At 63.3% G+C, this 46,221-nt stretch carries 39 protein-coding genes and 2 pseudogenes; 17 read left to right on the top strand and 24 right to left on the bottom strand.

Annotation, left to right across the window (positions count from 1 at the left end):
- Positions 1–93: 93 nt before the first annotated feature.
- The 13 genes from JV551A3_RS05980 to hmpA form a co-directional block, all read right to left on the bottom strand.
- Positions 94–402, bottom strand: coding sequence for a transposase (locus JV551A3_RS05980; RefSeq protein ID WP_133970486.1), 309 nt, complete (start codon positions 400–402; stop codon positions 94–96).
- Between the two features lie 146 nt (positions 403–548).
- Positions 549–800, bottom strand: a complete 252-nt coding sequence (locus tag JV551A3_RS05975; RefSeq protein ID WP_110678793.1) for a DUF3077 domain-containing protein — start codon at positions 798–800, stop codon at positions 549–551.
- Complete coding sequence (locus JV551A3_RS05970; RefSeq protein WP_177421252.1) at positions 797–1,018, bottom strand: hypothetical protein; 222 nt, start codon at positions 1,016–1,018, stop codon at positions 797–799. Before JV551A3_RS05970 ends, JV551A3_RS05975 begins: the two co-directional genes overlap by 4 nt.
- A 484-nt stretch (positions 1,019–1,502) precedes the next feature.
- Positions 1,503–1,886 (bottom strand): YkgJ family cysteine cluster protein, encoded by a 384-nt coding sequence (locus JV551A3_RS05965; RefSeq protein ID WP_112252047.1) that lies wholly within the window; start codon positions 1,884–1,886, stop codon positions 1,503–1,505.
- Positions 1,887–2,011: 125 nt separating this feature from the next.
- Positions 2,012–3,139 carry a hypothetical protein gene (locus tag JV551A3_RS05960; protein WP_133970474.1) on the bottom strand — a complete coding sequence of 376 codons (1,128 nt, stop codon included), beginning with the start codon at positions 3,137–3,139 and terminating at the stop codon, positions 2,012–2,014.
- 215 nt (positions 3,140–3,354) lie between these two features.
- Positions 3,355–4,563, bottom strand: a complete 1,209-nt coding sequence (gene alaC / locus JV551A3_RS05950; protein WP_133970476.1) for an alanine transaminase — start codon at positions 4,561–4,563, stop codon at positions 3,355–3,357.
- A 337-nt stretch (positions 4,564–4,900) separates the two neighbouring features.
- The gene (gene cyoE / locus JV551A3_RS05945; protein ID WP_025337747.1) at positions 4,901–5,788 is read right to left on the bottom strand and encodes a heme o synthase; all 888 of its coding nucleotides are present in this window, start codon (positions 5,786–5,788) and stop codon (positions 4,901–4,903) included.
- Between the two features lie 11 nt (positions 5,789–5,799).
- Positions 5,800–6,132: a cytochrome o ubiquinol oxidase subunit IV gene (gene cyoD / locus JV551A3_RS05940; protein WP_003259128.1), complete on the bottom strand. Its 333-nt coding sequence runs from the start codon at positions 6,130–6,132 to the stop codon at positions 5,800–5,802.
- A complete protein-coding gene (gene cyoC / locus JV551A3_RS05935; RefSeq protein WP_025337745.1) occupies positions 6,132–6,755 on the bottom strand; it encodes a cytochrome o ubiquinol oxidase subunit III in 624 nt (207 codons plus the stop codon). Before cyoC ends, cyoD begins: the two co-directional genes overlap by 1 nt.
- A 3-nt stretch (positions 6,756–6,758) precedes the next feature.
- Complete coding sequence (gene cyoB, locus JV551A3_RS05930) at positions 6,759–8,777, bottom strand: cytochrome o ubiquinol oxidase subunit I (RefSeq protein ID WP_112252044.1); 2,019 nt, start codon at positions 8,775–8,777, stop codon at positions 6,759–6,761.
- Positions 8,778–8,780: 3 nt separating this feature from the next.
- Positions 8,781–9,725 carry a ubiquinol oxidase subunit II gene (gene cyoA / locus JV551A3_RS05925; RefSeq protein WP_015268993.1) on the bottom strand — a complete coding sequence of 315 codons (945 nt, stop codon included), beginning with the start codon at positions 9,723–9,725 and terminating at the stop codon, positions 8,781–8,783.
- A gap of 559 nt (positions 9,726–10,284) precedes the next feature.
- Complete coding sequence (locus tag JV551A3_RS05915) at positions 10,285–10,791, bottom strand: disulfide bond formation protein B (RefSeq protein ID WP_112252038.1); 507 nt, start codon at positions 10,789–10,791, stop codon at positions 10,285–10,287.
- A gap of 460 nt (positions 10,792–11,251) precedes the next feature.
- Positions 11,252–12,430, bottom strand: coding sequence for an NO-inducible flavohemoprotein (gene hmpA, locus JV551A3_RS05905; RefSeq protein WP_133970312.1), 1,179 nt, complete (start codon positions 12,428–12,430; stop codon positions 11,252–11,254).
- Positions 12,431–12,584: 154 nt separating this feature from the next.
- On the opposite strand from hmpA, the gene norR reads away from it, so the two are divergent.
- From norR to JV551A3_RS05845, 11 genes are all read left to right on the top strand, one after another.
- Positions 12,585–14,138, top strand: a complete 1,554-nt coding sequence (gene norR / locus JV551A3_RS05900; RefSeq protein ID WP_133970311.1) for a nitric oxide reductase transcriptional regulator NorR — start codon at positions 12,585–12,587, stop codon at positions 14,136–14,138.
- A 267-nt stretch (positions 14,139–14,405) separates the two neighbouring features.
- The gene (locus JV551A3_RS05890; protein WP_133970310.1) at positions 14,406–15,305 is read left to right on the top strand and encodes a chemotaxis protein; all 900 of its coding nucleotides are present in this window, start codon (positions 14,406–14,408) and stop codon (positions 15,303–15,305) included.
- A gap of 88 nt (positions 15,306–15,393) precedes the next feature.
- Positions 15,394–15,705, top strand: coding sequence for a hypothetical protein (locus tag JV551A3_RS05885; RefSeq protein WP_133970309.1), 312 nt, complete (start codon positions 15,394–15,396; stop codon positions 15,703–15,705).
- On the top strand, positions 15,702–16,436 hold the full coding sequence (locus JV551A3_RS05880) for a YkgJ family cysteine cluster protein (protein WP_133970308.1): 735 nt from the start codon (positions 15,702–15,704) through the stop codon (positions 16,434–16,436). Before JV551A3_RS05885 ends, JV551A3_RS05880 begins: the two co-directional genes overlap by 4 nt.
- Before the next feature lie 326 nt (positions 16,437–16,762).
- The gene (locus tag JV551A3_RS05875; protein WP_133970307.1) at positions 16,763–17,926 is read left to right on the top strand and encodes an efflux RND transporter periplasmic adaptor subunit; all 1,164 of its coding nucleotides are present in this window, start codon (positions 16,763–16,765) and stop codon (positions 17,924–17,926) included.
- Positions 17,923–21,015: a multidrug efflux RND transporter permease subunit gene (locus JV551A3_RS05870; protein WP_133970306.1), complete on the top strand. Its 3,093-nt coding sequence runs from the start codon at positions 17,923–17,925 to the stop codon at positions 21,013–21,015. Before JV551A3_RS05875 ends, JV551A3_RS05870 begins: the two co-directional genes overlap by 4 nt.
- 9 nt (positions 21,016–21,024) lie before the next feature.
- On the top strand, positions 21,025–21,699 hold the full coding sequence (locus tag JV551A3_RS05865; protein WP_025337735.1) for a heavy metal response regulator transcription factor: 675 nt from the start codon (positions 21,025–21,027) through the stop codon (positions 21,697–21,699).
- Positions 21,674–23,062 carry a heavy metal sensor histidine kinase gene (locus JV551A3_RS05860; protein ID WP_133970305.1) on the top strand — a complete coding sequence of 463 codons (1,389 nt, stop codon included), beginning with the start codon at positions 21,674–21,676 and terminating at the stop codon, positions 23,060–23,062. The genes JV551A3_RS05865 and JV551A3_RS05860 overlap by 26 nt, the downstream gene beginning before the upstream one ends.
- Before the next feature lie 315 nt (positions 23,063–23,377).
- Positions 23,378–23,602: a hypothetical protein gene (locus tag JV551A3_RS05855; RefSeq protein WP_085705421.1), complete on the top strand. Its 225-nt coding sequence runs from the start codon at positions 23,378–23,380 to the stop codon at positions 23,600–23,602.
- Between the two features lie 205 nt (positions 23,603–23,807).
- Entirely contained in the window at positions 23,808–25,142 is a 1,335-nt protein-coding gene (locus tag JV551A3_RS05850) for an OprD family porin (RefSeq protein WP_133978431.1), read from the top strand.
- 236 nt (positions 25,143–25,378) lie between these two features.
- Complete coding sequence (locus tag JV551A3_RS05845; RefSeq protein WP_133970303.1) at positions 25,379–26,869, top strand: sensor domain-containing diguanylate cyclase; 1,491 nt, start codon at positions 25,379–25,381, stop codon at positions 26,867–26,869.
- On the opposite strand, the gene JV551A3_RS05840 is transcribed toward JV551A3_RS05845, so the two are convergent.
- Positions 26,866–27,342, bottom strand: a complete 477-nt coding sequence (locus JV551A3_RS05840; RefSeq protein ID WP_013970965.1) for a ferritin-like domain-containing protein — start codon at positions 27,340–27,342, stop codon at positions 26,866–26,868. The two genes, JV551A3_RS05845 and JV551A3_RS05840, sit on opposite strands and share 4 nt — an antisense overlap.
- A gap of 203 nt (positions 27,343–27,545) precedes the next feature.
- Here JV551A3_RS05840 and JV551A3_RS05835 point away from each other — a divergent pair, with 203 nt between their 5' ends.
- Positions 27,546–27,767, top strand: coding sequence for a DUF3820 family protein (locus JV551A3_RS05835; protein ID WP_016393933.1), 222 nt, complete (start codon positions 27,546–27,548; stop codon positions 27,765–27,767).
- 121 nt (positions 27,768–27,888) lie between these two features.
- On the opposite strand, the gene JV551A3_RS05830 is transcribed toward JV551A3_RS05835, so the two are convergent.
- The 3 genes from JV551A3_RS05830 to ptsP are packed head-to-tail and all read right to left on the bottom strand — an operon-like array spanning position 27,889 to position 33,422.
- Positions 27,889–29,628, bottom strand: a complete 1,740-nt coding sequence (locus tag JV551A3_RS05830; protein WP_133970302.1) for a PTS fructose-like transporter subunit IIB — start codon at positions 29,626–29,628, stop codon at positions 27,889–27,891.
- A complete protein-coding gene (gene pfkB, locus JV551A3_RS05825) occupies positions 29,625–30,572 on the bottom strand; it encodes a 1-phosphofructokinase (protein WP_133970301.1) in 948 nt (315 codons plus the stop codon). Before pfkB ends, JV551A3_RS05830 begins: the two co-directional genes overlap by 4 nt.
- A complete protein-coding gene (ptsP, locus tag JV551A3_RS05820; protein ID WP_133970300.1) occupies positions 30,573–33,422 on the bottom strand; it encodes a phosphoenolpyruvate--protein phosphotransferase in 2,850 nt (949 codons plus the stop codon).
- A 284-nt stretch (positions 33,423–33,706) separates the two neighbouring features.
- Here ptsP and cra point away from each other — a divergent pair, with 284 nt between their 5' ends.
- Positions 33,707–34,702, top strand: a complete 996-nt coding sequence (cra, locus tag JV551A3_RS05815) for a catabolite repressor/activator (protein ID WP_133970299.1) — start codon at positions 33,707–33,709, stop codon at positions 34,700–34,702.
- Positions 34,703–34,704: 2 nt separating this feature from the next.
- Entirely contained in the window at positions 34,705–35,481 is a 777-nt protein-coding gene (locus JV551A3_RS05810) for a TatD family hydrolase (RefSeq protein WP_133970298.1), read from the top strand.
- 156 nt (positions 35,482–35,637) lie between these two features.
- Here JV551A3_RS05810 and ampE read toward each other — a convergent pair whose 3' ends face one another.
- The 3 genes from ampE to JV551A3_RS05795 form a co-directional block, all read right to left on the bottom strand.
- A complete protein-coding gene (ampE, locus tag JV551A3_RS05805) occupies positions 35,638–36,468 on the bottom strand; it encodes a regulatory signaling modulator protein AmpE (protein WP_133970297.1) in 831 nt (276 codons plus the stop codon).
- Positions 36,465–37,037 carry a 1,6-anhydro-N-acetylmuramyl-L-alanine amidase AmpD gene (gene ampD, locus JV551A3_RS05800; RefSeq protein ID WP_133970296.1) on the bottom strand — a complete coding sequence of 191 codons (573 nt, stop codon included), beginning with the start codon at positions 37,035–37,037 and terminating at the stop codon, positions 36,465–36,467. The genes ampE and ampD overlap by 4 nt, the downstream gene beginning before the upstream one ends.
- A gap of 206 nt (positions 37,038–37,243) precedes the next feature.
- On the bottom strand, positions 37,244–39,391 hold the full coding sequence (locus JV551A3_RS05795; RefSeq protein WP_133970295.1) for a DUF1631 domain-containing protein: 2,148 nt from the start codon (positions 39,389–39,391) through the stop codon (positions 37,244–37,246).
- Between the two features lie 242 nt (positions 39,392–39,633).
- Between JV551A3_RS05795 and nadC the strand changes: the two genes are divergently transcribed.
- Entirely contained in the window at positions 39,634–40,482 is an 849-nt protein-coding gene (gene nadC, locus JV551A3_RS05790) for a carboxylating nicotinate-nucleotide diphosphorylase (RefSeq protein ID WP_133970294.1), read from the top strand.
- Between the two features lie 164 nt (positions 40,483–40,646).
- Here nadC and trxB read toward each other — a convergent pair whose 3' ends face one another.
- Positions 40,647–41,609: a thioredoxin-disulfide reductase gene (trxB, locus tag JV551A3_RS05785; RefSeq protein ID WP_025337720.1), complete on the bottom strand. Its 963-nt coding sequence runs from the start codon at positions 41,607–41,609 to the stop codon at positions 40,647–40,649.
- Positions 41,610–41,937: 328 nt separating this feature from the next.
- Between trxB and cysZ the strand changes: the two genes are divergently transcribed.
- Entirely contained in the window at positions 41,938–42,666 is a 729-nt protein-coding gene (gene cysZ, locus JV551A3_RS05780; RefSeq protein ID WP_133970293.1) for a sulfate transporter CysZ, read from the top strand.
- A gap of 171 nt (positions 42,667–42,837) precedes the next feature.
- On the opposite strand, the pseudogene JV551A3_RS31340 reads toward cysZ, so the two are convergent.
- Both JV551A3_RS31340 and JV551A3_RS31335 read right to left on the bottom strand, forming a co-directional pair.
- A pseudogene (locus JV551A3_RS31340) lies at positions 42,838–43,197 on the bottom strand (methyl-accepting chemotaxis protein); the annotation flags it as partial.
- Positions 43,198–43,431: 234 nt separating this feature from the next.
- Positions 43,432–44,025: pseudogene (locus tag JV551A3_RS31335) on the bottom strand (PAS domain-containing protein); the annotation flags it as partial.
- A gap of 302 nt (positions 44,026–44,327) precedes the next feature.
- Between JV551A3_RS31335 and JV551A3_RS05770 the strand changes: the two are divergent.
- A complete protein-coding gene (locus JV551A3_RS05770) occupies positions 44,328–45,518 on the top strand; it encodes a glycosyltransferase family 4 protein (RefSeq protein ID WP_133970291.1) in 1,191 nt (396 codons plus the stop codon).
- Between the two features lie 250 nt (positions 45,519–45,768).
- Here the strand turns inward: JV551A3_RS05770 and JV551A3_RS05765 are convergent.
- Positions 45,769–46,221, bottom strand: a 453-nt coding sequence (locus JV551A3_RS05765) for an NAD(P)/FAD-dependent oxidoreductase (RefSeq protein WP_133978429.1), incomplete at its 5' end; no start/stop codon positions are given.

The raw sequence follows: 46,221 nt of genomic DNA, 5'->3' as shown, positions 1-46,221 counted from the left end.
GGCGAAGCCAGTCATAAAACGCGCTACGGGACACGCTCAGCGCACTGCAAAGGAGGCTGGTCGGATACGAGCCTGACTCTCTCAGTTCCTCGATCAGGAAAAACGATCGGGATCCGACATCAAGAGAGCCGTAGCCTTTTTTAAGATTTCAGCCTCGGTCTCCAGGCGCTTGATCTTAGCTCGCAGCTGCTGGAGCTCTCGCTGTTCGTCGCTGATCGCTTTGGTACCGGCTACTGGCTGGCCCTTCTGTCGCTCTTTACGTACCTGATCAACCCAGCGGCGCAGGGCTGTAGGGCCGACGTCCATTGATGCGCAGACGTCGGGAATCGAGCAGTGGTCATCTAGAACCATGCTGGCGGCACGTTGCTTGAACTCGCGGGTGTAGGTCTTTCGTTCTTGCATGAAACCTCCTGATTGGGCGAATCATATCGCCCTTAAGAGGTGTCCGGGATCATTAGGCCAGTTCAAGGCCGCTCCTACAGGGAATCGCGTACCCCTGTAGGAGCGGCCTTGTGTCGCGATGGGCCGCACAGCGGCCCCAGGATCTTTCAGGCGCCGCGATTCAACCCCACTTCCATATCATTGATCAGCGCCTTGGCCATGGCACTCAGAATCCGCGCCGCGCTGCCGGCGATCTTGTCGCCTTCCATCTCGGCCTCTTCGTTCAGGTGCTTGATGCAGCCGATCAGCACCGACAGTTCGTCGAATGCCAGATCCAGCGGAACGCCCGGCTCTACCCGGTACAGCTCGAGGAATTTTTCCACGCCGGCGGTGGTGCGGGATTTCAGGTGGTCGCTCATGCTTTGGCCTCCAGCGCTTTCATCTGGGCTAGCAGGGCTTGTAGCAGGTCGGTCTGGGCAGACATCGCTTCCAGCAGGCTGGAACGCAGGGCTGGGGCTTCGGCGTCGAGGTATTGGAGGATGGTGCCTGAGAGGTTGTCCATGACCTGAGTGGCCTGGGACTTGGCGGCTTGGTAGGTAAGGTCTGAAACGGGTGGGTCAGGTACGGGTTTGTTCATGATCAACTCCAATGTGTTCAAAGGAGCAACCACCTGAATCCTTCTCACAGATTTGGGCGGCAGCCGTGCGCGTGGTGAGAAGCCCGTGTTGGAGTCACCACGGTCAGGCCGAAGCCTGCACGCGCACAGCTGCCATGAACTGGCAGGAAGACAACCAACAACGAGTTCTCACACTCGCTCGCCATTTGGGCGAACGGCGAAATTACCGCTGTGATTCTTCCCTGCCTATCAGACGGCATCCGACTGAGGTCGTAGGATAATTCCCAATCCTAGAGAACCTGAAGCATTTGGTATCAAGTTCAGAATCTTCTTACAGCTTATGGCCCTTTCGCGGGTGAACCCGCTCCCACAGGTACTGCGCTGGCCTTGAAATGGCGGCGGTACCCATGGTCTCCATAGGTACTGCACCAACCTTGAAAGCGGCGCGATTCCTGTGGGAGCGGGTTCACCCGCGAAAGGGCCGGTACAGGCTAGCGAAGTACGATCAGGCCACCTCAGCCCCATCATCCGGCCAATGCGGCTCATTGGCCTCTGGCGGGGTCAGCGGTGGCAGCCCATACGCGGCCCGCGCATCGTCGCAACTGGGGTTATGCACTCCACCCTCCCACGACGCCTCGAACTCGCGGCACGGGCTGGACCGGTTGGCATAAATGCTACAAGCCACCTCTTTGCCGATCTCGCCCTCAAGGCTGACGCAGCGGCAGGGTTTGGCATCGGTGCCGATCATGGCAACGCGGGTGGGGTTGATCTGTACCACCAGGTCGTCCGGCACAAGGCCCCCGGCAGACTGGCATTCACCCCAGAAAAAGGACACACGGAAGTACCCGCAGCAGGCGCCGCAGTCAAGGCAAGGGTTATATTCGGACATGATGGCACGGAGGAAGGTTGTTGTTATCGGGGCTGGCCCGCGGCGCCATTTTCAATCCAAGCGGGGGCGGCTGGATAGAGGGGCAATGCAAAAAAATCTGCCGCTGATCCGGCCGCCCGTTAGTGCTAGCAGATGGCCTTGTAAGTCGCGGCATCCCAACGCTGCAAAGCCAAACCTGCGCTCGGGTCGTACTCCCCTCCCTGCACCTTGCTGAAGTAGGTACGCGCTTCGCCGCAGTGCACCAGCCGGTCGTGCATTTCGCCCTCGGTGAGTACAGTGTAGGACGCACTGCGCATGGCCTGATACTGCTTGTCAGCCGCCGCCATGAGCTGGTGATACTTCATCAACTGGCTGTCGCCCAAGGCCAGGCGCTTGTCCAGCTGCACACCCCAGCGGGTCAGGCAGACCTCGGCAAAATGGCGAACGATCAACCCCGGCTCCACCAACACCTTGCCGTCGCCCGCACCATCCGCCGAGGCGTTACCCACCAACGTGGCATGCCGGCCTGGCATCGGGTAGACACATATCCGCGTATCGCTTGCGACTATAGGAATCACGCAAGCAAAACCCTTGGAGCGCTCATCCCGCGAGTAGAAGCCTACATACTCTTTGACGTTATCAGTCAGCGTTACGCGCTCGACCTGTACATTGCCAACTCCCGGCACCGGGTCGATGGCAAAGATGTTCACCGGTATGCCGCGCAACACAGGGTCCTGCGCCATGGCGTTAGCCAGCATGTGGCAACTGATCCCTCCCCTGCTCCAGCCCACCAGGTTCACCTGGGTCGGCAAGCGTGGCTTGCGGAACATGCTGATGATGCGCTCCTGCAATTCCTGCGGAGTTGGATGCCGATCACCGTAGTCGTAGGTACGCCAGAACCAGGAGGCGGTAGAAGACACATCCGGGATGGGTACGCCAGCGTCCTTCAGGCGCTGGTATTCTTCCTCGCTCAGCTTGGTGCGCTGCCAGCTGCTTTCACCCTTGATCACCTGCAGCACATGGTTGACGTTCTCTTCCCAACCGCGGCCAAACAGCTGGCCGGTCCAGTTGAAATAGCCGCCGGGCTCGACGAACAGGTTGTCATCCTGGAGGTTGCCGCTGCCGGGGCCGTCCACGGCGATCCAGTGGGCGAATTCGCGGCCCTGGTCGTTGCTGGCCAGGGTCGAGACCAGTTCACCGTTCCAGAAGTTGGGGTTGGCGTCGTCGAAGCGGTGGGAGCCAGTGCCGCAGAAGTAGGCGGTGAAGACACTCATGGGGGATCTCTTTAGTGAGAAATGAGTGCTGAAGGTAGGTTGGCTGATGGGTCGGGTGCAGGCGGAAAGGTAGCCTTTGAGTCCGTCGGGGCTGCTTTGCAGCCCTTTCGCGACACAAGGCCGCTCCCACAAGTACAGCGCAGCATTTGAAAACTGCGCTGTACCTGTGGGAGCGGCCTTGTGTCGCGAAAGGGCCGCAAAGCGGCCCCCATGGCTTACTTGCGGATAAGGCCATCAGCCCGGAACATCTGCCGGATCCCGCGAATCGCCTGGCGAATACGGTCCTGGTTCTCGATCAGGGCAAAGCGCACATGGTCGTCACCATAGTCACCAAAGCCGATCCCCGGCGACACGCACACCTTGGCCTCGGCCAGCAGCTTCTTGGAAAACTCCAGCGAGCCCAGGTGCGCATACTCTGGCGGGATCTTCGCCCACACGTACATCGAGGCCTTGGGGTTCTCGACCATCCAGCCCAGCTCGTGCAGCCCTTTCACCAGCAGGTTGCGGCGCTGGCGGTATTGCTCGGCAATGTCGCGCACACACTGTTGGTCACCTTCCAGTGCAGCAATGGCGGCCACCTGCAGCGGGGTGAAGGTGCCGTAGTCGTGGTAGCTCTTGATCCGCGCCAGGGCGCTTACCAGTTCGGGGTTACCGACCATGAAACCGATCCGCCAGCCGGCCATATTGTAGCTCTTGGACAGGGTGAAGAACTCCACCGCAATGTCCTTGGCCCCCGGCACCTGCATGATCGACGGGGCTTTCCAGCCGTCGTAGACGATGTCGGCGTAGGCCAGGTCATGCACCACCAGCACGTTGTACTGCTTCGCCAGGGCCACCACGCGCTCGAAGAAGTCCAGCTCCACGCACTGAGCGGTGGGGTTGGAAGGGAAGCCGAGGATCATCATCTTCGGCTTGGGGATCGATTCGCGAATGGCCCGCTCGAGCTCGTTGAAGAAGTCCACTCCCGGCACCAGCGGCACCGAACGCACCTGGGCACCGGCAATCACCGCCCCGTAGATATGGATCGGGTAGCTGGGGTTGGGCACCAGCACCGTGTCGCCCTGGTCGAGGGTAGCCAGCATCAGGTGCGCCAGGCCTTCCTTCGAGCCGATGGTGACGATGGCTTCGCTTTCCGGGTCGATGTCGACCTCGTAGCGTTCTTTGTACCAGTTGGAGATCGCCCGACGCAGGCGCGGGATGCCGCGGGAGGTGGAGTAGCCGTGGGTGTCTTCACGCTGGGCGACCTGCACCAGCTTCTCGACGATGTGCGGCGGGGTGGCGCCATCGGGGTTGCCCATGCTTAGGTCGATGATGTCCTCGCCACGGCGGCGGGCGGCCATCTTGAGCTCGGCAGTGATGTTGAAGACGTAAGGGGGGAGACGATCGATGCGCGCAAAGCGGCGCGGCGAACCTGGGTTGGCCATGGCTTCCTCTGAGTACGTAAGCGCCCGGAACCGTCCGAGCGACGTTGGCCGATGCGGCGGCCTGGGTCAGAAGATAGTGCCGAAACGGTAATCCTGTAAAGGATAATTTCCCGTTTTTATATAACTTTTCAGCTGTATTTTTTGAAAATATTTGAATCTCATGTTTTCAGGGCCGGCCTCTTCGCGGGCTTGCCCGCTCCCACAGGGTTGCTCACCGTCCTGAGACTTGCGCCGCACCTGTGGGAGCGGGCAAGCCCGCGAAGAGGCCGGCACAGGAAAACGCCCATAAAAAAACCCCGGCACAAAGGCCGGGGTTTTCGTGAAACAGGCAGCAGTCTCAGCGTGCGTAAGTCATCAGCACGTCCGCAGCAGTCTGGCTGTCCACGCCCATCATCACGCTCAGGGCAGTGACGGTGAGGATGGAGAAGCCGAACACCTTGCGGGCCCACTTGCTGTCGTCCTCGGCCTTGTAGCCGCCCCAGGCCATGTACAGCCAGTACAGGCCCATGGCTGCTGCCACGGCCAGGTAGCCGAGGCCGGCGTAACCGCCAAGGGTAAGCATCAGGGTCGCGAGCACGAAGGCCAGCACGTACAGCACGATCTGCTTCTTCGCCGCGAGGATGCCACGTGCCACCGGCAGGACCGGAATGTTGGCAGCGCTGTAATCCTTGAAGCGGAAGATGGCGATGGCGAAGCTGTGCGGCATCTGCCACAGGCTGAACATCACCAGCAGGGTAACCGCAGCCAGGTCGAAGCTGTTGCTGACGGCGCAATAGCCGATCACCGGAGGCATGGCACCAGACAGGCTGCCGACCAAGGTGCCGTGCACCGATTTACGCTTCAGCCACAGGCTGTAGAAACCGACGTAGACGATGAAGCCGATCAGCGCACAGAACGCCGAAAGCGGGTTGGCCTGGACATACAGCAGGCTGAAACCCGCCACCCCGAGCAGGGTGGCGTAGATCAGCGCGAGGGGCAGCGACATGCCGCCCTGGACCATGACGCGGTTCTTGGTGCGCTCCATCTTGTGGTCGATGTCACGGTCGATGCAGTTGTTGAACACGCATCCGGACGCGACCACCAGCGAAGTACCGATCACCACCGCCAGGAACAGGGCGAAATCCACATGGCCCTTCGAGGCAAGGAAGAAACCGCCTGCCACGGAAAGCACGTTACCGAAAATGATCCCCGGTTTGGTGATTTGGATAAAGTGCTTAACGGACATGCAGTCTTACCTCACTTGGCCAACATTTCGAAGTGGATGCTGAACATGATCCACAGCGACAGGCCGACAAGCAGAGCGATCACCAGAGTGGTGAACAGGAACGTCGAAACGTTGTTGCGTTGCTCTTTCGAGCGGTCCATGTGCAGGAAGTACACGAGGTGCACTACTACCTGGATCACGGCCATGGCAACAATGATCAGAACGGTCAGGTTCTTCGGCAGGCTTGGCGACATGGCCAGGCCGAACGGGATCGCAGTCAGGATGATCGACAGGATGAAGCCGATCATGTACGACTTGACGCTGCCGTGGTTACCTTCGTGATGAGTGTCGTGTGCGTTAGCCATTACAGAACTCCCAGCAGGTAGACGACGGTGAATACGCAGATCCAGACCACGTCCAGGAAGTGCCAGAACAGGCTCAGGCAGCTCATGCGGGTCTTGGCGGTCGGCGTGATGCCGTGCTTGTTGATCTGGTACATCATGATTGCCATCCAGATCAGGCCGGCGGTCACGTGCAGACCGTGGGTACCTACCAGGGCAAAGAAGCCCGACAGGAAGCCACTGCGCTGCGGGCCGAAGCCCTCGGCGATCAGGTGATGGAACTCGTAGATTTCCATCGCGATGAAGCCTGCACCGAACAGGAAGGTCACAGCCAACCAGCCCAGTACGCCAGCTTTCTTGCCATCGAACATCTTCAGCATGGCGAAGCCGAAGGTGATCGAGGACAGCAGCAGGAACAGCGTTTCAACAGCTACGAAATCGAGCTGGAAGATGTCATGACCCGACGGGCCGCCGGCAAAACTGCCGGACAGCACCGCGTAGGTGGCGAAGAGCGACGCAAACAGGATGCAGTCGGTCATCAGGTACAGCCAGAAACCGAGTACGGTCATCTGGCCCGAGTCGTGGTGGTGGTCGTCATGCCCATGGTCGTGACCATGAGCAGCACCGTGCATTACTTGACTGGACATTGATTACACCCGCTCAAACGATTCGACACGTGCGCCGGCAGGCAGAGCACCTGCTTTGGCCAGCGCTTTCATGCGCTCGCCTTCGATGCGCGCCACTTCTTCGGCCGGAACCATGTAGCCCTGGTCGTCACGCGCAGCGTGGCGAACGAAGACAGCGATGGTTGCAACCAGGCTCGCGCCAACCAGCCACCAGATGTGCCAGATGAAGGCGAAGCCGAAGACGGTCAGGAACAGGCCCATGAACAAACCGGTAGAGGTGTTGCTCGGCATGTGGATCGCTTCGTACTTGGCCGCAGGCTTGTAGGCAACGCCGGCTTCCTTGGCTTCGTGCCAGGCATCCAGGCCAACCTTCTCAGGCATGTGGGCGAAGTTGTAGAACGGAGGTGGCGACGAAGTCGACCATTCCAGGGTACGGCCGCCCCATGGGTCGCCGGTCACGTCCAGGTTCTGGTTGCGGTCGCGAACCGATACGTACAGCTGGATCAGCTGGCAGGCGATACCGAACAGGATCAGCACGGCGCCGACAACGGCTACGTACAGGTAGGGTTCCCACAGTGGGTTGTCGGAGTGGTTCAGACGACGGGTCATGCCCATGAAGCCCAGGGCGTACAGCGGCATGAACGCTACGTAGAAGCCCGAGATCCAGAACCAGAAGGCAGCCTTGCCCCACTTCTCGTTCAGGGTGAAACCGAAGGCTTTCGGGAACCAGTAGGCGAAGCCGGCGATGTAGCCGAATACAGCACCACCGATGATCACGTTGTGGAAGTGAGCAATTACGAACAGGCTGTTGTGCAGCACGAAGTCAGCACCTGGAACAGCCAGCAGAACGCCAGTCATGCCACCGATGGAGAAGGTGATCATGAAGCCCAGGGTCCACATGATCGGCGCGGTGAAGCGCAGACGGCCCTGGTAGATGGTGAACAGCCAGTTGAACAGCTTCACACCGGTCGGAATGGAGATCAGCATCGTCGCCAGGCCGAAGAAGGTGTTGACGCTGGCGCCGGCACCCATGGTGAAGAAGTGGTGCAGCCATACGGCGAAGCCCAGCACGGCGATGGCGCCCGATGCGTAGATCATCGAGTGGTGGCCGAACAGACGCTTGCCGGAGAAGGTGGAGGTAACTTCCGAGAACACACCGAAGGCCGGCAGGATCAGGATGTACACCTCAGGGTGACCCCACGCCCAGAACAGGTTGACGTACATCATCGGGTTCCCACCAAGCTCGTTGGTGAAAATGTGGAAGTCCAGATAACGGTCAACAGTCAGCAGAGCGAGTGCAGCGGTCAGGATCGGGAAGGAAGCCACGATCAGCACGTTGGCCCAGGTGCAGGTCCAGGTGAAGATCGGCATGTCCATCAGCTTCATGCCAGGTGCGCGCATCTTCATCACGGTGACGAGGAAGTTCACGCCGGTAAGCGTCGTACCCAATCCGGATAGCTGTAGCGCCCAGATGTAGTAGTCGACACCCACCCCAGGGCTGTACTGGATGCCCGCGAGCGGCGGATAGGCAACCCAGCCGGTCTTGGCGAATTCACCAACGCCCAGCGAGATGTTGACCAGCAGCACGCCTGCCAGCAGCAGGTAGAAGCTCAGGGAGTTCAGGAACGGGAAGGCAACGTCACGTGCACCGATCTGCAGAGGAACCGCCAGGTTCATCAGGCCGGTGAAGAACGGCATCGCCATGAAGATGATCATGATCACACCGTGAGCGGTGAAGATCTGGTCATAGTGTTCAGGCGGCAGGTAGCCTTCGGAGCCACCGGTAGCGGCAGCCAGCTGGGTACGCATCATGATGGCGTCGGCAAAGCCGCGCAGCAGCATGACCATCGCGACGATGATGTACATCACCCCGATTTTCTTGTGGTCGACAGTCGTCAACCACTCGCTCCACAAGTAGGACCACTTGCGGAAGTAGGTGATAGCACCGACGACAGCGATACCACCGAGCGCGATCATGGCAAGCGTCACCATGACTATCGGCTCGTGATAGGGTATCGCCTCCAGGCTTAGTTTACCGAACATCTCTTACTCCTCTGCACCGGCAGCTGGTTGCATACTCGATTCCACACCCTTGGTAGTGGCCAGATCTTTGCTGCCTGCTTCTTCGTGGCTCGGACGACCGCGGTTCATGCCTTCGTACTTGTCGACGATCAGCTGGAACTGGTCAGGCGAAGCCTCGCTATACAGCGCGACTGGGTTGTTTTCGCTTGGTTTGGCCAAGGCGTCGTATTCGGCCTTGTCCAGCTTCTTCGGCGACTGCTTGACCTCGGCGACCCACTTATCGAAGTCTTCCTGAGAGGTGGCAGTAGCCTTGAATTTCATGCCGGTGAAGCCAGCACCGCTGTAGTTGGCGCTGATACCGTCGAACTCGCCGTTTTCGTTGGCGATCAGGTGCAGCTTGGTGGTCATGCCGGCCATGGCGTAGATCTGGCCGCCCAGGCCCGGGATGAAGAACGAGTTCATCACGGCGTCGGAAGTGACGCGGAAGTTGACCGGGGTGTTAGCCGGGAAGACGATCTTGTTGACCGTGGCAATGCCCTGCTCCGGGTAGATGAACAGCCACTTCCAGTCCAGCGCGACCACGTCGATCTGCACCGGCTTCACATCGGAATCCAGCGGACGGTACGGGTCCAGCTTGTGGGTGGAGTGGTAGGTGAAGTAGCCCAGGGCGATGATGATCAGGATCGGGATGATCCACACCGCGGCTTCGATCTTGGTCGAGTGCGACCAGTCAGGGGTGTAGGTGGCAGCCTTGTTGGAAGCACGGTACTTCCAGGCGAAAACCACGGTCATGATAATGACAGGAATCACCACCAGCAGCATCAGGCCGGTAGCGATCAGGATCAGGTTCTTTTGCTCAATGCCGACCTGACCTTTCGGGTCGAGCAGGGTCCAGTTGCACCCACTGAGTAAAAGCATGCCTAAAAAGGGCAATATGCCAAACAGTCTGGGGTAACGCTTTTTACTCATCTCACGACCTCTAGATCAGCTTGCTTCAATGCAATTTGTGTTTTGGTAGCCAACACTTCGTCCTGCCAAGTGCGGCAATTCGCGCCCGTACTCGCTCCTGCCCGGGTCCGGCTGCAGGACCTTGGCGTCAAAGCGTGTTAGCGGTGCTTATGGTTTCGTAGGCAACAGGCCTGTACTTCAGACCAAGTCCATTTGGTGCGGGAAAACGCGGAGGGGGATCCGCCCGGTATCGCCGTTGGGCGAAACTTGACGAAGTCAGCAAAAAGGAGCGCTGGGGCTTCCTTCAATCCTGCGACTCGCAAGCAGTGCCGAACGGAAATTGGGGGCGATTGTAGATAGGTCGCCAACCCTTGACTATGACTTATTGAGCAACAGTCCTTTACAGAATCCGCAACAATACTGCTCAAAAATTCAACTTCGCGACAGTTTGTCGCACCCCGCTTGATAGGCCCCAAAGCCGCATTCTGCAAGGCCTCTGGGTTGATCTGGATCAAGCGGGGAGCGAATTTCCCCTCTTCTCATGCGGCGTAAAAGACCGCATGCAATTCGGGACTTTTGTCTAAGCCCGGCGTCGGTTGCGATAGATCCCGAGCGGAACCAGGACAGCTGTCAGGACGAACGCCACCAGCGCCCATTGCGCCAGCGACAGACCGAGGATTGGCGGGTACGGCGTGCTGCAGAAGCCGTCGACCTGGAACACCAGCGGCCAGAGCTTGGCAAGCGGCAGGTCGTCCACGATCGGCTGCAGGGTGTCGATGCCGCAACTGACCATGGGGTTGGCGAGTATATACACATGGTTGCCGGCCGCAACGATTCCGCCAATGGCGCTGAGCACCACCAGTGCCTCGAAGAAGGTCAGGCTGCGGCGCCCGGGCATCGCCGCGGCGATGAAGGCGAACACGGCGATGAACAACAGCGCATAACGTTGCAGGATGCACAGCGGGCATGGTGCCTCGCCCAGGACCACCTGCATGTAGAGGGCGCCACCGATCAGCGAAATGCAGATCAGGCCCAACAGTACCAGAAAGCGCCGTTCCCGATTCAGGCGCGATGTTTGTTCGTTCATTGCCGATTCCTTCGATGGATAGTGGCAGCGTGATCCGCCTGCCTGGCGCAAGTCTACACGCTGGGCAGGGCCTTTGAGCGTGCCGAGGAAGCGGCGTGATAGCGCTGCGCAGGGCTATCCGGTGTGGCTGAGACCGGCCGCAACGACGTCGGTTCAACGCCGGGCGGCAAAAAAGCGGCTGCCCGGGTGCCGCGCAGGGGCAAGCCCCTCGACACCCGGGAGTGAAGGATACCGTGATTAAAGGAGGATTAAAGATGAAAGCTGCACAGTCGCTTTCATCTCTCCTTTATATAGGCAGGGACGTGAGGTGCGGGCCCAGCAGCTGGGATGAATGTTTCATGAACCTGTGCCGGCCCTTTCGCGGGTAAACCCGCTCCCACAGGGATCGCGCAGGTCTCCGGCGCAGTGGGGTACCTGTGGGAGCGGGTTCACCCGCGAAAGGGCCAGTGCAGGCGCTACATCACTCCAGCGCAGCCGCCGGCCCGAAGAACTCGTAACGGCTCTGCTGCTCCGGCACACCCAGGCCCTTCAGCTGGCGCTTGACCGCCGCCATGAAGCCCTTGGGCCCGAGGAAGTAGGCATCCACGTCACGCTCCTGCGGCAGCCACTCGGCCAGCAGGTCCTCGCTCAGCAGGCCCACGGCATCAGCCGCGGCACCGCCCTGCGGCTCTGCATAGCAGTAGAAGCGCTTGAGCTGAGGGTGACGCTCGGCCAGCTCGTCGATCCAGTCGCGGAAGGCATGCACGGCGCCGTTACGGGCGCAGTGAATGAAATGCACCTCACGCTGGGTTTGCAGTGCCGCCTGCAGCATTGCCAGGGTCGGGGTAATACCCACGCCACCGCTGATCAGTACCAGCGGCTTGTCGCTCGCAGCCAGGGTGAAGTCGCCAGCCGGCGGGAACAGCTGCAGGGTATCGCCCACCGCCAATACGTCGTGCAGGTAGTTGGAGACCTTGCCACCCGCCTCGCGCTTGACGCTGATGCGGTATTCCTTGCCGTCGCACAGCGCCGACAGGGAATAGTTTCGGCGCTGCTCGGCGCCGTCGATGTCCAGCTTCAGGCCGATATACTGGCCAGGCTCGGCCTTGAGCACCGGCTTGCCATCCACCGGGGCAAAATAGAACGAAACGATTTCGCTGCTTTCCTGCTCACGGCGTACCAGGCGGAATTCACGGGTACCGCGCCAGCCGCCTTCGGCTTCTTCCTTCTGTTTATAAAGGTTCTCTTCCGCGCCGATCAGGATGTCGGCCAGCTGGCCATAGGCCGCGCCCCAGGCGTCGATCACGGCGGGGGTGGCGATTTCCTTGCCCAGCACTTCTTCGATGGCACGCAGCAGGCAGCTGCCGACGATCGGGTAGTGCTCCGGCAGAATCTGCAGGGCAACGTGCTTGTTGATGATCTGGCCGACCAGGCCGCCAAGCTGCTCCAGCTGGTCGATGTGGCGGGCATACATCAGCACGCCGTTGGCCAGGGCGCGCGGTTGGTCACCGCTGGCCTGGTGGGCCTGGTTGAACAGCGGTCGCACTTGCGGGTACTCGCTGAGCATCATCTTGTAGAAGTGCGTGGTCAGCGCTTCGCCGCCGCTTTCCAGCAGGGGGACAGTGGCCTTGATGATTGCACGTTGTTCGGCATTGAGCATTGCAACAACTCCTGAGCCTGTGGCTTCAAATGACTGCCCGAGCTGTTACATCAATCATGCCAACTTTTATCTCCAGCAAAATCAGGGGGTTGACGCAGGTCATGTCAAAACGACCCACCCCAACGTATAGTCATATCGACCCACAGGAGTCCATATGACCACGAAGCCCCTGCTCACCACCCTGCTACCCTTGGTCAGCGACCTCTCCCGGGACCTGCCCGACCAGGAACGCTATCGCCGCCTGCTACAGGCCATGCGTGGGTTGCTGCCCTGCGATGCCGCCGCGCTGCTGCGCCTGGATGGCGAGTGGCTAGTGCCGCTGGCGGTGGACGGCCTGAGCCCCGATACCCTGGGCCGGCGCTTCCGGGTCAGCGAACACCCACGCTTCCAGATTCTGCTCAGCAGCCCGGAACCCACCCGCTTCGCCAGCGATTCCGAGCTGCCCGACCCTTACGACGGCCTGGTCAACGCCCCCCACGCCAACCTGGAAGTACATGACTGCATGGGTTGCCCGTTGATGGTCGACGAGCGCCCTTGGGGCTTGGTTACCCTCGATGCGCTGACCCCAGGGCAGTTCCAGAGCTTGGAACTGGGCGCCCTGCAGGCTTTCGCCAGCCTGGCCGCCGCCACGGTCACCGTGGCCGAGCGCATCGAGCACCTGGCCCTGCGCGCGGAAGACGAACACCACCGCGCGGAGATCTACCGCCAGGCCAGCGGCCAGGACAAGGAGCTGATTGGCCAGAGCCCCGCGCACAAGCGCCTGGTGGAGGAAATCCGCCTGGTCGGTGGCAGTGACCTGACCGTGCTGATCACCGGTGAGACCGGCGTCGGCAAGGAGTTGGTGGCCCAAGCCCTGCATCAGGCCAGTAACCGCGCTGGCAAACCGTTGGTAAGCCTCAACTGTGCCGCCCTGCCCGACACCTTGGTCGAAAGCGAACTGTTCGGCCATGTGCGCGGTGCCTTCACTGGCGCCCATGGCGAACGCCGCGGCAAGTTCGAACTCGCCAATGGCGGCACGCTGTTCCTGGATGAGGTCGGTGAACTGCCGCTGACGGTGCAGGCCAAGCTGCTGCGGGTGCTGCAGAGCGGCCAGTTGCAGCGCCTGGGCTCGGACCGCGAGCACCGGGTGGATGTGCGCCTGATCGCCGCGACTAACCGCGACCTGGCGGCAGAAGTACGCGCTGGCAACTTCCGCGCCGACTTCTACCATCGCCTCAGCGTATACCCGCTGCACGTGCCGCCGTTGCGCGAACGTGGGCGCGATGTGTTGCTACTGGCCGGCTACTTTCTCGAACAGAACCGCTCGCGGCTGGGTCTGAACAGCTTGCGCCTGAGCAGCGAGGCCCAGGCTGCACTGCTGGCCTATGACTGGCCGGGCAACGTGCGTGAACTGGAACACCTGATCGGTCGCTCGGCGCTCAAGGCGCTGGGCCAGCATTCCGACAGGCCACGCATCCTCACCCTGGAGGCCATCGACCTGGACCTGCGCGCAACGGTAACGCCCGGCACCCCGCCCTCCCCTGCCGCGCCCCTGCCGACGGCACCGCTACCCGAGGGGGGCCTGCGCGAAGCCGTCGACGACTACCAGCGCCAGGTGATAGAGGCCTGCCTGCAGCGACACGAAGATAATTGGGCAGCGGCGGCCCGGGAACTCGGCCTGGACCGCGCCAACCTTAGTCGTCTGGCCCGTCGGCTGGGGCTGCGTTGATTGAAACCGGCGCTGTACCTGTGGGCAATCCGCGTACCCTGTGGGAGCGGCTTTAGCCGCGAAGAATCCAACGCGGTGCATGGCACCGGCTGCGCCGGTGTTCGCGGGCAAGCCCGCTCCCACAGGGATCGCGCCAGCCTTTTGGAAATTGAGTAAGACAGTGGCTCCCACAGGGTCCAGAGCATTCCTTGGCTCGGTGCAAAATGACTAAAGCCCGACCAAAACAGGCCGATAACCGGTTATCCCCTGTTCCCCACGAAGGTCACCATGGCCACGCAAAATGCCCGCGCGGACTCGCTGTCCCTGCTGCTGTTCACCCTGCGCAGCGGCAAGTTGATGGCAATCAACCTGCTCAAGGTCAGCGAGATAATCCCCTGCCCGCCGCTGACCAAGCTGCCCGAATCGCACCCTCACGTGAAAGGCGTGGCGACCCTGCGCGGCAATCCGCTGTCTGTGATCGACCTGTCCCGCGCCATCGGCGAACGGCCGCTGGCCGACCCGGACGGCGGCTGCCTGATCGTCACCGAGATCAGCCGCTCGCGCCAGGGCCTGCATGTGCAGGCGGTCAGCCGCATCGTGCATTGCCTGAGCACCGACATCAAACCACCACCCTACGGCTCAGGCAGCCGCTCGTTCATCACCGGCGTAACCCGGGTCGACAACACCCTTGTTCAGGTGCTGGACATCGAAAAAGTCATCCATGCCATCGCCCCGCCGGTGCCAGAGCAGCCTCACGGTACCTTGAGCGAGGAAGACGCCAGCCTGCTGGCCGCCGCCAACATCCTGGTGGTGGACGACAGCCAGGTGGCCCTGCAGCAGTCGGTGCACACCCTGCGCAACCTCGGCATCGAATGCCACACCGCGCGCAGCGCCAAGGATGCCATCAACGTATTGCTGGAACTGCAAGGCACCGCGCAGGAAATCAACGTGATCGTCTCCGACATCGAAATGAGCGAAATGGACGGCTACGCCTTCACCCGCACCCTGCGCGAAACCCCCGACTTCCAGCACCTGTACATACTGCTGCACACCTCGCTGGACAGCGCCATGAGCAGCGAAAAGGCGACCCAGGCCGGGGCCAATGCCATCCTCACAAAGTTCTCCTCGCCGGAGCTGACCGATTGTCTGGTGGTGGCGGCGCGCACCGTGGTGTTCGCCGAGCGCTGATATATTCGGAGACAAACTCCCCGGCTTGCCGCCGGGGTCGAGTCGGGCATAATTCGCGCCCCTCGCAAGTAATTTGCCGGAATCGCGTATGAAGTTTCTCAGCTCTATCCTGATCACTTGCGCCCTCGTCAGCGGTATCGCCCAGGCCTCCAGCAGCCAGGCCTGGAACGAACAGCGCCAGCAGATGCTCAAGGCTTGCCTGGCCGCCAGCCAGTTCAAGGATGCCCACGCCCGCAGCAAGCCCGCCGAGTTCGATGACCAGGTCGGCATGAGCGCCCTGCTGATCGAAGGCGTCTACCCCCAGAAGCACATGCAGCAGCGTACCGGTACCGAGCTGTGCCTGTACGACCGCCAGCACCAGCGCGCCTTCGTCAGCGAATGGAGCCCGGAGGTCAAGTGACCGACAGCCTGCGTTTTGCCTGCACCGGCTGCGGCAAGTGCTGTACCGGCCACCACGTGCCCTTGACCCTGGCCGAAGCGCGCCGCTGGGCGGACAACGACGGCCAGGTGGTGGTGTTGATCGAAGCCTTCGTGGCGGACGGCCCTGGCATGCCGGTAGAACAGCGTGATCATGTGCTGCGTCGTTCATATCCCGTGCCCTGCGGCGACAGCGAAATACGCGTCTCGGTGACCTTTGCCGCGTTCAACCCCGGACGCTGCCGCAACCTCGACGACAACGATCTGTGCACCATCTATGACCAGCGGCCGCTGGTATGTCGCATCTACCCGGTGGAAATCAACCCGCATATCCCGCTGCGGCCGGCCAGCAAGGACTGCCCGCCGGAAGCCTGGCAGCAGGGGCCGGAGCTGATTCACGGCAGACAACTGGTGGATGCCGGGCTGGAGGCGCTGGTGCAGGCCTCTCGCCAGGCCGACCGCGAGGACATCGCCGCCAAAGTGGCGGTGTGCCAGGCGCTGGGCATGACCACCAGTGCGCTCAAGGGCAACGGGTTTACCGCCTACCTGCCGGACATGGGAGCATTTGCTGCAGCCTTGGCGCAGGAGCCGGAGGATGACCAGGCGCAGTGGACCCTGCATGTGGAGGATGTGCCGATGGTGGCGAGCTTGCAGGAACTGGGTTTGCGCATCACCAACGAGCCGCCGGTGTATTACGCCTTCATCGGTTTCTAGGTAAGCAGTACCGACCCTATCGCCGGCAAGCCCGACAGGGATAACACATGGCTTCAGGTCGACGCGGTCAGGGTGGGAGCGGCCTTGTGTCGCGATGGGCTGCGAAGCAGCCCCGGGATTTTGGCCATGGCGCTGATATTGCTGGGGCTGCTCTGCAGCCCTTTCGCGACGCAAGGCCGCTCCCACAAAAGAAATCCGCGCATGACCAAAGGGCGCAAAACTGACAGCACTGTCAGCCAGCAGTCACGCTGCCGACCCGGTTCGGGGGCTATAAGCTTGAATACAGACAACCGCTCCCCACCCATCTGGCCAAGGTGCCCGCACCGATGCGACGACCGCCCCGCCCTGTCATCCTCGCCGCCCTGGCGCTCCTTGTCCTGGCGGTAGCGGGCATCTGGTTCGGCCAGCGCCAGCCAGCACCTGCCACCCGCGCGCAAACCGCCATCCCGGTGCGCGTGGTCAGTGTCGTCCAGCAGAACGTGCCGCGCTATGCCAGCGCCATCGGCTCGGTGCTGTCGCTGCACAGCGTCGAGGTGCGCCCGCAAGTGGAGGGGATACTGACCCAGGTTCTGGTCAAGGAAGGCCAGTGGGTGAAGGAAGGCGACCTGCTGGCCACCCTCGACGACCGCGCCATCCGCGCCAGCCTCGACCAGGCCCGCGCCGAACTCGGCCAGAGCCAGGCGCAGATCCAGGTAGCCAATGTCGACCTGCAGCGCTACCGCCTGCTGAGTACCGACAATGGCGTTTCGAAGCAGACCCTCGACCAGCAGCAGGCGCTGGTCAACCGCCTGCAAGCGACAGTCAAGGGCAACCAGGCAGCCATCGCCAATGCCGAAGTGCAGCTGTCATACACCCAAGTCCGCTCGCCAGTGACCGGCCGGGTGGGTATTCGCAACGTGGACCCTGGCAACCTGGTGCGTACCAGCGATACCCGCAGCCTGTTCAGCGTTACCCAGATCGACCCGATCGCCGTCGAATTCGCCCTGCCGCAGCAAATGCTGCCGACTCTGCAAAGCCTGCTGAAGGCGCCCACCCCGGCACTGGTGCAGGCCTACATGGATGCCGACGGCGAACGCAACCTGCTCGGTGAAGGCCACCTGGCACTGATCGACAACCAGATTTCCGCCACCACCGGCACCGTTCGGGTAAAAGCCGAATTCGACAACAAGGACGGCCGCCTGTGGCCGGGCCAGCTGGTCACCATCCGCCTGCGTACCGCCGTGGAAGAAAACGCCCTGGTGGTACCTCCGCCTGTGGTACAGCGCGGCGTCGACGGGCACTTCGTCTACCGCCTGGACGGTGACAAGGTCACCAGTGTGCCGGTCAAGGTGCTGTATCAGGACAGCGGGCTGAACATCATTGCCGGGGTCAAGCCGGGCGAACGCCTGGTGCTCGATGGCCAGTCGCGGCTCAAGCCTGGCTCACGGGTCGAGGTGGCCCCCGACGCCCCCGCGCCTTCGGAAATGGCCGACCGCCGGGGCCAGCCATGAACACACGCAACGGTGTTTCGGCCTGGTGCATCGACCACCCCATCGCCACCCTGCTGCTGACCTTCGCCCTAGTGCTGCTGGGTGCCATCGCCTTCCCGCGCCTGCCGGTGGCCCCCCTGCCGGAAGCCGACTTCCCGACCATCCAGGTGACCGCGCAACTGCCTGGCGCCAGCCCGGAAACCATGGCCTCGTCGGTGGCCACGCCGCTGGAAGTGCAGTTCAGCGCCATCCCCGGCATGACCCAGATGACCAGCAGCAGCGCACTGGGCTCGACCAACCTGATCCTGCAGTTCACGCTCGACAAGAACATCGACACCGCTGCCCAGGAAGTGCAGGCAGCCATCAACACCGCCACCGCGCGCCTGCCACAAGACCTGCCCAACCCGCCGACCTGGCGCAAGGTCAACCCGGCCGACAGCCCGGTGCTGGTGCTGACGGTCAGCTCCAGCCAGATGCCTGGCAACGACCTCAGCGACTACGCCGAAACCCTGCTTGCGCGCCAGCTGAGCCAGATCGACGGGGTCGGCCTGATCAACATCACCGGGCAACTGCGCCCCGCAATTCGCGTGCAGGCGCAACCCGAGAAACTGGCCGCCATCGGCCTGACCCTGGCCGACTTGCGCCAGGCCATCCAGCAGACCAGCCTGAACCTGGCCAAGGGTGCGCTGTACGGCGAACACAGCGTGTCGACCATCGCCGCCAACGACCAGTTGTTCCACCCCGACGACTACGCCCAACTGATCGTCTCCTACCGTGACGGTGCACCGGTGCACCTGAAGGACGTGGCCAAGGTGATCAATGGTGCCGAGAACGCCTATGTCAAAGCCTGGTCCGGCGACCAGCCCGGGCTGAACCTGGTGATTTTCCGCCAGCCTGGCGCCAACATCGTCGATACCGTGGACCGGGTACTGGCTGCCCTGCCCAAGCTGCAGGAGATGCTGCCAGCCTCGGTCGAAGTGTCGGTGCTGCAAGACCGCACCCAGACCATCCGTGCCTCGCTGCATGAAGTGGAGCTGACCCTGATGATCGCCGTGGCCCTGGTGATCGGGGTAATGGCGCTGTTCCTGCGCCAGTGGTCGGCGACCCTGGTGGTGTCCAGCGTGCTCGGCGTATCGCTGATCGCCAGTTGCGCGCTGATGTACATCTTCGGCTTCAGCCTGAACAACCTGACCCTGGTGGCCATCGTCATCTCGGTGGGCTTCGTGGTCGACGATGCCATCGTCGTGGTGGAGAACATCCACCGCCACCTGGAGGCCGGCGAAGACAGCCGTACTGCCGCGCTCAAGGGCGCCGGGGAAATCGGCTTCACCGTGGTGTCGATCAGTTTCTCGCTGATCGCCGCGTTCATCCCGCTGCTGTTCATGGGCGGCGTGGTCGGCCGGCTGTTCAAGGAGTTCGCCCTTACCGCCACCGCCACCATCCTGATTTCGGTGGTGGTTTCGCTGACCCTGGCGCCAACCCTGTGCGCACTGTTCATGCGCCGCCCGCCCGGAGAGCACAAGGGCGGCTTCGGCGAGCGGCTGGTCAGGTGGTACGAAAAGGGCCTGGACCGCGCCCTCGCCCACCAGCGCCTGACCCTCGGCATGTTCGGCCTGACCCTGGCCCTGGCGGTGGCCGGGTACGTGGGTATACCAAAGGGATTCTTCCCGCTGCAGGACACCGGCTTCATCCTCGGCACCAGCGAGGCGGCGGCGGATGTGTCGTACCCGTCGATGATCGAGAAGCACCAAGCGCTGGCAAAAATTATCGAGGCCGACCCGGCGGTGCGCGCGTTCTCCCACTCGGTGGGCGTCACCGGCAGCAACCAGACCATCGCCAACGGCCGCTTCTGGATCGCCCTCAAGCCGCGAGGCGAACGCGATGTGTCGGCCAGCGAACTGATCGACCGGCTGCGACCCAAGCTGGCCCAGGTTCCGGGCATCGTCCTGTACATGCGTGCCGGCCAGGACATCAACCTCAGCTCCGGCCCGTCACGCACCCAGTACCAGTACGTGCTCAAGAGCAACGACGGCATGGCGCTGAACCTGTGGACCCAGCGCCTGACGGAGCGCCTGCGCGAAAACCCGGCATTCCGCGACCTGTCCAACGACTTGCAGCTGGGTGCCAGCGTCACCCGCATCGATATCGACCGCCAGGCCGCGGCACGTTTCGGCCTGACCACCACCGACGTCGACCAGGCGTTGTACGACGCCTTCGGCCAGCGGCAGATCAGCGAATTCCAGACCGAGACCAACCAGTACAAGGTGATCCTCGAACTGGATGCCCGCCAGCGCGGCAAGGCCGAAAGCCTCAACTACTTCTACCTGCGCTCGCCGCTGACCAACGAGATGGTGCCGCTGTCGGCAGTGGCCCATGTGGCGCCGCCCAGCACCGGGCCGATGTCGATTAGCCACGATGGCCTGTTCCCGGCGGCCAACCTGTCGTTCAACCTGGCCCCGGGCGTGGCCCTGGGCGATGCGGTGACCATCCTCGAGCGTACCCAGCGCGAGCTGGGCATGCCCGACTCCATCAGCGGCAACTTCCAGGGCGCGGCCCAGGCCTTCCAGAGTTCGCTGTCGAGCCAGCCGTGGCTGATCCTGGCTGCGCTGGTGGCGGTGTACATCATCCTCGGCGTGCTGTACGAAAGCTTCGTCCACCCGCTGACGATCATCTCCACCCTGCCCTCGGCCGGCCTCGGCGCACTGATCCTGCTGTGGGCCATGGGCCAGGACTTCAGCATCATGGGGCTGATCGGCGTGGTGCTGCTGATCGGTATCGTCAAGAAAAACGGCATCCTGCTGATCGACTTCGCCCTCGAAGCCCAACGCCGCCAGGGCCTGACCCCGGAGCAGGCGATCCACCAGGCCTGCCTGACGCGCTTCCGGCCGATCATCATGACCACCCTGGCCGCCTTGCTCGGCGCGGTGCCGCTGATGTTCGGCTTCGGCACCGGTTCCGAGCTGCGCCAGCCACTGGGCATCGCCGTGGTTGGCGGCCTGCTGGTGAGCCAGGCGCTGACGCTGTTCACCACCCCGGTCATATACTTGGCCCTGGAGCGCCTGTTCCACCGCCGCCAGGCCGCCCGTGCGGCGGCGCCCAGTGCCAGTTAGGACAAGACCATGCGTGTGCTGATCATCGAAGACGAAGAAAAAACCGCCGACTACCTGCATCGCGGCCTCAGCGAGCAAGGGTTTACCGTCGACCTGGCGCGGGACGGCATCGATGGCCTGCACCTGGCCCTGGAAGGTGACTACGCAGTGATCGTGCTGGACGTGATGCTGCCGGGCCTGGACGGTTATGGCGTGCTGCGCGCCCTGCGCGCGCGCAAGCAGACGCCGGTAATCATGCTGACCGCCCGTGAACGGGTCGAAGACCGTATCCATGGCCTGCGCGAGGGTGCCGACGACTATCTGGGCAAGCCGTTTTCCTTCCTCGAACTGGTTGCCCGCCTGCAAGCCCTGACCCGGCGTAGCAGCAACCACGAACCGTTGCAGGTGCAGGTGGGTGACCTGTGGATCGACCTGATGGCGCGCAAGGCCACACGCGCTGGCCAGCGCCTGGAGCTGACGGCCAAGGAGTTCTCGCTGCTCAGCGTGCTGGCCCGCCGGCAAGGTGAAATCCTGTCGAAGACGGCGATTGCCGAGCTGGTCTGGGACATCAATTTCGACAGTGATGCCAACGTCGTCGAAGTGGCGATCAAGCGCCTGCGCGCCAAGCTCGATGGGCCTTTCGACAACAAGTTGCTGCACACCATCCGAGGCATGGGCTATGTCCTGGAAAACCGTGCGGGGTAATTCCATCGCGCTGCGCCTGTCGGCGCTGTTCATCCTGGTGGCGCTGGGCGTGTTCCTGCTGATCGGTTCGGCGCTGTACCGCCAGGTAGACCGCAGCCTCGACCTGCTGCCGCAAGCCGAGCTGGATGCCCGTTTCAGCGTGCTCGAATCCACCCTCAACCGCTTCGGTACACCGGAGCACTGGGTCAAGATCAACAACAAGCTCAACCTGCTCAGTGAGGAGGACAAGCGCATTCGCTTCTGGGTGGTCAGCAGCAACCCGGCCTACGAATACGGCCACCCCAGCGAGCTGGTCCGCGCCTTCGCCGAAGGTGCGCAGGGCATGCGCGACTTGCGCCTGCCCGACCGGCCCTACCCTTACAAGGTGCTGGTCAGCGAACTGCCGGCCTTGGGCGAGCGCCCGCCGTTGCGCTTTCTGATCGGCATCGACACCGAAACCTTCTGGCAGGCCCAGCACAGCCTGCTGGTGGCGATTGTCGGGCTGGCGGTGCTCGGCGTGCTGCTGGCCTCGCTGCTGGGCTACTGGGTGGCGCGCATCGGCCTGCGCCCGCTGCTGGCGTTGTCCGTTGAGGCCCAGGCGCTGGCGCCACCGCGCCTGGACGGGCGCCTGCAGACTGAGAACCTGGCACCGGAGCTGGCCCAATTCGCCGGCGCCTTCAATGCCGCACTGGACCGGGTCAGCCAGGCCTATACACGGCTCGAAGCCTTCAACGCCGACGTTGCCCACGAACTGCGCTCACCACTGACCAATCTGATCGGCCAGACCCAGGTGGCGCTGACCCGCGGGCGCAGCGCCGAGCACTACTTCGAAGTGCTGCAATCGAACCTTGAGGAACTGGAGCGCCTGCGCAGCATCATCAACGACATGCTGTTCCTGGCCAGTGCCGACCAGGGCAGCAAGGCCACTGCCCTGACCCAGGCCTCGCTGGCCGAGGAAGTGGCGACCACCCTCGATTACCTGGACTACATTCTCGAAGACGCGCAGGTCAGCGTGAGCGTGAGCGGCGATGCCCAAGCGCCCATCGAAAAGGCCCAGCTGCGCCGGGCGCTGATCAACCTACTGAACAACGCCGTGCAGCACACCGCACCGCACCAGGTGATCGAGGTGCAGATCGCGGCCGGGCCGGAGCAGGTCAGCATCGCCGTGAGCAACCCGGGGCCGGCGATCGACGATGAGCACCTGCCATTGCTGTTCGAACGCTTCTACCGGGTGGATGCGGCACGTAGCAACAGTGGTGGCGGTAACCATGGGCTGGGGTTGGCGATCGTCAAGGCGATAGCGCTGATGCATGGTGGGGAGGTGTTTGTGCGTAGTGCCTCTGGGGCCAACACTTTTGGTATCAGGCTGCCCGCCCATGCCTGACAGGAAGTCGCGGCCCATGTGGGAGCGGCCTTGTGTCGCGAAAGGGGCGCGAAGCGGCCCCAGGTTCTGTGCCATGGCAGCATCTGTCGGGGGCTGCTGCGCAGCCCTTTCGCGACACAAGGCCGCTCCCACAACGTAAAGACCGCGTAGACCCTCTAGCATGCAGGTTTGCGGCGAAAGTCCAATTGCTTTCCCAGTGATAATTACCTTTTGCGCAACAGTGCTTATCGCACTTCGCTCTGTTTCAAGTGCATTGAAAGGACTAACTTTACCCCTGTCCTCATTAGCACTTGCACCGCAAGAAGGTAGTTTCAAATGTCCAACAGTATGGGTATTGCCAGCGTCTTCGTCCTGTCTTCCCTGTTGTTGTCGCCCCTGGCCATGGCCGAAGAATCCAAGGCTTTCGTCACCCGTAATGCCGAGTTCGCCGCGGTCCACCAAGAGGCCCGCGAAGCCGTAGCCGCACAGCAGGCCGACGCCGCAAAGGACGCAAACCAGACCGCTTCCAAGGTTTCTGTCGATGCTAACGCCGACAGCTGATCAAGCGCTGTCGCTGCTCCCGTTTTCCCTTGGCTACACCATGGGCACCACCGGTGCCGATATGTTAGCCTTTTAAAGCCGCTGCCGATCAGCGGCTTTTTTTATGTGCTTCAACTATCAGCCAGGCTGTAACGTTCACGTATAAGAAAGACGCACATTCGAAAATAAAAACTGCCCCACCGCCAGACCCAAGGAGCTAGTACCGGTGCCTTCCGCGTTTCGTTTTACCCCGCTGTTCATTGCGTTGACTGCAACGATCCCTTTCGCCGCCCAGGCAGATGAAGACAAGGCTGATGGCTTCATCGAAGGCTCGTCCTTCAACCTGCATTTTCGTAATGCCTACTTCAACCGCGACAACCACAACGCCGGCGTGCGCGACACCCGCGAGTGGGGCCAGGGCGCGGTTGCACGCTTCGAATCGGGCTACACCCCGGGCGTGGTCGGCTTTGGCCTGGATGCCCACGCCATGCTGGGCCTGAAACTCGACGGTGGCGGCGGCCATGCTGGCACCAGCATTCTGCCAACCCACCAAAAGAACGAAGACGAACTGGGTGCTGCCCCGCACTCGTTCTCCACCGCCGGTGCCGCAGTCAAGCTCAAGGCGTTCGACACCGAGCTGAAAGCCGGTGACCTGTTCCTCACCAACCCGGTGATCGCCGGCGGCGAAACCCGCATGCTGCCGCAGACCTTCCGTGGTGTGAGCCTGACCAATACCAGCATCGACGGCCTGCTGCTCGAAGGCGGCCAGGTGAGCTTCACCAAGCCGTACAACCAGAGCGGCCACCGCCGCATCGACACCTACTACGGTTCGCTGGGCGAGCATGACAAGAGCAAGCACCTGAACTGGGCCGGCGCGTCGTGGAGCGGTACCCCGAACATCACCGCCAACCTGTATGCGGCCGAGCTGAAGGACATCTGGAACCAGTACTACGCCGATTTCGACTACACCTACGTGGTCAGCGACCTGGTCAGCCTGAACCCGGGCGTGCACTTCTATCACACCCAGGACACCGGCCAGGCCCTGCTGGGCAAGATCGACAACAATACCTACAGCGTGCATTTCACCGTCAATGCCGGGTTCCACAGCGTCACCGCCGCCTACCAACGGGTAAACGGCAACACGCCGTTCGACTACATCAACCTGGGCGACAGCATCTACCTGGACAACTCGCGCATGTACTCGGACTTCAACGCACCGAACGAGCGTTCGTGGAAGCTGCAGTACAACTATGATTTTGCTGGTGTGGGCATCCCTGGCCTGAGCACGGTGCTGTCGTACTCGCGGGGTGAGGCGGACCTGACCAAGGCCGTCCAGGACACCACCCACTACGACTACTACCGTGCCGATGGCAAGAACGCCATGCACTGGGAACGCGACCTGGACGTGAAGTACGTGTTCCAGGAAGGTGACCTGAAGGACCTGTCGGTGCTGGTGCGCTATGCCACCCACCGTGGCAGCCAGGGTTATGCGTCGATCGACAGCAACAGCGACAACGATGAACTGCGGGTGATCGTGGATTACCCGTTGAACGTGTTCTGATCCTGGTTTAAAGGAAGCACACACCACCCCTGTGGGAGCGGGTTCACCCGCGAACACCGGCGAAGCCGGTGCCAGATACCGAGTTGGTTTCTTCGCGGGTGAACCCGCTCCCACAGGGCCTTGTGGTTAGCCCAGAATAAGGTCTACCGCGATTCCGTCGGACAAATCTTGTTCGACAATCCCTGCTTCCCTAGAATGTCGCCGCCGCGAATGGCCCTGCCCACGCAGTAGCGAGCATGACCCCCCGATCTCCGCGTTTCGCACTCTACAGGTCGCACCCCGAGCTGATCCTCAACCTGGGCAGTTGCCTTGCCGTGCTCGCCATCGTGGCCATCGTCAGCTACCTGCTGGCGCGCGAGCGCGACAATGTCGAGGTGTCGGCGATCCGCTCGTCCAACAATATCGTCCAGCTGATCGAAAGCGACATCCTGCGCAACGTCGAACTCTACGACCAGTCGCTGCAGGGCCTGATCTGGGCGGTCGGGCGCAAGGAGCTGCCGGAAATCCCCGGCCCGGTGCGCCAACGCCTGCTAATCAATGAAGCCTTCGTCGACCGCAAGCGCGGTGACGTGCTATGGCTGGACAAGCAAGGCAACGTGGTGGGCGATTCCACCAGCAGCGTGCCGCGCAAGGCCAACTTCGCCGACACCGGGGTTTTCCAGGCGCACCTGCACAACGCCAACCTCGGCCTGCTGGTGGGCCCGCCGTTCAAGGCCAGGCTCGGCGACCTGGACTGGTGTATCAGTTTCAGCCGGCGTATCTCCGACGCCAAAGGCGAGTTCGCCGGCCTGGCAGCGGGCGCGCTGCGCCTTTCGTACTTCAGTGAACTGTTCCAGCGCCTGGACATCGGCGAAGACAGCAGCATCAACCTGCTCAACACCGACGGCCAACTGCTGGCTCGCCAGCCCAGCCGTACGCAAGACTCGCAAATCGGCAGCAACTATGCCGAGCGGCCCAATTTCAAACGTATTCTCAGCGAGCAGAGCGGCAGCTTTACCGCCCACTCCAGCAGCAACGGCAAACCGCGCATGTACACCTTCGCCCGGGTCGCGCAGTTGCCACTGATCGTACTGGTCGTGCATTCGGCCGAAGATGTATTCGAATCCTGGCGGCGTACTGCGATCCTGGTCAGCGTCGCCACCGGGGGATTATGTGTGGGGATCCTCTGGCTGACCCTGCTGCTGGGCCGCGAATTGCGTCGCCGCCAGGAGGCCGAACAGGGCCTGGCGACCCTGGCCGCCACCGACAGCCTGACCGGGCTGGCCAACCGCCGACGCCTGGACCAGGTACTACGACAGGAGTGGGCTCGTGCCCAGCGCAATTGCAAGCCGTTGGCAGTGCTGATGGTGGACGTGGACCATTTCAGGGCGTTCAACCAGCGCCATGGCCATGCCGGTGGCGACCATGCCCTGCGCGAAGTGGCCAAGACCATCGAGGCATGCATCCGCCGCCCCGCCGATCTGGCTGCGCGGTATGGTGGTGAGGAATTTCAGGTAGTGCTGCCGGAAACCGACTTGACCGGTGCGCAACTGCTTGCCGAGCGCATCCGCGCCAGTGTCGAAGCGCTGGCACCGTTCGCCGATGATGCCCACTCGGTCACGGTCAGCATCGGCATCGGCCTGTCAGGCACCCAGCACGATCTGGCGAAAGTGCTGGGTGCTGCGGATGAAGCGCTCTACCGGGCCAAGGCCAAGGGCCGTAACCGGGTAGAGGGGCCTGCCGACTAGCTGCGGGCGCGCGCGGCGTTGCGCAAGGCCCTGACCTGGTCATGGTTGCGCTGCACACCTTGCAGCTGTTTTTCCACCAAGGTGTAGGTCTGGTCGCTGGCGGTGCGGCCCAGCTTCACCAGTTTCTCGCGGGCTTCCTTGTACGCCTTGAGGGCGTGGTCCTCGCCCCGCTCCACTTCGTTCAGCACCGCTTCCTCATCCTTGCCGGTGACCATCGCCTTGAGGTTGACCCAACCCCGATGCAGGTCACCGCTGATGCTGGTGGAGGTTTCCGGGTCACCACCCAGGCGACGCACCTCGCTCTGCAGCTCGCCTGCTGCATTGGCACACTCACCGGCACGCTGAACGAAGAACGCTTTCAGTTCGGGGTTTTTCACATCATCGGCCGAGGCCTTGAAGCCTTTCTCGCCATCCTTGCTGTACTCGATCAGGTCGTTGAGCACGTCGATCACATCTTTGTTGGGATTGCTCATGGCACAAACTCCTTGGCAGGTGATAGTCATCTGTAGGAGAGCAGCGTTCATGCCAAGTAAGGATCATCGATAAAATCCTTTTAAATCAATTAGATACAAATATGTGACTGGAGCTGGAACACGGCGTTCTGCATGATTGCCGCTTGGGCCTTCGTGCAGATTGCAGTATGGTCGGCGCTTTTCAACAGCCAGGTGCGCCGATGATGAAACCGGAAACCCTCGAACTGCTGGTCACCCGAACCATGCCGTTTGGCAAGTACCAGGGACGAATCATTGCCGACCTGCCGGGGGATTACCTGGCCTGGTTTGCGCGCAAGGGTTTCCCGGCCGGGGAATTGGGTGGGTTGCTGGCGCTGATGCATGAGGTCGATCACAACGGGCTGGGCGATCTGCTGGTGCCGTTGCGGCAGAAGCATCGGCGGTGACCTGTTCCGGCCTCTTCGCGGGCACGCCCGCTCCCACAGGTACTGCATGATCCTGAAGCTTGCAGTGATCCTGTGGGAGCGGGCGTGCCCGCGAAGAGGCCAGTAAGGCCAACTGAAATCTCTAGCCCTTCACCGGCGCCACCGCCAACTCCACCCCCTCGCTCTTCTTGATCACCGCATACACCACCGCCGTCACCAAGCTGCCCGCCACGATCGCCAACAGGTACAGCAGCGCATGGTTGATCGCATTGGGGATCAGCAGCACGAACAGGCCGCCATGCGGCGCCATCAGCTTGCAACCGAAGTACATCGACAATGCCCCGGTCAATGCCCCGCCGGCCACGCTAGCCGGGATTACTCGCAGCGGGTCCTTGGCAGCAAACGGGATTGCCCCTTCGGAAATGAAGCACAAGCCCAGCGCCAGGGCCGCCTTGCCCGCTTCACGCTCGCTCTGGGCGAACTTGCGCCGGGCCAGGAAGCTGGCAATACCCAGGCCAATCGGCGGCACCATGCCGGCTGCCATGGTCGCCGCCATCGGCGCATAGCTCGACGAGGCCAACAGCCCCACCGAGAAGGCATAGGCAGCCTTGTTGATGGGCCCGCCCAGGTCGACGCACATCATGCCGCCCAGCAACAGGCCCAGCAGGATTGCATTGGTGGTGCCCATGCTGTCGAGAAACTGCGTGAGGCCTTCCAGCATTGCCGCCACCGGCTGGCCGACCACGTAGATCATCACCAGGCCGGTGAACAGGCTGGCCAGCAGCGGAATGATCAGGATCGGCTTGAGTGCCTCGAGGCTGCTGGGCAGGCGCGCCCAGTGGGCAATGGCCTTGGCGCTGTAGCCGGCGAGGAAGCCAGCGACGATACCGCCGATGAAACCGGCGCCCAGGGTGCTGGCCAGCAGACCGCCGATCATGCCGGGCGCCAGCCCCGGGCGGTCGGCGATGGACCAGGCAATATAGCCCGCCAGCAGTGGCACCATCAGCTTGAACGCAGCCTCGCCGCCGATCTGCATCAATGCGGCCGGCAAGGTGCCCGGTTCTTTATAAGCCTCGATACCGAACACGAACGACAGGGCAATCAGCAGGCCGCCAGCCACCACCATCGGCAGCATGAACGACACACCGGTGAGCAGGTGCTTGTACACCCCGGTCTTCTCGCCCTTCGCTGGCGTGCTCGCCGCTGCGGCATCGCCACTGTTTTCAACCTTGGCCTCAGCCAGAGCCTTGTCGAGGGTGGCACGGGCCTGCTTGAGGGCGATACCGGTGCCACAACGGTAGATGCGCTTGCCGGCGAACCGCGCGGTGGGCACTTCGATGTCGGCAGCCAGCAGCACTACATCGGCTGCGGCGATGGCTTCGGCAGACAAAGGGTTGCGCGCACCGACCGAGCCCTGGGTTTCGACGGTGAGCTGGTAGCCCAGTTGCTGCGCGGCCTGCTGTAAAGCTTCCGCAGCCATGAATGTATGCGCGACGCCAGTCGGGCAAGCCGTGACGGCGACGATGCGTGCGCCAGCGCTGCCAGCTTCGGCCGGAAGGCCTGGCACCGTGGCCAGCAGCCGGGCGTTGGAAGCCGCTTCATCGAGGAAACCTTCGCGGTCGGCCAAAGCCTGGGACGGCGTGCTCTGGTACACGCGCTTGCCGACGAAACGGGCCAGGTCCACCGGGCCGGTGCTGACCACCAGCACCCAGTCGGCTTCGGCGATCTGCGCGGCGCTCAGTTGCCGCTCGGGGTGGCCGGTATCCTGCACTTCGACGCTGGTACTCCAGCCCCGCCGCTGGGCAGCGGCAGACAGCAAACGCGCGCTCAGCACACTCGACACCTGGCCGTTGGGGCAGGCAGTGACAATGGCAATGTTCATCGGCAACCCTCTTGTTGTTCTGTCAGTTGCACGGCAGCTTCCAGACGCGCCAGTTGCTCGCGGTCGCGGATGCCGAAACCAACCTGGGTAACAGCCTGTGCAGCGATCGCGGTGGCCCGGGTCAAGGTCTGCGCCGGGGCTTCACCCAACAGCAGGCCGTGGACCATGCCCGCCACCAGCGAATCACCTGCGCCCACCGTGCTGGCAACCTGCACCTTGGGTGGGCAAGCATGTACGGCATGGTCATGGGTAAACCAGCTCACGCCCTGTTCGCCCGCCGACACCACCACGTGTTCTACGCCACTGGCCAGCAGGCGCTCGGCAGCTGCGCGCTGCTGCGCCGGGTTATCCACAGCCAGGCCGAGCACCTCGCCCAGCTCTTCGGTATTGGGCTTGACCAACCAGGGCGAGCTCTGCAGGCCGACACGCAGGGCTTCGCCGCTGCTGTCCAAGGCCACCTTGAGCCCTTGCGCCTTGAGCTGTTCGAGCAACTGGCGGAACCAGTCGGCACTGATCCCGCGCGGCAGGCTACCAGCCACCACCACCGCATCGTGGCCCGGGGCAATCTGCACCAGGCGGCGCAGCAATTCACTGCGCGCCGCTTCGTCGACTTCCGGGCCTTGGCCGTTGATGTCGGTGACACGGCCATCGGCCTCGACCAGCTTGATGTTGCTGCGGGTTTCGCCCGGCACGCGAACAAAGCAGTCGACGAAACCACGCCAGCCGATCAGCGCCTCGAAGGGCTGCAGGTTGTCATGCCCGAGAAAGCCGCCAACAGTGACGCTGTGCCCCAGGTCGGCAAGTACCTGGGCAACGTTCAACCCTTTGCCCGCGGCGTGGCTGTGCTGTTCCTGGCTGCGGTTGACCTGCCCGGGGCGCAGGGTATCCAGGCCGATGGTGATATCCAGCGCCGGATTTAGCGTGAGGGTGAGGATCTTGGCCATTCAGTAACGCTCCACCAGCGCGCGAACCGCTGCGGCGCTGTCCTGTTGCAGGGCCTCGTGCGCCAGGGCGCGGGCCGTCTGGTAATCGGCCTGGCGAACCAGGGCCTTGACTTCGGCAATGCTGCGCGCGGCGACACTGAGTTCGTCCACGTCCAGGCCCAGTAGCACGGCCACTGCCTGCGGGTCGGCCGCCAGCTCGCCGCACACGCCCACCCACTTGCCATGGGCATGGGCGGCGCGCACGGTCATGTCGATCAGGCTGAGCACCGCCGGGTGCAGGCCGTCGGCCTGGGCCGAGAGGCTGGGGTGGCCACGGTCGATGGCCAGGGTGTACTGGGTAAGGTCATTGGTGCCGATGCTGAAGAAGTCCACTTCGCGCGCCAGTTGCGGTGCCAGCAGCGCTGCCGAAGGCACTTCGACCATGATACCCAGCTGCAGGTCGGCTACCGGGATCTCCGCGCGCAGGCGCTCGACCATGGCGCGCGCCTCGCGCCATTCATGCACCTGCCCGACCATCGGGAACATGATCCGCAGCGGGCGCTGGTCGGCAGCGCGCAGCAAGGCGCGCAGCTGGTCTTCCATAAGCTGCGGGCGCTGCAGGGTCAGGCGTACGCCGCGCACGCCGAGGAACGGGTTTTCTTCGGCAGCGATCGGCCAGTACGGCAGCGGTTTGTCACCGCCGACATCAAGGGTGCGCACCACCAGCGGGCGCCCGTCGAGGCCATCGAGCACGCGGCGATACTCGGCTTCCTGGGTCGCCACGTCCGGGGCCTGGGTGTGGGCCATGAAAATCAGCTCGGTGCGCAGCAGGCCCACGCCTTCGGCGCCCTGCTCCACTACCTTGGCGATGCCGTTGCTCTCGCCGATATTGGCGAACACCTCGACAGCATGACCATCGCGGGTAACCGCCGGCTCGAAGCGGTTGGCCCAGGCAGCCTGCAAGCGTTGCTCGCGCAGGTCGCGCTCGGCCAGGGCCCGTTGCAGTTCATCCGCCGGCGGCGCCACGCTGACCACGCCACGCTGGCCATCGAGCAGCAACGGCGTGCCGTTGTCCAACAGCAGTATCGACGCGCCCGCGCCCACTACCGCCGGGATGCCCAGGGCACGGGCGACGATGGCACTGTGGGCGGTGGCGCCACCCTGGGCGGTGACGATACCGGCGACGCGGCCAGGGTCCAGCCGGGCGACATCGGACGGGCCGACTTCGGTCATCACCAGCACGTAGGGTTGCTCGGGTTCAGCCTGGGCCGGCACACCACACAACTGCGCCAGCACGCGGCGGCCGATGTCCCGCAGGTCGGCAGCACGTTCGGCGAGCAAGGCATCGTGCAACGCCTCCTGCTGGCGCGCCGCCGCCTCGACCACTGCCATCCACGCTGCCGCGGCGCTTTCGCCCTGGCCCAGGCGCTGCTCGACATCGTCGGTCAGGGCCGGGTCGGCGAGCATTTCCTGATGGGTGATGAAAATTTCGCCAATGGCCTTGTCGCTACGCTGGATCAAGGCCTGCAGCTCGCCATTCACGGTCGCCACGGCTTCACGCAGCTTCTGCCGCTCCTGGGCGCAGGACTCGCCGCGCAGGGGGTAGTCGAACTCACGCTCGACACACACATGCGCCGGGCCACTGGCGATACCCGGCGCAGCACCCACGCCCTGGATGCGGCTACCGGCTCCGGGCGCTTGCAGCACCTCGGCCACTTCGTCGGCTACGGCCGCGGTCTGCGGCAGTGGCTCCACCTCTTCGCCCAAGCCTTCCTCGATGGCGGTCAGCAGCACCGGCAAGGCATCGGCGGCAATGCCTGGCTCAGCCACCAGTTCCAGCGCCTGGCCACGCCGTGCGCCGAGACTGAGCAGCTTGCTCAGGCTCTTTGCCGACACCGCCGGCTGCGCGCTGTCGACCAGGCGTACACGGATTTCCCCCTCGAAACCTTTGGCCAGTTGCGCCAATACCTTTGCCGGGCGGGCATGCAAACCGTGCGGGTTGGCCAGCACCACGCGCGCACTGGGCCAGTCCGCCGGCGCTTCACCGCCGAGCACTTCCAGTACCGCGCGGCTGCTGGTGGCCTGGTAGAGCATCTGCCCGCGGCCTTCGATCAGCACTTCGCACAGGCGCTCGAGCAAGGCCTGGTGGGCAGCACCGAGGCTGGCCAGGCAGAACAGGCCGTTGAGCGGCTGGTCGCGATAACGCAGCGGCTGCTGCGGGGTGATGAAGGCCAGGCCCGGCTGGCGCACCTGGCGCTCGCTGTGCAGCCACCACAGGCCCTCGCCCAGCGGCAGCGGCTCGGCCTGCTGCAGCACGGCGGCAAAACCGCTGTCGACGCAGTCGGCGCGCTGCAACAGGCGGGCGCCGCGCCAGGCCAGTTCGTCAAAGTCTTCGGCCGCCAGGTTCAGGCCGACCAGCTGTGCATCCAGCGCAAGTTCCTGCGGCGCGCCCTGCAACAGTTTCAGCAACGCCTCGGCGGAACCGGCACGGCGCAGTGCCTCCGCCAGGTCGGTCTCGCCCAGGGCGCGGGTCAGCAGTTGCAGCAGGCGCAGGTGTTCGTCGGAACGGGCGGCGATGCCGATGGCAAGGTAGACCATCTGGCCATCGCCCCAGTCCACCCCCTCGGGAAACTGCAACAGGCGTACGCCGGTGGCGTACACCAGGTCGCGGGTCTGCGGCGTGCCATGGGGGATGGCGATGCCCTGCCCAAGGAAGGTGGAGCCTTGTGCCTCTCGGGCCTGCAGCCCTTGCAGGTACCCCTCGGCGACCAGGCCGTCAGCGACCAGCCGATCGGCCAGCAGGCGCAATGCCTCGGCCTTGTCGGCGGCCTTCTGGCCCATGGCTATCTGCTCCTTGGCGAGCTCGAGCATGACCTTCTCCTTTTGCAGTTCCCGGTCGGGTACTGGAGTATTGTTGTGGAATACACATGAACGGCCAGTTCAACAGCCTTGCACGGATGGCAGCCGAGGCAGAAAATTCGGCAGCTGAAACGATTAATCTGACCAGACGGCCACGTTACTCGATAATCTGCCGAGGAAAAAGCCCCATCCTGTCGGACAATTGCGACAATGGTCGTCTGCGCGTGGCGCCCTCGCCGGGTCAAACTACCCGGTCAGGGCTCACAGCCAGCCCCGGTAATAACAAGGAAAATTCGGTGAAACTCAGCGATATCGCCCGTCTGGCCGGTGTGTCCGTGACCACTGCCAGCTACGTCATCAATGGCAAGGCCGAACAGCAGCGCATCAGCAACAGTACTGTCGAGCGGGTACGCGCGGTGGTCGAGGCCCACGGCTTCACCCCCAACCCGCAGGCCGCTGGCCTGCGCAGCCGGCATACCCGCACCCTGGGCTTCATTCTCCCGGATCTGGAGAACCCCAGCTACGCCCGCATCGCCAAGCAGCTCGAGCAAGGTGCCCGCGCCCGCGGCTACCAGTTGCTGATCGCCAGCAGCGACGACCAGCCCGACAGCGAGCGCCAGTTGCAGCAGCTGTTCCGCGCCCGCCGTTGCGACGCACTGTTCGTCGCCAGCTGCCTGCCGCCGGAAGACGACAGCTACCGCGAACTGCAGGACAAAGGCCTGCCGGTGATCGCCATCGACCGCCGCCTGGACCCTGCGCACTTCTGCTCGGTGATCAGCGACGACCGCGATGCCAGCCGCCAACTGGCCGCCAGCCTGTTGAGCGCCGCCCCGCGCAGTATCGCACTGATCGGCGCACGCCCCGAGCTGTCAGTCAGCCAGGCACGTGCCGGCGGCTTCGACGAAGCCCTGCAAGGCTATGCCGGCGAGGTTCGCCGCTATCAGGGCGAAGCGTTCAGCCGTGAGTGCGGCCAGCGCCTGATGCAGCAACTGATCGACGATCTCGGTGGCCTGCCGGATGCCTTGGTGACCACCTCCTACGTGCTGCTGCAAGGGGTGTTCGACACCCTGCAGGCGCGCCCTGCCGACTCGCGCCATCTGCAGCTGGGTACCTTTGGCGACAACCAGTTGCTCGACTTCCTGCCGCTGCCGGTCAATGCCATGGCCCAGCAGCATGGCCTGATTGCCGCCACCGCGCTGGAACTGGCACTGGCCGCGATCGAGGACAAACGCTACGAACCTGGCGTGCATGCCGTCGGTCGAACCTTCAAGCAACGCATTACAGCGGCCTGAACATGCGCCTGATCGACACCCACACCCACCTGGACTTCCCCGACTTCGACGCCGACCGCCCGCGACTGCTGGCCAACGCGACGTCGCGCGGGGTTGAGCGGATGGTGGTGCTGGGGGTGTATCAGGCGAATTTCCAGCGGGTGTGGGACCTGGCCTGTGCCGACCAGCGCCTGTTCGCCGCGCTCGGCCTGCACCCGATCTACCTTGACCAGCATCGCCCGGAGCACCTGGCGCAGCTGCGCGAATGGCTGGAGCGCCTGCACGGCGACCCGCGGCTATGTGCCGTGGGCGAGTTTGGCCTGGACTATTACCTCGAAGACCTGGACAAGGCACGCCAGCAGGCGCTGTTCGAAGCGCAACTGCAGATGGCCTGCGACTTCGAACTGCCCGCCCTGCTGCACGTGCGCCGCAGCCATGCCCAGGTGATCGCCACGCTCAAGCGCTACAAGCCGGCGCGGGCGGGGGTGATTCACGCATTTGCCGGCAGTTATGAAGAGGCCCGCGAGTACATCAAGCTGGGCTTCCGGCTTGGGCTCGGCGGCGCGGGTACCTGGCCGCAGGCCTTACGACTGCGCAAGACACTGGCGCGGTTGCCGCTGGACAGCGTGGTGCTGGAGACCGATGCGCCGGACATGGCGCCAGCGATGTACCCAGGGGTGCGGAACAGCCCTGAGCACCTGCCGGAAATTGCCGTGGCGCTGGCGCAGGTGATGGGGGTGGATGTCGCGGAGCTGGCTGAAGCCAGCACCCGCAATGCTTGTGAGTTGTTTGGCTGGTAAGTTCAAGGTGACCGCGATTGTTGTGGGAGCGGCCTTGTGTCGCGAAAGGGCTGCACAGCAGCCCCGGGCTTTCAGCCCCACCGCATGAATTGCTGGGGCCGCTTTGCGGCCCTTTCGCGACACAAGGCCGCTCCCACAATGAAAATGCGTCAGTCTTCAGACCAGCACCGTCCACAGCGCAAACCCGGCATACCACAGCACCGCACAGCGCAGCAGCAACTCCCACAGGCTGTCCAGCCGGCCCAGTCCGCGCTGGCTGTCTTCTTCCTCGGGAATATCATCGGCAATGCGCCCGACCCGCGCCACCAGGTGTGCGGCGCTGATGTGCCAGTTGAGCACCTCGTGCAGCATTACCCGGGTAACCGCGAGGAAGTTGCCTACCAGGGCAAAACTCAAGGCCAGCACCCGTACAGGCAGCCAGTCCATGATGTGCCTCAGCTGCTCGGCACGGGCATTCAACGTCGGTTGCTTGCTGTGTTCGCCACACAGTGCCAGCAGGCGATAGGCCAGGGCGGCCCCCGGGCCCAGCACGAAGTACCAGAAGATCACCGCGAAAAAGCCCTGGTACACCTGCCACAGCAGGTTGCCCTGTACCCGCACCAACAGGCTGTGCGGCTCGTCGGCAACCAGCCCCAGGTCGCGCTCTGCCACGTGCAGCGCGGCTTGGTCATCACCACGCCGCCAGGCATCGCGGAATGGCCCCAACGATGCCTTGGCATCGCCGCGGCCCAGGCTGTAGATCAGCACCAGCAGGTGCACCGGCAACGCCAGCAAGCCATACGCCACCGGGTCCAGCACATGCAGCAGCAACACCAGCAGCACTACCGGTGCCAATACCAGGATGGCCAGCGTCCACCACGGGTGCACCTTGCCGCTGCGCTCCAGGCGTACCAGTTCGCCAAGGAAGAACCCGTCGCGCTGCACTTGATGGCGCAAGGCCGAGAACTTCTCGACCCACAGCGCCAGCAACAACACCAGAAAACTCATGCCTTGTCCTCGTTCTGCTGCAGCGCCTGTCGGTAGCGCGGCCAGTCGAAGGCCGGGCCGGGGTCGGTCTTGCGCTGTGGCGCTATGTCGCTATGGCCCTGTATGCGGCCCAGGTCGATGGCCGGCCAGGCACCTTGGATGTGCCGGGTAAGTTGCTCCAGCACCGCGTACTGGGCATCGGTATAAGGCAGGTCGTCGGTGCCTTCCAGTTCGATACCGATGGAGAAATCGTTACAGCCTTCACGCCCGTCGAAGCACGACACACCGGCGTGCCAGGCGCGGTCGAGCAACGACACGAACTGGGTCACCGCACCGTCACGCTCGACGAACAGGTGCGCTGACACGGTCAGGTGGTTGATGCTGGCAAAATATGGGTGTTCATTGGGGTCCAGGCGGTTCTGGAAGAACTGCTGGACCTTGCCGGTGCCGAAGCAGGCAGGCGGCAGGCTGATGTTGTGGATCACCAGCAGGGAAATCGATTCGCCTTCGGGGCGGGCATTGAAGTTCGGCGAGGGGCAGTGGGTGATTCCGATTCCGTGGAACCAGCCAGTGGCACGGTCCAATTGCATGGGGCAGATCCTGAAAACGCCGTGAACAGAGCATCAGTATGCCCTGTGGCCAATGCCGTTTGCATGTGAATGATTGTAATGCTGTGGGAGCGGGCGTGCCCGCGAACACCGGCGCAGCCGGTGCCATCCACCGCGGCGCTTGTTTCGCGGGCACGCCCGCTCCCACAGAGATCGTGCCAGCTTCAGATTGCGCAAGACAGTTGTGCCTACCGCCGCAGCCCGTCGAGCACCGCCTCAAGCGCTCGCTCGAACAGCAGCCCATCATCCAGCACCCGCACATCGCCCCGGTGCAGTGCCAAGGCCAGGCTGGCACCGTTCCATTCGCGCACTTTCATGCCGGTGCGGTTGGCGAACACCAGCCGGTCGCTGCTGTCGATGCGCGCCACCAGTTTGCAGCGCAGCGGCTCGTCCTCATCCAGCACCTCGACCCAGGTACCGATACGCAGGCGCTGCACCTGGCGCACGGCCGTAGCCTGCCCGTCGGCAAACTGCAACGGGGCACAAGCGGGTTCTTCGGCAATCGCCAGGACGATGTCCTCGGCCACCAGCACCTCGCTCAGGGGCTGGCCCTCACCACCGGACTGCATCGCTTCACCTGCGCAGGCACGCAGGTGCAACTGCTCCAGTTGCAGGAAGAATTCGCGGGTCGCTGCCGAGTCCAGGGCCACGCTGGCAAGGCCATGGCGCAGTGCCTTGAGCAGGCCCGGCACCTGCTGCAGCAAGGCATGCGGCTCATGCGGCGGAGTGATGCTGGCCAGCAGCGTGTCCATCGTCTGCAAGGCGTCCCGCCAGGCCTGGGATGCCTCACCCTGCTTGAGCCAGGCCAGCAGCAGTACCTGGCTCCAGGCCTGCACCAGCATCTGTACCACCACCTGCGGCAATAACCGGCCGCGCAGGCGCTGGTTGAGTACGTGCTGCACCTGCTGCCGGGCCTGCAGGGTTCGGGCACGCCCTTCCTCCGCGTCGCGGGTGCGTTGTTCAAGTAGCTCGTTGCGCCGCCGCTCGTCCTGGTTGAAAGCGAGGAAGTCTTCGAGCAGTTCAGCGAACAGGCTGGCATCTTCGGCAAAATCATTGAGCAGGCGCTGGACGATACGCTCCACCCGCAGGTGCAGGCTGTCGCGCATGCCGTCGCCGCCACATTCCCAACCAATTGCCGCACCAGCAATCTCGTTGAGCAGCCGGCGGGCCGGGTGGCTGGCACGACTGAACAGCCCCTTGTCCAGCAGGGCCACTTTCAGCAGCGGAATATGCAGACGCCCGATCAGCGCACGCAGGCTGTCCGGCAGGTTGTCGTCGCCCTGGATGAAGGCGAACAGCAGACCAACCAGGTTGATCATGTCCTCATCAGCCACGTCGATGCGCCGTCGTGTGCCGCTGCGCACGCTGACCCGCAACAGCAATTGTTCAAGCTGCTGACCAAGCTCGAAATCGTCGACCTCATGGGTAGCGGGCACGTAATGCTGCAAATGCGAAAGCAGGCGCAACAGGTCGGCGGTGCTGATTGGCTGGGCAGCGGCCACCGCCTGCAAACGAGGCGCGAACTGCCCACGCATCGGGGCCAGCAGTGTTTGCAACGAGGCAAAGAAAGCCTGCCCTGCCGCGTCCGCGCCCACCTCGTGCCCCAGGTTCGCCGGCCCACATCGTGCACTCATTCGCCGGTCTTCGGCACGTCGGCGCGGTGCCGAGGGCAACTCGGGCAGCACGCCAGCGGCGGCCAGCAACTGGTTGGCTTCACCATAGATCACGTCGGCATCGCGCAACACATAGCGCTCGAACAGTTTGAGCAGGACCAGCTTGACCCGCAGGCCAACCCCAAGGTTGCGGCCAGCGTCGAGGAAGTAACCGCACAGCGCCGCGGGCCCCAACGGGTTGTGCTGCTCCTGCAGGGGGCGGTCGAGCAGTACCTGCAAGCGCAGGCCCAATTGCTGCAGGGCAATGCCGTCTCGTGACAGCACCCGCGCGACCATGCCTTCGATCGCGGCGGCCCTTTCCACTTGGGCCTTGCTGCGCAGGTTGCCCGGCTCGACCAAGTGCGCCAGCAGGTCGACCTGGCCGATACGGGCAAAGGCATCATGGAACGTGTCGAGAAAACCGCGCTCGATACTCTTGCGCTTCAGGCGCAGGTCGCGCATGGCCTCGAAATACAGGTTCTGGTCAGCGCGGTCGAAGGCCTTGTCGGCCATCTCGAAGAGGGTGTCGTCGGCGTTGTCGAACAAGCCCTGCAAGCCCTGACGCAACTGCAAGGCGGCCTTGTCGCGCACCTGCAGGAGCAACACCGGAAGGCAAGGCAGAGGCGCACGCCCGCCTCGATCGATGGCTGCCGCCAAGGCCACCACCTTGCCTTCTTTTTGCATCCCGTACTCCTTGCAGGGTGTCTCGCCCGAAAGGGCTGAAGATCGTCAAAGTCATGACGCCAAATACTGGTCACCATTATCGGTAAAAACCCGCACAGCTGCCAGCGCCGTTTCACTGGCTGGCTAATGACCTTGATTTACCCCGCTTGCTCACACCGGCCGACCAAAGGTCATCGCCAAGGCGACTGTACACACCGGCCCCCTGCCCTATAATCGCCGGCATCTAGCTTGTGGAGCCGACCATGCCGAACCTACGCCTTGCCGACCTGACCGCTGAAATCGAAGCCAACGTGCGCCGCGCGCTGTTGGAGGACATCGGCAGTGGCGATATCACTGCGCAGCTGATCCCGGCCGAGCGCCTGGCCAAGGCGACCATCATCACCCGCGAAGACTGCGTGATCGCCGGCACCGCCTGGGTCGATGCCGTGTTCCGCCAACTCGACCCGCGCGTGGCCGTGCACTGGCAGGTGGCGGATGGCGAGCGCGCCACGGCCAACCAGCCGCTGTTCCATCTGGAGGGCCCCGCGCGTTCGCTGCTCAGTGGTGAGCGCAGTGCACTGAACTTCCTGCAGATGCTGTCGGGGGTCGCCACCCGTGCGCGCTTCCTGGCCGACCTGGTGGAAGGCACCCAGGTGCGCCTGCTGGACACCCGCAAGACCCTGCCGGGCCTGCGCCTGGCGCAGAAGTATGCAGTGACCTGTGGCGGTTGCGACAACCACCGCATCGGCCTGTACGACGCTTTCCTGATCAAGGAAAACCACATTGCCGCCAGCGGCGGCGTGGCGGCGGCCGTGGCGGCGGCGCACCGCATTGCGCCGGGCAAGCCAGTGGAAATCGAAGTGGAAAGCTTGGATGAGCTGCGCCAGGCACTGGCCGCAGGTGCCGACATCATCATGCTCGACGAGCTGAACCTGGAAGAAATGCGCGAAGCAGTGCGCATCACTGCGGGCACGGCCAAGCTGGAAGCCAGCGGCGGGGTCAACGAGGCGACCTTGCGGGTAATTGCCGAGACTGGGGTGGACTACATCTCGATTGGTGCCATGACCAAGGATGTGAAGGCGGTGGACCTGTCGATGCGGTTGAGCCTGTAAGCTGATTGCGAGCACAAAAAAACCGGCCATTTGAGCCGGTTTTTTTGGGGGGCGCTTTGCGCCCCATTCGCAGCACAAGGCTGCTCCTACAAAGGGTTACGTACGCCCTGTAGGAGCAGCCTTGTGCTGCGAATGGGCTGCAAAGCAGCCCCGGCGTTCTCGGATCAGAACGAAGCGTTGGCCAACCCGTCCAGGTAACGCTCGACATCCAGCGCCGCCATGCAGCCGGCACCGGCCGAGGTAATGGCCTGGCGGTAAACGTGGTCAGCCACGTCACCGGCGGCGAACACGCCCTCGACGTTGGTGGCGGTGGCATTGCCTTCACGGCCGCCGTTGACCACCAGGTAGCCGTCCTTGAGGGTCAGCTGGCCTTCGAACAGCGAGGTGTTCGGGGTGTGGCCAATGGCGATGAACACGCCGTCAACCTTGATTTCGTCGCTGCTGCCATCGTTGTTCTTCAGACGCGCACCGGTCACGCCCATGTTGTCACCCAGCACTTCGTCCAGGGTGGCGTTGAGCTTGAGCTCGATCTTGCCTTCGGCCACACGGGCGTGCAGCTTGTCGACCAGGATCTTCTCGGCGCGGAAGGTATCGCGACGGTGTACCAGGGTCACCTTGCTGGCGATGTTGGCCAGGTACAGCGCCTCTTCAACGGCAGTATTACCGCCGCCCACCACGGCAACCGGCTTGTTGCGGTAGAAGAAGCCGTCGCAGGTGGCGCAGGCCGAAACACCCTTGCCCATGAAGGTTTCTTCCGACGGCAGGCCCAGGTAGCGGGCGCTGGCGCCAGTAGCGATGATCAGCGCGTCGCAGGTGTACTTGCCGCTGTCACCCTGCAGGGTGAAGGGCTTGTTGGCCAGGTCGACGGCGTTGATGTGGTCGAAGACGATTTCGGTTTCGAAACGCTCGGCGTGTTCCTGCATGCGCTGCATCAGCGCCGGGCCGGTCAGGCCGTGGGGGTCGCCCGGCCAGTTGTCGACTTCGGTGGTGGTGGTCAGCTGGCCGCCAGCCTGCATGCCGGTGATCAGCAGCGGCTTGAGGTTGGCACGGGCGGCATATACCGCGGCGCTGTAACCGGCAGGGCCGGAACCGAGAATGATGACGCGCGAATGACGTACTTCAGACATGTCGAACTCCTGTCGAGCGGGCCGCAGGGCCGGCATCGTGTACCGGCTGCGCCAGCTTGGAAATTAAAAAGGACCCACGCAGCACTTGGGGAAGGCTACAACGCGCAGGCCCGGAAAGCAGAAAGTTGAGCGCACTGTAGCGAGGTCGCAAAGATTAAGGAAATATCCTTCGACAATCCACCTCATAGCCATCGTCTATTCAGCGATTTCATCGATAGCCAAGCCTTGTTGCTTTTGTTACAGCCCGTTTCCCACTCGCTGCCCGCCTTTCGTCGGCGCGACAAACTCGGTAAGGTCAGCGCGTTTCCCTTCTCTGCGGAGTTTCTCGATGCAAGCCCCTGTACTCTCTGGCCCCCAGTACCTGCGCGAAGGCCTGAAACTGGTGCTGAGCCCGAACCTGCGGTTGTTCGTGCTGCTGCCACTGGCGGTCAACCTGCTGCTGTTCGGCGGCCTGATCTACTTCGCCGGGCATCAGTTCAGCCTGTGGGTGGACGCCCTCATGCCGAGCTTGCCGAGCTGGCTGAGCTTCCTCACCTACATCCTGTGGCCGCTGTTCGTCGCCCTGGTGGTGCTGATGGTGTTCTTCACCTTCACCCTGGTGGCCAACATCATAGCCGCGCCGTTCAATGGCTTTCTGGCGGAAAAGGTCGAGGTGGTGGTGCGTGGCCAGGACAACTTCCCGGCGTTCAGCTGGGGCGAACTGATGGCCATGGTGCCACGTACCTTCGGCCGTGAAATGCGCAAGCTGGGCTACTTCCTGCCGCGGGCCATCGGCCTGTTCATCCTGTCGCTGATCCCGGTGGTCAACGTGGTGGCGGCGCCGCTATGGCTGATCTTCGGTGTATGGATGATGGCTATCCAGTACATCGACTACCCGGCGGACAACAACAAGATGAGCTGGCAGGACATGCTCGCCTGGCTGCGCCAGAAGCGCTGGCAGTCGCTGGGCTTTGGCGGGATTACCTACCTGGCGTTGATGATACCGCTGGTGAACGTGCTGATGATGCCGGCGGCGGTGGCCGGGGCCACGTTGTTCTGGGTGCGGGAGCGCAACTGATCACTCTCGGACCTTGCGCGGCCTTCTGTGGGAGCGGCCTTGTGTCGCGAAAGGGCCGCAGAGCGGCCCCAGGATATCAGCACTAATGCACAAATTGCTGGGGCCGCTTTGCGGCCCTTTCGCGACACAAGGCCGCTCCTACAAAAAAGCAGACTGTGTCTGGTCTTGGTCCTACTGCCCCAACCGGCTGGAAAACTGCCCCACCACATCCACCACCCGCTTCGCCCCGTCCTGGATCTCGACAATCACGCTCCCTGTCTCGTCCGCCAGTGCCAGCCCCTGCTCGGCCTGACGCTTGCTGGTGTCGATGATCGCCACAGCTGCCTGGGCCAGTTGTTCGTTCTGCTGCACCACCCGGGCGATTTCTTCGGTGGCGGTGCTGGTACGCGAGGCCAATTGGCGCACTTCATCGGCAACCACGGCAAACCCACGCCCCTGCTCGCCGGCGCGGGCCGCTTCGATGGCCGCGTTCAGCGCCAGCAGGTTGGTCTGCCCGGCAATGTCGCTGATGGTCTTGATGATCGAACCGATCACCCGCGACTGGGTATCCAGCGCCTGGATGCCCTCTGCCGCCTCTTGCATCGAAGCTTCCAGCCCGCGCATCACGCTGACACTCTGGGTAACCACATCAGTGGCCTTGCGAGCGCTGGCATCGGTACCCAGCGAGGTGTTGTAGGCGACATCTGCCGCTTCGGCCACCGCAAGTTCCTGGTTGACCTGGTCGGTGATGACGGTGGCGAACTTGACCACCTTGTACAGCACGTCATGGGCATCGAAGATGGGGTTGTACGAAGCCTCCAGCCAGACCACCCGGCCATGGGCATCGATACGCTTGAAGCGTTCGGCAACGAACTCGCCACGGCGCAGCTTGTCCCAGAATGCCTGGTAGCCGGCCGAGTTGGCCTCCTCCGGCTCGCAGAACATACGGTGATGCTTGCCACGGATCTGCTCCAGGCGGTAACCGAGGGTAGCCAGGAAGCGTTCGTTGGCGGTGAGCACGGTGCCATCCAGGGCGAATTCGATCACGGCGGTGGAGCGCATCAGCGCCTTGATCAGGCTTTCGTGCTCGCGGGAGGTCTCGATGGTGCGGGTAAGGTCGCTGGAATGCAGCGTGAAATACTTGATGCGCCCCTCGCTGTTCTTGACTGGCTGCAGGATGGACCGTAACCAGGCCTCCTGACCATTGCCGCGCAGCAGGCGGAATGCACCGTTCAGGTGTTCACCGCGGCTGATTGCGCCTTTCATGCGCTGGTAGAAATCCAGCGTCTTCACATGGGCGGGGACGATGTCCTCGATGTTGCGCCCAAGCAACTGTTCGGCACGGTAGAGCATCTCGCTCTCGAAGTTGCCGTTGACCATCTCGATCCGCCCCTGGGGGTCGAGTTGCAGCACCAGCATCTCGCTGTCGAGGCTACTCTTGACCTGTTCGATGGACATCAGGTCTTCGCGCAACTGCCGGATTTCTTGCTTGAGCTTGTTGTTGAACATCACCGCTCTCCTGGAGCGCATCGTCTGATGCATCTTCATCGGCTGCCGGTGCCCCCTCTTGAGCACCCGTACAAGGAAAAATTCACAAGGCCAAAAGCGTCGGCGATCAGGCGTCATTTGTATGTCACATTTCAGTCACATCGACGCAATCCAGCAGGCGGACACTTTTTGTCATGAATACACCCGCCCTACGCATTACCCTGGTCAGCGAAACCTTCCCGCCCGAGATCAACGGCGTGGCCAACACCCTTGGCCGGCTCAGCGAAGGGTTGCGCCAACGCGGCCATGAGATTGAAGTGGTGCGCCCGCGCCAGGCCGGTGAAGCACCGCTGCACAACGACCCGAACCTGATGCTGTGCCGTGGCTGGCCATTGCCTGGCTACCCGGGCTTGCAGTGGGGCGAGGTGTCGATGCACAAGCTGTTGCGTCGCTGGCGTCGGCAGCGCCCGGATGTGCTGTACATTGCCACCGAGGGGCCGCTTGGGCTCAGCGCACTGCGCGCGGCCCGCCGCCTGGGGGTAGCGGTGGTCAGCGGCTTCCACACCAACTTCCCGCAGTACTCCGGCCAGTACGGGCTGGGCCTGCTGACGCGCCTGCTCACCCACTACCTGCGCTGGTTCCATCGGCGCACGGCAATCACCCTGGTTCCCAGCCTCAGCCAGCGCCTGGAGCTTGAACGCCGTGGCTTCGAACGCCTGGAGCTATTGGCCCGAGGGGTCGATGCCTGCCTGTTCAACCCAGCCCGGCGCAGCCCGGCATTACGGAAAAGCTGGGGGCTTGGGCCGGATGACATCGCCGTCTTGCATGTCGGGCGGCTTGCGGCGGAAAAGAACCTGGGTTTGCTGCGTCCAAGCCTGCAGGCCCTGCAGAAGACTTTTCCTCGCAAACGCCTGCGCTTGATCGTCGTGGGGGACGGCCCACAGCGTGCCTCCCTCCAACAACAGCTACCGGATGCCGTGTTCTGTGGCGCCCAGCGTGGCGAGGTACTGGCCGAACACTACGCCAGCGGTGACCTGTTCCTGTTTCCGAGCCTGACCGAAACCTTTGGCAATGTGGTGCTCGAAGCCATGGCCTCGGGGTTGGCGGTGGTCGCATATGACGAGGCAGCCGCTGCGCAGCACCTTCGCCATGGTCATAGCGGCGCACTGGCCATGCCGGGGGATCAGGCAGCGTTCATCGATGCAGCCTGCTGGTTGCTGGAGGAAGAAGAAACGTTACGGCGGGTGCGCCTGAATGCGCGAAAGCACGCCAGCCACCAGGGCTGGCCGGCGATTGTCGAGCAGTTCGAGGGGTATCTGTACAGTGCCTGTCGGCAAACCGGAGGGGCGGCTGAGGGTCCGACGCAGTATGTGCAGCGCCTGTGAGATCGAGCGCCGCCCGCGCGGCGCTTCGCAGCACAAGGCTGCTCCTACATCTGTTTCTGGCCAGTTATTCCTGAGGCAAAGGCGCGCGCGCCCTTGGCGTCCACCTCGATATCGTGTTGGACAAACAAGGCGGTCGCGCGCGTTGGTGCAGGCGTTATTGGCCCGAAACAGATGTAGGAGCAGCCTTGTGCTGCGAAGCGCCGCGCGGGCGGCGCTCGGTCTCACCGGCGCCGCAAAGCTCCCGGCGAACTCACCCCAGCACCTCCCGCAATCGATACCACAACATCCCCAGTGCCAGCAGTGGCGAGCGCAGTGCCTTGCCGCCGGGGAAGGTCAGGTGTGGCACGGCGCTGAACACGTCCAGCCCCTTGCTGTGGCCGAGCGCGATGCTTTCGGCCAGCAGTTTCGCCGTCCAGTGCGTCACGTTCAGCCCATGCCCGGAATAGCCCTGGGCATAGTACACATTGGGGTGCTGGCTGAGGCGCCCGACCTGGGGAAAGCGGTTGACGGTAATGGCGATCATGCCACCCCACTGGTAGTCGATACGCACGTTGCCCAGTTGCGGGAACACCTTCAATACCTGGGGCCGCATGTAGCCCGCAATGTCCTTGGAGTCGCGGCCGGAATAGTGGCAGGCGCCGCCGAACAGCAGGCGTCGGTCTGCCGTGAGGCGGTAGTAGTCCAGGCCGACTTTCTGGTCGCA

Source organism: Pseudomonas inefficax, from assembly GCF_900277125.1.
GTDB lineage: Bacteria > Pseudomonadota > Gammaproteobacteria > Pseudomonadales > Pseudomonadaceae > Aquipseudomonas > Aquipseudomonas inefficax.
The sequence above is the reverse complement of the archived record's forward strand: the minus strand, read 5'-3'. Positions and strand labels throughout refer to the sequence as shown.

Coding starts and splice junctions, on each gene's coding strand:
- JV551A3_RS05980 (WP_133970486.1), bottom strand. CDS start 402: ATGCAAGAACGAAAGACCTACACCCGCGAGTTCAAGCAACGTGCCGCC.
- JV551A3_RS05975 (WP_110678793.1), bottom strand. CDS start 800: ATGAGCGACCACCTGAAATCCCGCACCACCGCCGGCGTGGAAAAATTC.
- JV551A3_RS05970 (WP_177421252.1), bottom strand. CDS start 1,018: ATGAACAAACCCGTACCTGACCCACCCGTTTCAGACCTTACCTACCAA.
- JV551A3_RS05965 (WP_112252047.1), bottom strand. CDS start 1,886: ATGTCCGAATATAACCCTTGCCTTGACTGCGGCGCCTGCTGCGGGTAC.
- JV551A3_RS05960 (WP_133970474.1), bottom strand. CDS start 3,139: ATGAGTGTCTTCACCGCCTACTTCTGCGGCACTGGCTCCCACCGCTTC.
- alaC (WP_133970476.1), bottom strand. CDS start 4,563: ATGGCCAACCCAGGTTCGCCGCGCCGCTTTGCGCGCATCGATCGTCTC.
- cyoE (WP_025337747.1), bottom strand. CDS start 5,788: ATGTCCGTTAAGCACTTTATCCAAATCACCAAACCGGGGATCATTTTC.
- cyoD (WP_003259128.1), bottom strand. CDS start 6,132: ATGGCTAACGCACACGACACTCATCACGAAGGTAACCACGGCAGCGTC.
- cyoC (WP_025337745.1), bottom strand. CDS start 6,755: ATGTCCAGTCAAGTAATGCACGGTGCTGCTCATGGTCACGACCATGGG.
- cyoB (WP_112252044.1), bottom strand. CDS start 8,777: ATGTTCGGTAAACTAAGCCTGGAGGCGATACCCTATCACGAGCCGATA.
- cyoA (WP_015268993.1), bottom strand. CDS start 9,725: ATGAGTAAAAAGCGTTACCCCAGACTGTTTGGCATATTGCCCTTTTTA.
- JV551A3_RS05915 (WP_112252038.1), bottom strand. CDS start 10,791: ATGAACGAACAAACATCGCGCCTGAATCGGGAACGGCGCTTTCTGGTA.
- hmpA (WP_133970312.1), bottom strand. CDS start 12,430: ATGCTCAATGCCGAACAACGTGCAATCATCAAGGCCACTGTCCCCCTG.
- norR (WP_133970311.1), top strand. CDS start 12,585: ATGACCACGAAGCCCCTGCTCACCACCCTGCTACCCTTGGTCAGCGAC.
- JV551A3_RS05890 (WP_133970310.1), top strand. CDS start 14,406: ATGGCCACGCAAAATGCCCGCGCGGACTCGCTGTCCCTGCTGCTGTTC.
- JV551A3_RS05885 (WP_133970309.1), top strand. CDS start 15,394: ATGAAGTTTCTCAGCTCTATCCTGATCACTTGCGCCCTCGTCAGCGGT.
- JV551A3_RS05875 (WP_133970307.1), top strand. CDS start 16,763: ATGCGACGACCGCCCCGCCCTGTCATCCTCGCCGCCCTGGCGCTCCTT.
- JV551A3_RS05870 (WP_133970306.1), top strand. CDS start 17,923: ATGAACACACGCAACGGTGTTTCGGCCTGGTGCATCGACCACCCCATC.
- JV551A3_RS05865 (WP_025337735.1), top strand. CDS start 21,025: ATGCGTGTGCTGATCATCGAAGACGAAGAAAAAACCGCCGACTACCTG.
- JV551A3_RS05860 (WP_133970305.1), top strand. CDS start 21,674: ATGTCCTGGAAAACCGTGCGGGGTAATTCCATCGCGCTGCGCCTGTCG.
- JV551A3_RS05855 (WP_085705421.1), top strand. CDS start 23,378: ATGTCCAACAGTATGGGTATTGCCAGCGTCTTCGTCCTGTCTTCCCTG.
- JV551A3_RS05845 (WP_133970303.1), top strand. CDS start 25,379: ATGACCCCCCGATCTCCGCGTTTCGCACTCTACAGGTCGCACCCCGAG.
- JV551A3_RS05840 (WP_013970965.1), bottom strand. CDS start 27,342: ATGAGCAATCCCAACAAAGATGTGATCGACGTGCTCAACGACCTGATC.
- JV551A3_RS05835 (WP_016393933.1), top strand. CDS start 27,546: ATGAAACCGGAAACCCTCGAACTGCTGGTCACCCGAACCATGCCGTTT.
- JV551A3_RS05830 (WP_133970302.1), bottom strand. CDS start 29,628: ATGAACATTGCCATTGTCACTGCCTGCCCCAACGGCCAGGTGTCGAGT.
- pfkB (WP_133970301.1), bottom strand. CDS start 30,572: ATGGCCAAGATCCTCACCCTCACGCTAAATCCGGCGCTGGATATCACC.
- ptsP (WP_133970300.1), bottom strand. CDS start 33,422: ATGCTCGAGCTCGCCAAGGAGCAGATAGCCATGGGCCAGAAGGCCGCC.
- JV551A3_RS05810 (WP_133970298.1), top strand. CDS start 34,705: ATGCGCCTGATCGACACCCACACCCACCTGGACTTCCCCGACTTCGAC.
- ampE (WP_133970297.1), bottom strand. CDS start 36,468: ATGAGTTTTCTGGTGTTGTTGCTGGCGCTGTGGGTCGAGAAGTTCTCG.
- ampD (WP_133970296.1), bottom strand. CDS start 37,037: ATGCAATTGGACCGTGCCACTGGCTGGTTCCACGGAATCGGAATCACC.
- JV551A3_RS05795 (WP_133970295.1), bottom strand. CDS start 39,391: ATGCAAAAAGAAGGCAAGGTGGTGGCCTTGGCGGCAGCCATCGATCGA.
- nadC (WP_133970294.1), top strand. CDS start 39,634: ATGCCGAACCTACGCCTTGCCGACCTGACCGCTGAAATCGAAGCCAAC.
- trxB (WP_025337720.1), bottom strand. CDS start 41,609: ATGTCTGAAGTACGTCATTCGCGCGTCATCATTCTCGGTTCCGGCCCT.
- cysZ (WP_133970293.1), top strand. CDS start 41,938: ATGCAAGCCCCTGTACTCTCTGGCCCCCAGTACCTGCGCGAAGGCCTG.
- JV551A3_RS05770 (WP_133970291.1), top strand. CDS start 44,328: ATGAATACACCCGCCCTACGCATTACCCTGGTCAGCGAAACCTTCCCG.